At 61.7% G+C, this 56,399-nt stretch carries 55 protein-coding genes and 3 pseudogenes (1 of these 58 running past the window's edge); 21 read left to right on the top strand and 37 right to left on the bottom strand.

The window, feature by feature from the left end; translation table 11 throughout:
- Positions 1-237 precede the first annotated feature (237 nt).
- The 8 genes from LDP01_RS16010 to LDP01_RS16045 all read right to left on the bottom strand — a co-directional run bounded on the left by LDP01_RS16010 (position 238) and on the right by LDP01_RS16045 (position 5,798).
- Positions 238-651 carry a hypothetical protein gene (locus LDP01_RS16010; protein WP_224091397.1) on the bottom strand — a complete coding sequence of 138 codons (414 nt, stop codon included), beginning with the start codon at positions 649-651 and terminating at the stop codon, positions 238-240.
- 46 nt (positions 652-697) lie between these two features.
- Complete coding sequence (locus LDP01_RS16015; RefSeq protein WP_224091399.1) at positions 698-1,186, bottom strand: hypothetical protein; 489 nt, start codon at positions 1,184-1,186, stop codon at positions 698-700.
- 234 nt (positions 1,187-1,420) lie between these two features.
- Entirely contained in the window at positions 1,421-1,741 is a 321-nt protein-coding gene (locus LDP01_RS16020) for a hypothetical protein (RefSeq protein WP_224091401.1), read from the bottom strand.
- 695 nt (positions 1,742-2,436) lie between these two features.
- Positions 2,437-3,681, bottom strand: coding sequence for a flavin-containing monooxygenase (locus LDP01_RS16025; RefSeq protein ID WP_224091403.1), 1,245 nt, complete (start codon positions 3,679-3,681; stop codon positions 2,437-2,439).
- Positions 3,671-4,147 (bottom strand): hypothetical protein, encoded by a 477-nt coding sequence (locus tag LDP01_RS16030; RefSeq protein WP_224091405.1) that lies wholly within the window; start codon positions 4,145-4,147, stop codon positions 3,671-3,673. Before LDP01_RS16030 ends, LDP01_RS16025 begins: the two co-directional genes overlap by 11 nt.
- Positions 4,148-4,157: 10 nt before the next feature.
- A complete protein-coding gene (locus LDP01_RS16035) occupies positions 4,158-4,445 on the bottom strand; it encodes an alpha/beta fold hydrolase (protein WP_224091407.1) in 288 nt (95 codons plus the stop codon).
- A 56-nt stretch (positions 4,446-4,501) separates the two neighbouring features.
- Positions 4,502-5,344 (bottom strand): SDR family NAD(P)-dependent oxidoreductase, encoded by an 843-nt coding sequence (locus LDP01_RS16040; RefSeq protein WP_263433775.1) that lies wholly within the window; start codon positions 5,342-5,344, stop codon positions 4,502-4,504.
- 88 nt (positions 5,345-5,432) lie between these two features.
- On the bottom strand, positions 5,433-5,798 hold the full coding sequence (locus tag LDP01_RS16045) for a TfoX/Sxy family protein (RefSeq protein WP_224091411.1): 366 nt from the start codon (positions 5,796-5,798) through the stop codon (positions 5,433-5,435).
- 354 nt (positions 5,799-6,152) lie between these two features.
- Here LDP01_RS16045 and LDP01_RS16050 point away from each other — a divergent pair, with 354 nt between their 5' ends.
- Complete coding sequence (locus LDP01_RS16050; protein ID WP_224093962.1) at positions 6,153-6,299, top strand: hypothetical protein; 147 nt, start codon at positions 6,153-6,155, stop codon at positions 6,297-6,299.
- Positions 6,300-6,481: 182 nt separating this feature from the next.
- Here LDP01_RS16050 and LDP01_RS23990 read toward each other — a convergent pair.
- From LDP01_RS23990 to LDP01_RS16095, 9 genes and pseudogenes are all read right to left on the bottom strand, one after another.
- A pseudogene (locus LDP01_RS23990) lies at positions 6,482-6,751 on the bottom strand (EamA family transporter); the annotation flags it as partial.
- Positions 6,752-7,035: 284 nt separating this feature from the next.
- On the bottom strand, positions 7,036-7,572 hold the full coding sequence (locus LDP01_RS16060; protein WP_224091413.1) for a GNAT family N-acetyltransferase: 537 nt from the start codon (positions 7,570-7,572) through the stop codon (positions 7,036-7,038).
- Entirely contained in the window at positions 7,569-7,838 is a 270-nt protein-coding gene (locus LDP01_RS23995; protein WP_224091415.1) for a type II toxin-antitoxin system TacA family antitoxin, read from the bottom strand. The genes LDP01_RS16060 and LDP01_RS23995 overlap by 4 nt, the downstream gene beginning before the upstream one ends.
- Before the next feature lie 17 nt (positions 7,839-7,855).
- Positions 7,856-9,112 (bottom strand): Wadjet anti-phage system protein JetD domain-containing protein, encoded by a 1,257-nt coding sequence (locus LDP01_RS16070; protein WP_224091420.1) that lies wholly within the window; start codon positions 9,110-9,112, stop codon positions 7,856-7,858.
- Positions 9,113-9,155: 43 nt separating this feature from the next.
- Complete coding sequence (locus LDP01_RS23770; protein WP_527249089.1) at positions 9,156-11,936, bottom strand: ATP-binding protein; 2,781 nt, start codon at positions 11,934-11,936, stop codon at positions 9,156-9,158.
- The gene (locus LDP01_RS16080) at positions 11,833-12,564 is read right to left on the bottom strand and encodes an ATP-binding protein (protein ID WP_224091421.1); all 732 of its coding nucleotides are present in this window, start codon (positions 12,562-12,564) and stop codon (positions 11,833-11,835) included. Before LDP01_RS16080 ends, LDP01_RS23770 begins: the two co-directional genes overlap by 104 nt.
- 2 nt (positions 12,565-12,566) lie before the next feature.
- A complete protein-coding gene (locus LDP01_RS16085; RefSeq protein ID WP_224091422.1) occupies positions 12,567-13,157 on the bottom strand; it encodes a DUF4194 domain-containing protein in 591 nt (196 codons plus the stop codon).
- Positions 13,154-14,596 carry a DUF3375 domain-containing protein gene (locus LDP01_RS16090; protein ID WP_224091423.1) on the bottom strand — a complete coding sequence of 481 codons (1,443 nt, stop codon included), beginning with the start codon at positions 14,594-14,596 and terminating at the stop codon, positions 13,154-13,156. Before LDP01_RS16090 ends, LDP01_RS16085 begins: the two co-directional genes overlap by 4 nt.
- A gap of 228 nt (positions 14,597-14,824) precedes the next feature.
- Complete coding sequence (locus LDP01_RS16095; protein ID WP_346658932.1) at positions 14,825-15,907, bottom strand: integrase catalytic domain-containing protein; 1,083 nt, start codon at positions 15,905-15,907, stop codon at positions 14,825-14,827.
- A 411-nt stretch (positions 15,908-16,318) separates the two neighbouring features.
- Here LDP01_RS16095 and cspE point away from each other — a divergent pair, with 411 nt between their 5' ends.
- The 6 genes from cspE to LDP01_RS16125 all read left to right on the top strand — a co-directional run bounded on the left by cspE (position 16,319) and on the right by LDP01_RS16125 (position 23,149).
- Positions 16,319-16,522: a transcription antiterminator/RNA stability regulator CspE gene (gene cspE / locus LDP01_RS16100; protein ID WP_011773907.1), complete on the top strand. Its 204-nt coding sequence runs from the start codon at positions 16,319-16,321 to the stop codon at positions 16,520-16,522.
- 1,148 nt (positions 16,523-17,670) lie between these two features.
- Complete coding sequence (locus tag LDP01_RS16105) at positions 17,671-19,353, top strand: AAA family ATPase (RefSeq protein ID WP_224091424.1); 1,683 nt, start codon at positions 17,671-17,673, stop codon at positions 19,351-19,353.
- The gene (locus LDP01_RS16110) at positions 19,343-20,059 is read left to right on the top strand and encodes a hypothetical protein (RefSeq protein WP_224091425.1); all 717 of its coding nucleotides are present in this window, start codon (positions 19,343-19,345) and stop codon (positions 20,057-20,059) included. The genes LDP01_RS16105 and LDP01_RS16110 overlap by 11 nt, the downstream gene beginning before the upstream one ends.
- Positions 19,980-20,231 carry a response regulator transcription factor gene (locus tag LDP01_RS16115; RefSeq protein WP_224091426.1) on the top strand — a complete coding sequence of 84 codons (252 nt, stop codon included), beginning with the start codon at positions 19,980-19,982 and terminating at the stop codon, positions 20,229-20,231. Before LDP01_RS16110 ends, LDP01_RS16115 begins: the two co-directional genes overlap by 80 nt.
- An 83-nt stretch (positions 20,232-20,314) precedes the next feature.
- Positions 20,315-21,580, top strand: a complete 1,266-nt coding sequence (locus tag LDP01_RS16120) for an APC family permease (RefSeq protein ID WP_224091431.1) — start codon at positions 20,315-20,317, stop codon at positions 21,578-21,580.
- Positions 21,581-21,889: 309 nt separating this feature from the next.
- A complete protein-coding gene (locus tag LDP01_RS16125; protein ID WP_224091432.1) occupies positions 21,890-23,149 on the top strand; it encodes a plasmid pRiA4b ORF-3 family protein in 1,260 nt (419 codons plus the stop codon).
- Positions 23,150-23,162: 13 nt separating this feature from the next.
- On the opposite strand, the gene LDP01_RS16130 is transcribed toward LDP01_RS16125, so the two are convergent.
- The 9 genes from LDP01_RS16130 to LDP01_RS16170 form a co-directional block, all read right to left on the bottom strand.
- A complete protein-coding gene (locus LDP01_RS16130; RefSeq protein ID WP_224091433.1) occupies positions 23,163-23,591 on the bottom strand; it encodes a MarR family winged helix-turn-helix transcriptional regulator in 429 nt (142 codons plus the stop codon).
- Positions 23,591-24,007: an SRPBCC family protein gene (locus tag LDP01_RS16135; RefSeq protein ID WP_224091441.1), complete on the bottom strand. Its 417-nt coding sequence runs from the start codon at positions 24,005-24,007 to the stop codon at positions 23,591-23,593. Before LDP01_RS16135 ends, LDP01_RS16130 begins: the two co-directional genes overlap by 1 nt.
- An 81-nt stretch (positions 24,008-24,088) precedes the next feature.
- A complete protein-coding gene (locus LDP01_RS16140) occupies positions 24,089-24,826 on the bottom strand; it encodes a hypothetical protein (RefSeq protein WP_224091442.1) in 738 nt (245 codons plus the stop codon).
- A 120-nt stretch (positions 24,827-24,946) separates the two neighbouring features.
- A complete protein-coding gene (locus LDP01_RS16145; RefSeq protein WP_224091443.1) occupies positions 24,947-25,252 on the bottom strand; it encodes an Rv3202a family protein in 306 nt (101 codons plus the stop codon).
- A 49-nt stretch (positions 25,253-25,301) separates the two neighbouring features.
- Entirely contained in the window at positions 25,302-25,523 is a 222-nt protein-coding gene (locus LDP01_RS16150) for a hypothetical protein (RefSeq protein ID WP_224091444.1), read from the bottom strand.
- Positions 25,524-25,589: 66 nt separating this feature from the next.
- Positions 25,590-26,051 (bottom strand): Hsp20/alpha crystallin family protein, encoded by a 462-nt coding sequence (locus tag LDP01_RS16155; protein WP_224091446.1) that lies wholly within the window; start codon positions 26,049-26,051, stop codon positions 25,590-25,592.
- Positions 26,052-26,212: 161 nt separating this feature from the next.
- Entirely contained in the window at positions 26,213-27,100 is an 888-nt protein-coding gene (locus LDP01_RS16160; protein ID WP_224091448.1) for an SGNH/GDSL hydrolase family protein, read from the bottom strand.
- A gap of 86 nt (positions 27,101-27,186) precedes the next feature.
- Positions 27,187-28,536 carry a UDP-glucose dehydrogenase family protein gene (locus LDP01_RS16165; protein ID WP_224091450.1) on the bottom strand — a complete coding sequence of 450 codons (1,350 nt, stop codon included), beginning with the start codon at positions 28,534-28,536 and terminating at the stop codon, positions 27,187-27,189.
- Positions 28,533-29,699: a glycosyltransferase family 4 protein gene (locus LDP01_RS16170; protein WP_224091452.1), complete on the bottom strand. Its 1,167-nt coding sequence runs from the start codon at positions 29,697-29,699 to the stop codon at positions 28,533-28,535. Before LDP01_RS16170 ends, LDP01_RS16165 begins: the two co-directional genes overlap by 4 nt.
- Before the next feature lie 282 nt (positions 29,700-29,981).
- On the opposite strand from LDP01_RS16170, the gene LDP01_RS16175 reads away from it, so the two are divergent.
- Positions 29,982-31,742 (top strand): FG-GAP-like repeat-containing protein, encoded by a 1,761-nt coding sequence (locus tag LDP01_RS16175; protein WP_224091454.1) that lies wholly within the window; start codon positions 29,982-29,984, stop codon positions 31,740-31,742.
- 81 nt (positions 31,743-31,823) lie between these two features.
- Positions 31,824-33,704 carry an FG-GAP-like repeat-containing protein gene (locus LDP01_RS16180; protein ID WP_224091456.1) on the top strand — a complete coding sequence of 627 codons (1,881 nt, stop codon included), beginning with the start codon at positions 31,824-31,826 and terminating at the stop codon, positions 33,702-33,704.
- 44 nt (positions 33,705-33,748) lie between these two features.
- On the opposite strand, the gene LDP01_RS16185 is transcribed toward LDP01_RS16180, so the two are convergent.
- Entirely contained in the window at positions 33,749-34,192 is a 444-nt protein-coding gene (locus LDP01_RS16185) for a MerR family transcriptional regulator (RefSeq protein ID WP_224091458.1), read from the bottom strand.
- A gap of 143 nt (positions 34,193-34,335) precedes the next feature.
- On the opposite strand from LDP01_RS16185, the gene LDP01_RS16190 reads away from it, so the two are divergent.
- The 3 genes from LDP01_RS16190 (at position 34,336) to LDP01_RS16200 (ending at position 35,803) form a co-directional block, all read left to right on the top strand.
- Positions 34,336-34,758: an Hsp20/alpha crystallin family protein gene (locus LDP01_RS16190; RefSeq protein ID WP_224091460.1), complete on the top strand. Its 423-nt coding sequence runs from the start codon at positions 34,336-34,338 to the stop codon at positions 34,756-34,758.
- A 227-nt stretch (positions 34,759-34,985) separates the two neighbouring features.
- Positions 34,986-35,429, top strand: coding sequence for a DnaJ domain-containing protein (locus tag LDP01_RS16195; RefSeq protein WP_224091463.1), 444 nt, complete (start codon positions 34,986-34,988; stop codon positions 35,427-35,429).
- Positions 35,426-35,803 (top strand): hypothetical protein, encoded by a 378-nt coding sequence (locus LDP01_RS16200; RefSeq protein WP_224091464.1) that lies wholly within the window; start codon positions 35,426-35,428, stop codon positions 35,801-35,803. Before LDP01_RS16195 ends, LDP01_RS16200 begins: the two co-directional genes overlap by 4 nt.
- A gap of 29 nt (positions 35,804-35,832) precedes the next feature.
- On the opposite strand, the gene LDP01_RS16205 is transcribed toward LDP01_RS16200, so the two are convergent.
- The 3 genes from LDP01_RS16205 to LDP01_RS16215 form a co-directional block, all read right to left on the bottom strand.
- A complete protein-coding gene (locus tag LDP01_RS16205; protein ID WP_224091466.1) occupies positions 35,833-36,072 on the bottom strand; it encodes an NfeD C-terminal domain-containing protein in 240 nt (79 codons plus the stop codon).
- Positions 36,065-37,549, bottom strand: coding sequence for a flotillin family protein (locus LDP01_RS16210; protein ID WP_224091468.1), 1,485 nt, complete (start codon positions 37,547-37,549; stop codon positions 36,065-36,067). Before LDP01_RS16210 ends, LDP01_RS16205 begins: the two co-directional genes overlap by 8 nt.
- Positions 37,550-37,861: 312 nt before the next feature.
- Positions 37,862-38,332, bottom strand: coding sequence for a DUF4383 domain-containing protein (locus LDP01_RS16215; RefSeq protein WP_224091469.1), 471 nt, complete (start codon positions 38,330-38,332; stop codon positions 37,862-37,864).
- A 128-nt stretch (positions 38,333-38,460) separates the two neighbouring features.
- Here LDP01_RS16215 and LDP01_RS16220 point away from each other — a divergent pair, with 128 nt between their 5' ends.
- On the top strand, positions 38,461-39,792 hold the full coding sequence (locus LDP01_RS16220) for a cell division protein PerM (RefSeq protein ID WP_224091470.1): 1,332 nt from the start codon (positions 38,461-38,463) through the stop codon (positions 39,790-39,792).
- A 68-nt stretch (positions 39,793-39,860) separates the two neighbouring features.
- Here LDP01_RS16220 and LDP01_RS16225 read toward each other — a convergent pair whose 3' ends face one another.
- Positions 39,861-40,310, bottom strand: coding sequence for a hypothetical protein (locus LDP01_RS16225; RefSeq protein WP_224091471.1), 450 nt, complete (start codon positions 40,308-40,310; stop codon positions 39,861-39,863).
- Between the two features lie 11 nt (positions 40,311-40,321).
- Here LDP01_RS16225 and purN point away from each other — a divergent pair.
- A pseudogene (gene purN / locus LDP01_RS16230) lies at positions 40,322-40,893 on the top strand (phosphoribosylglycinamide formyltransferase).
- Between the two features lie 420 nt (positions 40,894-41,313).
- The gene (locus LDP01_RS16235; protein ID WP_224091472.1) at positions 41,314-41,949 is read left to right on the top strand and encodes an endonuclease domain-containing protein; all 636 of its coding nucleotides are present in this window, start codon (positions 41,314-41,316) and stop codon (positions 41,947-41,949) included.
- 61 nt (positions 41,950-42,010) lie between these two features.
- Here the strand turns inward: LDP01_RS16235 and LDP01_RS16240 are convergent, their stop codons facing one another.
- Genes LDP01_RS16240 through LDP01_RS16250 form a run of 3 tightly spaced genes read right to left on the bottom strand, consistent with a single transcriptional unit; the run spans position 42,011 to position 45,295 of the window.
- Positions 42,011-43,363, bottom strand: a complete 1,353-nt coding sequence (locus LDP01_RS16240) for an MFS transporter (protein ID WP_224091477.1) — start codon at positions 43,361-43,363, stop codon at positions 42,011-42,013.
- A 50-nt stretch (positions 43,364-43,413) separates the two neighbouring features.
- Positions 43,414-44,373: an N-acetylmuramic acid 6-phosphate etherase gene (gene murQ / locus LDP01_RS16245; protein WP_224091479.1), complete on the bottom strand. Its 960-nt coding sequence runs from the start codon at positions 44,371-44,373 to the stop codon at positions 43,414-43,416.
- Positions 44,348-45,295: an N-acetylglucosamine kinase gene (locus LDP01_RS16250; protein ID WP_224091481.1), complete on the bottom strand. Its 948-nt coding sequence runs from the start codon at positions 45,293-45,295 to the stop codon at positions 44,348-44,350. The genes murQ and LDP01_RS16250 overlap by 26 nt, the downstream gene beginning before the upstream one ends.
- Before the next feature lie 176 nt (positions 45,296-45,471).
- On the opposite strand from LDP01_RS16250, the gene purH reads away from it, so the two are divergent.
- Positions 45,472-47,142: a bifunctional phosphoribosylaminoimidazolecarboxamide formyltransferase/IMP cyclohydrolase gene (purH, locus tag LDP01_RS16255; protein ID WP_224091483.1), complete on the top strand. Its 1,671-nt coding sequence runs from the start codon at positions 45,472-45,474 to the stop codon at positions 47,140-47,142.
- Between the two features lie 102 nt (positions 47,143-47,244).
- On the opposite strand, the gene LDP01_RS16260 is transcribed toward purH, so the two are convergent.
- Positions 47,245-48,162, bottom strand: coding sequence for a trypsin-like serine peptidase (locus tag LDP01_RS16260; RefSeq protein ID WP_346658933.1), 918 nt, complete (start codon positions 48,160-48,162; stop codon positions 47,245-47,247).
- Positions 48,163-48,567: 405 nt separating this feature from the next.
- On the opposite strand from LDP01_RS16260, the pseudogene LDP01_RS16265 reads away from it, so the two are divergent.
- Positions 48,568-50,788 (top strand): annotated as a pseudogene (locus tag LDP01_RS16265) (NADP-dependent isocitrate dehydrogenase).
- A gap of 58 nt (positions 50,789-50,846) precedes the next feature.
- Here LDP01_RS16265 and LDP01_RS16270 read toward each other — a convergent pair.
- Positions 50,847-51,965, bottom strand: a complete 1,119-nt coding sequence (locus tag LDP01_RS16270; protein ID WP_224091485.1) for an FAD-dependent oxidoreductase — start codon at positions 51,963-51,965, stop codon at positions 50,847-50,849.
- Between the two features lie 138 nt (positions 51,966-52,103).
- Between LDP01_RS16270 and LDP01_RS16275 the strand changes: the two genes are divergently transcribed.
- On the top strand, positions 52,104-52,544 hold the full coding sequence (locus LDP01_RS16275; RefSeq protein ID WP_224091487.1) for a DoxX family protein: 441 nt from the start codon (positions 52,104-52,106) through the stop codon (positions 52,542-52,544).
- Between the two features lie 96 nt (positions 52,545-52,640).
- On the opposite strand, the gene LDP01_RS16280 is transcribed toward LDP01_RS16275, so the two are convergent.
- Positions 52,641-53,711: a Gfo/Idh/MocA family protein gene (locus tag LDP01_RS16280; RefSeq protein ID WP_224091488.1), complete on the bottom strand. Its 1,071-nt coding sequence runs from the start codon at positions 53,709-53,711 to the stop codon at positions 52,641-52,643.
- 139 nt (positions 53,712-53,850) lie between these two features.
- On the opposite strand from LDP01_RS16280, the gene LDP01_RS16285 reads away from it, so the two are divergent.
- The 3 genes in view from LDP01_RS16285 to LDP01_RS16295 are tightly spaced (at most 2 nt apart) and all read left to right on the top strand, a layout consistent with a single transcriptional unit that may run on beyond the window.
- Complete coding sequence (locus tag LDP01_RS16285) at positions 53,851-54,948, top strand: efflux RND transporter periplasmic adaptor subunit (protein ID WP_224091490.1); 1,098 nt, start codon at positions 53,851-53,853, stop codon at positions 54,946-54,948.
- Positions 54,949-54,950: 2 nt separating this feature from the next.
- Positions 54,951-55,682 (top strand): ABC transporter ATP-binding protein, encoded by a 732-nt coding sequence (locus tag LDP01_RS16290; protein ID WP_224091492.1) that lies wholly within the window; start codon positions 54,951-54,953, stop codon positions 55,680-55,682.
- Positions 55,679-56,399 carry the 5' portion of an ABC transporter permease gene (locus LDP01_RS16295; RefSeq protein WP_224091494.1) on the top strand. It continues 461 nt past the right edge of the window, so the window shows 721 of its 1,182 coding nt (coding positions 1-721); the start codon lies at positions 55,679-55,681; the stop codon falls past the right edge of the window. Before LDP01_RS16290 ends, LDP01_RS16295 begins: the two co-directional genes overlap by 4 nt.

The following is a 56,399-nucleotide window of genomic DNA, read 5'->3' on the forward strand; positions in this document are numbered from 1 at the left end:
GTGTCCCATACCTTCGAACCAGGACAGTCCAACCTTGGGGACACGTCCCCAAGGTTGTGACTTGATCCCGCCTATTGAGTTTGTGATCGCTCGGTATCGCACCGGGCGCACGTAAGACGATCCTTGAACGGGCACCCGGTTCTCCGAAGGTTGGGGGACACCTGGCAAATGGTCTCATCCTGGATCAGCCAGCTTCACGGCCATCTATTTCACAGTTGGTTGGGAAGGTGTCGGTACTTAAAGGTGACTAAGGATGGTCGAGATATAGGCAATCATGCACGAGTACCCGGTCATGTAGGTAAGTGTGTAGGGCCATTTCGTCTTCCGCTGTTGATCGTGGGGTTGTCCGCGGCGCCCGCTGTTGCTGGCAAATGCCATTCTCAAATCTGGAGCCCGCACGCGATAGAAGAACACGGAACCGAGAAGCAGCGCCGACGCAATGAATCCCAGCGCCGGTGTCCCAGAAAACTCGGTCGTCATGATTAACGCTATTCCCATCAGGGCGACTGCTACGTTGCCAAACACATTAATGACGCCAAGAATCCTGTCCATAGGTGATCCCGGCCTCAAGGAGGGGAAACGGTATTTTCCCCAGTAGGCACCAGTTAAACCGAACAGAGCCACGAAAGTGAATATCAGGATTTTGTTCACTTGCAATCGTTTCTCCTGTAGTTGAAAGCATCATTTATCTGGCCGGCTATAGGTAGTCGAAGTACCTGATCCACCAGCTCGGCTTGCTTGACAGGAACACCCAAGCGGTCACGCGGCCGTCGTAGGGCTCCCAAAGCGGCGCTTCCGCAACGAGGGTGTAGTCTCCCTCGTCGAGGCATTCATAGATGCGTGTGAGGTCACTCTCGTGAACAAGCGCATCGAACTCCTCTTGGTCATAAGCCCCCGGGTTCTCAAGCGCCAGGACGGCGAGATTGCCGAAGTTCGAGACCCGGACGACGAGGTTCCCTCCGGTAGCCGTTGCGTCGGCAGGAACGGTGACCTCGGCGTGATACGAGGCGTCCTCGATATTCCGATCCGTCTCGCACGTGGTCTGAAAAGCGGTGTTGAGCCGTGCGACGAGGCCGTCGAACTGTCGGCGCGCGGCTTTCCAGTCGAATCCTTGCGGCGCCTCCAGGTGCGCTGGATCGTCCAACTTGTACAGCAGAGCCCAGAGTTCCACGCCGTCGATCCGCACCCCGCCAGCCTAGCTCCTGTCCCACTCGGAACCCCATAAGGTGCAAGTCACGCGTACAAGGATTACCAAACTCGCCGCCAGCCGAAAGTTACTGGAGAGGCTCGCCGAAATCGTAGAGTCGGGTTCAGCACAGGCGGCACCCCATAAATGCGGGTGTCCGGCAAGGGATCGGCTATCGGGCACGTGCTGGAAATCCTTGCCGGCTTGTTGCCTAGTTGACGTTGTGTCGCGGTTTCAGCTCATGGGAAAGATGTCCACGTCCTGCGGGTAGGCATCCTTGGTGTGCGCGACGAATTCTTTCGCGAATCGGTGATTGATGATGGGTGCAAGCTCTTTCTGCTTCCGCCTTCCATAAATGGAACATGCCAGAGAAAATGCAAAGGGAATGACCGAGACGGCCATCCAAGGAAGGCCCGAAAATCCTGGTGGCCCGAACATTGCCACACCAATGAGGATCCAGGTCACGAAGAGGAATACTGAAGCTAGAGTGCCGGCAGTTCTGGGTTTCCTCGCCTCCGGGAATGCGACGGTGAAGGCGGCCTTGCGTTCATTCATGAGCTCGCTCCCGGATCCAGGTGAATTTCCTAGCGTCAGACTAGTGCCGGGGAACGATGCCGCTTTCCCCAGGCTCAAGGGTGGCTCCCGTGTCGCTTCGGAGTGCGACCCTCAGGTACTCCCCACCGTCGACTCTCAGATGGGACCTATAGCGACCACTCAGATCGATAGCACCTCTACGGCCTCCTTCAGGGTTTGGCAGGAGGCTGATCTCGGCGCGAAGCGAATCCATACGACGAATTATCCACGTAGACGGACGACAGGCTGCGAAAAGAGCGATTAGGCCAGCAAGCTGCATATACCAATTGATCGATCTTTAACCCAGGGTCTGACGTCTCGGCTATGCCCGTAAGCCGGTCGATCATCGTGCCTATGGAACCAATTACACGTTCCGTGCTGTTGCTGGCTTGGATCACGTACATAAGACCGCACGATGAGATGCGCGATGATGGGGGGACTACTGCAACCGTGTTCGTTATGTATGGCTGGAATGAAAATCGGCGCGTCTTAACGAGCGATCAGGATCTCACCGCACAGCGTCGTTTGACCCAACGTTCTGCGAAGACCGGAACATGAGCTGCCCGGTCCAACTCAGGCCGGTAGCGCGCTGAACACCAAGGCCCCTCGTGCAACGACAGAGCTGCGGGCAGGTCGGTTACTTCTGTCCGGCGGGCCCGGTGCAGTCGGCTATTTGTTCACCCGGCAACTTTGCCCGCCACGTACTCCGCGTCCAGCCCCACACCGCCGAGGATCGACGAGTAGTGCCGTGTCAGCCAGGGAAGCCCTACGGCGTACAGGCCGGGCTGTTCGGTGACGCCTGACGTGTGCTTTGGGTAGCCCCATTCGTCCAGGACGGGGATGTCGATGAAGGACAGGTCGAGTTTGTATCCGGTGGCCCACAGGACTGACGTGATGTTTGCCTGGGCCAGGTTCAACCTCGCTGGCTCAGCGGGCAGCCAGTCATCCGAGGGCAAGGGGGACTGCCCTGGAGCATCAATCCCCGCCGCTGCAATGTAGGCGTCGATGGCCTTCCGCATTCGTTGGTTGAAGCTGGATTCGACTGTTGCGAGGCGTTCGGGAAGGTCGTCGCTGAAGGTGATGTCGCCGTCGTCGACGTTCTCCAGGCGGCCGTGCAGGTGCAAGCCGCGGCGACCGAGTTCGCGGAGGTGGATATCATGGCCACCTTCGGTGCCGGAGAGCAGTGGGTTGCAGGCGAAGCGGGCGGCGGGGGAGGGGAGTGCCTCGCGGGTGAGGGCGTTGATGCCGTAGTCGGGGCCGTGTTTGGCGGTTTCGAGCATCCAGTAGATGAGGTCGTGGCCGCGGTATCGGCGGGGTGCTTCGGGGCAGGTGGAGACGGCAAGGTGGACTTCGCGGCCGGCGTCGTGCAGTTCCTCGGCGATCTGACCGCCGGACTGGCCTGTTCCGACGATGAGGACGGCGCCGTCGGGCAGCTGGTTCGGATTGCGGTAGTCGTGCGTGTGGAGCTGGACGATCTCCTTGGAAAGGCCGGCGGCCACGGCCGGGACCTTGGGAACCTGGTACGCGCCGGTTGCCAACACCACCTTGCGGGCCTTCATGTGCCCGAGCGACGATTCAATACTGAATCCGCCGTCGGGGGAAGTGGCCAGCCGCGTTACGTCCACGCCCGTGTGGACGGGAGCGCCGATCACCTCCGCGTATCGCCTAAAGAGGTTGACCACAGCGTTGCGGGGAATGAAGGCCTCGGGATCGTCGCCGGAGTACGGCATGCCGGGCAGGTCCAGGCTGAAGTTCGGCGTGTTCATGTAGAACCCGTCCCAGCGATCCTGGAACGCGCCACCCAAGGAATCCCGACGCTCCAATATCCGATGCTCGACGCCGGACTGCGTGAGCCAGTAGCTCGTCGCGAGTCCCGCCTGCCCTGCGCCGATGATGACCGTGTCTATTGGATTAGTCGGCATTGTTGCTGCCCTCGGCTCGTTGCCAATGCTCGCGCAACATGCCCGCGAGCCGCCCGGGTTCAATCCGGTGCGGGGGATCGAAGTGGTGGCGTTCCTCAAACACCTCCACACGGTACTCCCGGAACACAGTGGACAGGCGGTCGGCGATGTCACCGTACTGGTCCGGATTGCTCAGGCCGCCCAGAACGTACAGCACGGGACGTTCAAAAGAAGCCAGGCGCTCGCGGTCCAGGTGATAGTTCCGGAAATCCTTCAGGAACGCCCTGATTCCGGCAGGCCGCTTGGCCATCCACGGCGGCGGGTCACCCGCCGGCGGAGGCGGCAGGACGACGTCGGGCCTCACCGACAGCCTCATGAACTCCGGCATGAACTGCTCCGGAGGCAGCGACTCGAGCGCGCCCAGCTGCTCCCAGAAGCGGGCGTGGGCCTGGCTCCAGCCCCAGTCTCCCGCCCATGCGGGTTCCAACAGTGTGAGGCTAAGCAGGCGCTCGGGATACTTGGCAGCGAAGGCGAGGGCCGCGGGCCCCGCCGCCCGAATAGCCCACGAGGTGGAACATGTCCCATTGTTTGGCGCCTGCCTCCCGCAGGACGCCGTCGACTTCGGTGTCGAGCGTCCAGTCCGACGGCGGTTGGTCGCCCTCATAGAGATCCAGGTCCTTGGCCACGGCGTCGACGTCCGGCCCCAAGGCCTCAAGCAGCGCACCATAGGCGGGCCCCGCAGGAAGGACACTGCCCGGAAGGAGGACCACTCGAATGGGTTCCATGGCTGCACTGTACGCCTGGAGATGCGGCTTCGGGAGGGCTGTTCAGGGGCGGAATGTCACAGGATCTTGGCCAGGCGGGTGCACTCTTCCCACAGCCGCTTCCGCGCCGCCGGATCAGAGCCCATGCCGGGCGTCGGCAGTTCCTTGCGTTTCGCCCAGAGCTTCCCGGACACAGCGGCAGTTTCTGGAGCGGTGGCCAGCCAGACGGGGGTATCGGCAGCTTTCTCAGCAGTCGCGCCGAAGGTGTTCGTCATCCAGCGGAAAGGTCCGCCAACGTCCTGGAGTAGCGCCGTGTGCTTTACCAGGCCCGGGTGCACGGCGTTCACCACCACGTTGGATCCGCGAAGGCGCTCCGCGAATTCCTGCGTCAACAGGACCCGACCGAGCATTGTTGGGGGAGTGGCGCGAAGGTAACTGTAACTGCCCTTGGCGGTTTGCAGATCGTCGAAGTCGATCTTGGTGGTGGACGGGCCTCCCGAATACTTGGAGGCGATGTTAACGATCCTCGAAGTCCGCGCCCCATCTGCGCCGGCGCCGCGCTTGAGCGCGTCCAGGAGCAGGTTCGTCAGCAGGAAGTAGCCCATCACATTCGTGGCGAACGTGAGCTCAAGCCCATCCGGGGTCACGTGACGCTCCTTGCGGAATACTCCAGCCGCGTTGATCAGCACGTCCAACTTGTCGTGGCGCGACAGGAACCCGTCTACTGCCGACCGGATCGAGGCCTGGCTTGAGAGGTCGCAAGCGAGCGGTTCGAGAACCGCGTTCGGTTCTTTGGCCCGGATATCGCGGATGGCATCTTCTGCCCGCGCTGCTGAACGTCCAACCACGACGACGGACGCTCCTTCGCGTGCAAGTGCAGTGGCGATGGCCTTACCCAGGCCGCCCGTGGCCCCGGTCACGAGCGCTGTTCGTCCATTCATCGAGGGCATAGCTTGATCTCAGCACTTATTGGCTGGTTTGGCGAGGGTCCGTCGAGCTGAAGAGGTCCTAGTTTTTGGAGCCCTTTTTCTTGGGTGCCTTCGGCGGCAGGGCTGCAACATGGTCAAAGGCCTTGGCCACCCAAGGCTCGGCCTGCGCGGCGTCCTCGTTCCACGCTTCGGGCAGACCAACATAACCGCCCATGGGGCGTTCTTCGGGGCCGAAAGGTTGAGTCTCGTGATCCGACTCGAGCTCGGCCTTGTCGGCCTCGGAAAGGCGGACGCCGATAGTAGGCCCGAACAGACCGGCGAACATGTTGCCATTCACGAAAGCGCCGAGGTTGCCGAACATTGGTTTGACGACGACGTCGGGATGGTCGGGCAGCACTGAACGGAAACGTTCCTTGTCGGCATCCGACGGCTTGGGCATCTGCATTGCTCGTCCTCCTGGTTTAGGCGTGAGAAGAGATCCGTCTGCAGCTTACGGCCCGGGCGGTTCGATAGTCACCATCTGGTGGATTGGACGGCAGACGCGATTTGGCTCTGCGGCGGGGATGCCAATGTTCGTTAGCTCTTCACGTGGTTATCGGGGGCCCGTTTTGTGTCTGCCCAGATGGCCAGAACGGCGCATCCGGTAAGAATAATCAACCCCGTGAATTGACGGAGATTCAGAAGTTGATGAAGGGCCACGGCCCCGACAGCCGATGCTAAGGCCGGATCCAAGGCCGAGATCATCGCGAATGGGAGAGGCCGCAGACGCGCCATTGCAAACAATTCCAAGGAAAACGGAATGATCATCGTCAAAACCGCTACGGCGATTGCCCCGGACGTGAACGGAACCATGGTTGGGGGAACTGACGATGGGGACATGAGCTGGGCCGCTACGACAACCGGCAAGGCAATCCAAAGGGCCTTGGACAGCATCACCAACGGGTGAGTTCCGGGTGGCATGTCGGTCCCGAGCTTGATGTAGATGCTCAGGAGGACGCCCGTCAGTAGGGCCCACAATGCCCCAGCAAGGCTTGAGCCTCCGCTGTAATCGGCAATAAGACCTAGCCCGAGCATGGCTCCAACCGCTGGCAGCTTGGTCCGAGGGGACCGTGAACGCAAACAGCCCACGATGAGTGGGACCAGGAACTCTATGGAAACAGCCAGTGACAGCGTGATGTGGGAAATTGCCTGGTAGAAGGAAACCTGCATTAAGCCCAACACAATGCCATACGCCGCGACCTGCCTTGGGCGAGAGCGAGGGCGAGGAGCTATCGAAGACCCATTGAGCAGGAGTGCTGGCAGAAGCAGCAGCGCACCGATGCCCACCCTTAGTGTCGTCGCCATGCTGGGGCCCATGGCTTCGATCAGTCCAACGGCCAATCCATTGCCCACTTGCATGGAGGACAAGCTGACCACGACCGCCAGCAAACCCGCCCGAGTGCGATTCGACTGCAACACGGCGTACTTAGAGCCTCCGTGCCGGGCGCGAGATGCTGTTGAACGGCAGTAGTCCGAGCTTGGTTCCGCTGGCTCCGTGTTCGTTGTCCATCTAAATGTCCCGCCTCAGCTTTCGCGTTTATCCCTTCATCAGGTGTCTGCTGGGGGCGAAACGTGACGGCCGTGACTGGATTCGTTGTGTTGGCGGGCGGTTTAGCCGTTGGGAGAAGGCGAGATCTAGAAGATCAGGCGACGGCGTTCATCAGGTACTTCCGGGCGGTCGAGACTTTCATGTACAGGCGTAGATCGTCAGCGCCCGTCGCTGTGAAGCCATGACGCGTGTACCACCCGACCAGACCTGGGTTATCAGCATCAACGACGATAACTTGCCCTCCTCCGACGGCTGCGGCTTCAACCAGGGTCTCTAATGCCACGCGCAGTAGCTGTGAACCCCATCGTTTCTCCTTGTCGCCCCGAAGCGTGATGTCGAGGGCGAGTTTGGCCAGGAGCCAGCCGGGAGTGTTTCGGAGCATATTACGTTGTACAGGTTTAGGCATGTCATCCCGGACGACAAGCGTTGGGCAGATGGCGAAGTACCCAGCTACGCGGCTGTCGTCAGTGGCTTTGTTCTCAAGGAGAAGGTAGACCATGCTTGCCCCCGAATCCATTGACTTCAATGCGTACTCGGTGAGCCACTCGTTGTAGCTTGCTTCACCGCAATCGAAGGCCCCCAGTTCGATGCCGGGGGCCAACTTCACAACGTCGTAGGTAGGTTCATTCATCGACGGATAAGTCTAGGGAGCCTGGAAAGCGCCTCAAGCCCTGCTGACTCGTCAGGAACATCCAGTGAAGCCATCATTGAGTCAAAAACTTCCGGAGCCATGAGGGTGACATCTGCGCGCGCGATGACCCGCTGTGCGGCTTGTCGGGCTGCGTCAGTTACAAACGCAGTCTTTGAAACATGGAGAAGCTCCGCGGCTTCAGCGATTAACCGGTCCGTGGATTCGTCAGTGCGCAACTCTAAGCGTCGCGATTTGGTGATTGCCAAGGTCTTACCTCCTTGCTCTAGTGTACGGCAAATGTACGGAAAGGTTTAGTGTTCATTCCACTCTCAAGCCTCTCCATCGCCCACTCCCAGCCAATCAGCTCCTGTTCCAGTCGCACGCCGTCGCCGTAGCTGCCCGTCTGCAAAGCCTCGTAGAGGCGGGCTTCTTCAGGAGTCAGCCTGCCCAGAGAAGCGCGGGACTGGGTTGCCTCCACGCTCCAAGCATCGCGATGTGCCAGCAGGGTCTTCTCGTCCATGAGCACGCTCGACACATGCGGATGGACGGAGCGGAGCTGATCCAGGATCCGGAAACCGTGCGTGTCCAGATCCCCCCAGTACAGAACGTCGCACTCCTGCAACCAGGAGGCCTCCCGCAGAGAGGAAAATCCATAGCCAGCACCAAAGATCGCCACTGTGTCCGGCCGCTCCGGAAGAGCCAAGAAGTTCACGAGGTTTTCGGTGATGATCACGTGAGTGACGGGCAGCCGAAGGGTCCGGAAGGCTGATGCTGTCACAGTGATGTCCCGGGCATCACCCAGCAACGGGATTGCCGGATCCAGAAGCCGGAAGCGCACTTGTTCCGGGGGATGGAGAAAGCCGTGGCGGACCGCGAAGCGTGCAGCCGGGGTTCGGGCGGCGGATCGTCCTAGCAAGGCCTCGCCGGCGTCAGAAACCGCGGGCACGTCCAGCAGCTCGTCCTCGCCTGAAGCGACGGGCGGTGCATCCTGGGCCTGGGAGCTCTGAAGCACCAATGCAATCTCGTCAATCGTCCGCCGATGCGTCTCGATGAACTTCGTGTGCACCCCGGGCAGGCTCAACTGCCGAACATGGATCCCCGGAGTGGGATGATCGCGGAGCCACAAAGCCACCCGCGCAGCAGTCAACGCTGCATCGCCCAACTCCAAGAGTGCGAGTGGTCGCTTCAGCGCCCACGCCTTCAACAAGGGATCAAGATCCACCAGTGAAGCAGTAAGAGTTCGGAACCGGGCTAACTCCCGCAATTTACCAACGAATCCAACCTCGTCCTCCACCGACGGAAACACAGCCACAGCGGGAAGGTGGTTTGAACCGATAGTGGTGCGGCCGACGTCGAGCGTTTCCAGACTGAACGGGCCTGCGGCGGCGAACAGCTCCGCAGCCCATTCACGGGCAGCCGAATAATTGTCGCGAAGCTCCGTGGCAGAGGGCCGCTTTAAAGCACGGCGCCGCGGATACGTGCCGGAGGGTTCAAGAGCCTCCCGCAACAGCTGTCCGCGGTCCCACGCAGTTAATGACATCGCTCGCAGCGAGGACAGCGACGTCCAGCGGGACCGCGCAGACTTACCCGGCACGCTTCTGCCGTTCTTCGCGGTACTCCGTGATGGTCATGTTCCGAAGCTGGGAGTCGTTCCCGTTGGTGTTGGCTACGAAGCCCACGTGCGCCACAAAAGGTTCGATGACGTTGATCTTCTGCAACGGTGTGACGATCAGCAACTGCAGCTTCATGCGTTGGAACAGCTCCATGCCATACCGTGCGGACTCGTCGGAGCCCCGGCCGAAGGCCTCGTCAATCACTACGAAACGGAAGCTTCTGCCCTTGCCGGCGCCGCCCGAAGCGCCCCGGGCAGCTCCCTTCCCAGCCGCCAACCCAAACTGGAACGCCAAGGCCGCCGCCAGGATCGTGTAGGCCAACTTCTCCTTCTGCCCACCGGACTTGCCGCCGGAGTCCGTGAAGTGTTCGAATTCTTCGCCGGTCTCCGTCCACCTCTCCGAGGCCGAAAAGGTAAACCAGTTCCGCACATCAGTGACCTTGGCCGTCCAGCGTTCGTCCAAGCTGCTGTAGCCCTCGCGACCCCGGAAGCGTTCGATCAGCCGCTCCACCTGGAGGTACTTCTGTTCCGAGTACTGATCGTCATCGCCGATGGTTCCTTCAGAGCAGGCTCGCAGGTCAATGCCGAACTGCCTCACATCAAGATCCGTGGAGCTCTGGTGCTCCAACTGGATGTGCCGGCCCGGGTTGTATTCGATCTCCGCCAATGATTGGTTGATCTCGCTGATCCGGTTCACGATGTCTTGCCGCCTGCTGTCCAGGAAAGCATTGAAAGCGACCACCTCGTGGATGGTGTTATGCGTCAGCGAGTCCTTGAATCGCGCCTCGAACCGGGGCAGGTCATCGCACTCCAGCTGTTCAAGGAGCCGGTTGAACTCATCCGCGGCTTCCAGGGTTGCATCTATGTCCGTGGTTTCGTTGGGGTACTTGCTGCGGAAGTCAGCCATGAGCCGCACGGTGGTGGCGGCAGCATTCGCGATGCGCTTGGTCAGCCCGTCAATCCTCGCCGTCAGCCCCGATCGAACGGAACTCTCAGCGGCACCCGTGTTCCGGTAGGTGAGTTCCTTGTCACCGAGTGCCGCTGCGGTGAGCTGGGCTACTGCCGCCAACACGCCGTCGTCGTCCGTTAGCGGTTGATCCGTCAGCGTCAGCCGGCATTCCTCAATAGCTGCCGCGATATCCCGCGCCGCATTCTCGTTGGCGCCGAGCCTCTGCTGGACCTTGTCCGACCGCTCTTGCAGCCGCTCAATGCGGCCGGAAACCTCCGACTCCTTCGCGGTGAGCTGCTGCAATACGCTGCTGCCCGACTGGAGCTCGAGCTTCTCGTCCTTCAGTTCCTGGACCTTGCGGGCGGTCAACTTCCAGCTGATCTCGGAAAACTCAGCCACGGACCCGACGTTGCCCAGCAACTGCCGCAACCGGCCCACGTCACCAAGAGACGTATCCACCTTCGCCAACTGGGTACCGACGCTGCGGTGCTTGCCATCGACGTCGTCGCGTTCGGCACGGATCCGGACAATTTTTTCGTGGTTGTCCCAGCCCAGCACGAAAGTGCGCCGGTCCATGAGACCCTTGCGGTCATCCTTCTCATGCCGGCCGCGGGTGCCCTTCAACTGCCCGTTGATGGTGAGCGCCTTGGGATACCTGCGGAAATCCTCCATGGTGTCGCAGCACATGTAGTCGAACCGCGTGCTGAGCTCATCCAGCAGAAAATCGCGGAACGGCGTGCCCTGCTTGATGGCGATCTTCGCCCCCAAGGTCCCCGGTGCAGGCGGCCGTGACGAGTACGAGTCACCCACCTTCCGGTAGACAAGCCTGCCCTTGAGATCGTTGGCGTCAACCCACGAGCTCACCGCAGCGTAGTGTTTCGCCGAAACCAACAGGGACAGCGCAAAGCCCCGCAGCGTCCGCTCAGCGGCACCTTCCCATTCGGCTTCGCCTTCGCGGACGCGCAGCAGCTCGGCCGCATAGGGGAGTGCGGACTCGGCAATGCCAGTGCCCTCGCAGATACGACGCCGAAGCTCCAGCTGCGGGCGCTCAAGCAACGTGGGCCGGGAACCAAGGCTCGCCAACTCGGCGTCGATGTTCTCCCTGCGCGCCGCCAGCTCGTTGAGTTCTGAATGGAAGGCGGTGCGGCGCTCCTGCAGCTCCGCCGCCCTGACCGCGAGGCTCTGTTCCACCTCGCCCAGCCGGGCCCGGTTCGCATCGAACAGAACCCGGTCTTCAGGAGCGTTCAACCCAAGCTCGACGGCGGCAGCTGAGTACTGCTCGAAACGCTTGCGTTGCGTCTGGGCCGTCTCTTCAAGCTGCGCGACTTCGGCGTCGATGGCGGCCAGCCTGCCGCCGCCACTGGTGCGTATATCCTCTTGGACGATTGCGAGTTCGTGGCGAAGCCGGGCCATGTCCGAGGCCAATTGGGTGCTGTCCTCGCGGAGCTTCTGACCTGTCTGCTCCAGCTCAGCCTGGTGTTCAAGGCTCAGCCTGAGCTGCTGGTCGGTGAACCATGGATGCAGCTGGTCACGTTGCTGGCGGGCCTGGTGTTCTTCCGAGCTCAGCTTCTGATGGGTGGCTGCGCTTTCCCGGATCGGCTTGAGCATCTCGATCTGGTCCTTTGCGCGGACCACGGCTTCATGTGCCTTCTTGAGATCGTCGAAATGGCTGATCAGCTTGGTGATCCGTGCCTCCACGTCATCGTCCTCCAACATGTTGGTGCGGACGAAGTGGGTGATGTTCTCCACCTGCTTCATGGAAACCGTGCGGTGGAACAAATCCATGGCCTGGTTGCCGCTGATGCCAAAGTGCCGCTTGAAGGCCGCAGCGTAAGGGTCGAAGGTATCGTGGACGCTCACCCCCGGCCGCGCGGAGTTTCTTCTTCAGCTTGGCCGGATCCTGGCCGAAGTTGGAGAAGTCCTCGGCGATTGATTGCTCCGTCTCGGCCAGGGAATAGAAACGCGTGGGCTGGCCGGCTTCCTGCATGGTCCACAAGGTGATGCCCAGCGTGATCGTCTTGTCCACAACGTCGTTGTGGAAGACGCCAAGGACCACCGTGAGCGTGCCCGGCGCTCGCAGCGCAACAGGCTTGGAGTACTCGCCGCCCGTACTGCGGGTGCTCTTGTGGAAGCCCCTGACGTAGGACATCAGCGTGCGTTCACGCTTCTGGGCACCTGCGGCCTTGTTGTACTCAATCCGGTTGGCGGGGAGCAAAAGCGTGGTGATCGCATCCACCACCGTGGACTTACCCGAGCCGATGTCGCCTGTCAGCAGGCTGTTCGCCCCATCCAAACGGAACGTGCGCACGCCGCCGTGGAACGTGCCCCAGTTGAGCAGCTCCAAACGCTGCAGCCTGAACCCGGGCGGTAGAGCGCCGTCGTGCGCTTGTTCCTCCAGCGTGAAGAGGCTGTCCTGAACATCAGTGCTCATGGTCATTTACTCCCGGTGAGTGATTCGCGATAGTCGGCCAGCCGCGCGTCGAACTCTTCCAGCCACTGCGCATCAACGTACGCCTTCAAAATCCGCGCTACCTCGTACGTGCCCGTTTCGCCGCGGAGCCTTCGCAGGAAACCGAGCTCCACCACCTTCTTGATGTTGGTGCTCAACCGGTCCAGAATCCTTGCCTCGTTGCTCGATTCCGGTAAGAACACCGAGACCATGTCCCTCAGCTCCTCTTCCGTCATGATCAGGCGGAGTTCGCTGCTGTTCGTATCAAATTCCAGCAGCCGCTTCCGGAGCAAGGCGAGCAACAGGCTGACATCGAAGGTGAGTTGCCTGCGGGGGATAAGCCGGGGGAGCGTGCCTTCGGGATCCTCACGCGATTTCAGGAAGGCGTAGCCCTCCGACTCATCAAGGATCAGGTTCAGCCCCAGCACGGCCACGTAATCGCGCACCTGCGATGTCAAGGTGAGCAGCGACTGCCACACCTTCTCGTCAGTTTCCGCATACACAACGCCCTTGAACAGCTTGGTCACAACCGCCGGCAGCTCGTCCGACGTAGTGGTTTCGCTTGCAATGTTCATGCCGGCCTCACAAAGATGATTTGCTCGATGGTTGCTTCCCGGGTGCTGCCGTCTTCCAACTGCCACGTTAGTTGTTGCGTGCTTTCGGGATCGATGCTTGCCCAGTCCGACTCTGCAGCAAGCTGGTAATACGCCACCACCTCCGCGAGGCCCTGCGATAACGGGTGTGCGGCTGTGATATCTGCCAGCGTCGCTTGGTCCGACTCCTCAAGGACACTTTCGATGTTGGACTTCAGGCGCTCCCTGTCAACATGGAACTGGCTGAACAGCGCGCTGGCATCCAGCTCCTGGTCATCCGCAGCTACCACCTCGTCCATCACCATCACGCGGCTGCCCGGCTCATAAAGTGGCCGCTCGAACGGCAAGGCGACGTCCACGGACGGCGCCTCAATCTCCATGACAAAGTTCGACGGCGGCTGGTCCCGTTGGTCCAGCGCGCTCGCCTCGATGCTGCGGATCAGTTGCATGATGCGCTTGTTTTCAAGGAAGACTTTGTCGTCCAAAAGTCGTCGCATTTGCTGCGACAGTTGCCTGACTGTGCTTTGGGTCTGCTCCACTGCCGGCAGCCAGTCCTGGTGGAGGTTGGTGATGGTGTGGAGGTTGTCCATGCGGGACAAGGCCTCAATCTGCGTGGCCCTGTGAAGGAGGTCGTTGAGTTCCCTCCTGAGCTGCGGGGACATCAGGTAGTCCCAGAAACCCTGGAAGGTGCGGCCCTGGAGTGAGCTTCCGATGTCCTGCTGGTTGGCAAAGATCGAGTCGAGGAGTTCGCCCTGGCTGCCGTCCCACGTAGCAATTTGCTCGCGTACTTGGCGGTCCAGTTTCCGGAAATTCTGCTCGACTTCCCGGAAGTCCGAGAGCAGATCTTTCGCCAAAGCGGTTAGCTGCTGGAAGTGGTCCAGGGCCTCCGGCGCAGTCATCACCTTCACGTTGCCGTCCCGGATCTGCTGCATCTCTTTGTCGATTTGGTCCCGCTGCTGTTGAAGTTCAGCAAGACGCACTTCCGGGTCTGTCTCCGACTGCTGTACCAGGGTCTTCAGGACCGCGAAGATACTCGTCAGCCTGGACTGCGTGGCCACGAACTCGCGGCCCTTAAGGCTCTCGACCCATCTCACCACGTCTTCGGCCGCAGGCGTGAGATCGTAATGCGGCTCGTCTTCGCCCTGGACGTAGTACTTGCGCAGCCAAGCACGTTCCGGCGCCGCCCAGTCGTCCAGGTACTCCGCTGCATTGCGCGGGAACTTATCCTCGCCATAAGACTCCCGCACGCCGAACAGGACATCGTCCAGAACGTCGACCAACTGCTGACGGCCGACGTTTCGTTGATTGGGATCAGTGAAGGCGGACATGAAGAAGTGCAGGGCGAGGGGCGCGTTTTGCGCTCGGAGGAGTGCCCAGCCTGCATGGCTTTCACGCAGAGTGTTGATCGCGTAGTAGTCCATTTGGTCCTTCGATGATTGGTCCGTGCTGGCTTTGAGCTGGTTTCCTGCTTCAAAGGCTAAGCCAGATGTCCGACAGTTTGTTCTCGTCCTCTGGCCCATCGGATTGATTAATCTGACGTCCCACCCTGTCGCCTCATTGCAATACCTCCGGGAAGAGTAATACGTTGCCTCATTTGAAAACCTCCGGATGGGTGGGTTCGTTGCCTCGGTGAAGTGCCTCCGGGAGGCCTAGTGGTTCCAGGCGCGGTTTACGGGTTTGAGGGGTGCTGGTTTCTTGGCCAGGGCCAGTGTTTCCAGCTGTCCGGTGAGCGCCAGGATCTGGCGTGAGAGGGCTCCGGGCTTGATGCTTTTGAAGGCGGCGTTCATCTGGATGACCAGGCGTTTGTGCATCCGTTCATGCCGGATCGCGCGTTGGTGGGGTGTGGCGGGGGCGTCGTGTTTCTTGGTGACTTTCGCGCCGTGCCGCTGCTTGGAGAGTAGTTTCTGCTGGGGCAGCAGGTAGTTGGTGAAGACACGGTCCAGCTCCCAGATCTCGTTGAGTTTGGCCAGTTCCTCGGCGGTGTCGTAGCGCAGGTAGCCGACCAGTTCCCGGACCCGGGCCCAGTTCTTCTGCTCCACGTGGGCTCCGTCGTTTTTGTTGCCGGGCCGGGAGCGGGTGAAGGTGATCTCGTGCGCGTGGCAGTAGGCCAGCAGATGCTCGTTGATGAACTCGGAACCGTTGTCTGAATCGATGCCGATGATGGGGAACGGGAACACGGCAGTGACATGTTCGAGCGCCTCGAAGACCCATTTGGCGGCCTTGTTCCGCACCGACCGGTTCACGGTCCAGCCCGTGGCGATGTCCGTCACCGTCAGGGTGCAGCAGAACTCGCCGAAGCTGTTGCCTCCCTCGTGGCCCACCAGGTCGATCTCCACGAACCCCGGGACGGCGTCATCCCATTCGGCCCAGGTGCGGACCGGGATCTGGGATTTGAGCAGCGTGCCCGGCTTGGTATGGGACCGTCCCCGCGGGAAAAGTTTCGCCCGCTCGCCCGCGAGTTTCCGGTCGATGGTCGCTGCGCTCATCCGGATCAGCAGACCGGCCTGCCCATCGGTCAGTTCAAGCTCCCGGTCCCGGCGCAGCAGCGGCACCAGGACAGGCAGCATCGGGGCCAGCAGCCTGCCGGCAGGGGCGCGCAGCACGGCCCAGCATTTGATGAGGGCAGGCAGCAGATCAGGGCCCCGTACACCGGGGTCCTGCCCGGGCGTGGCCTGACGATCTTCAATACCAGGGCATCCCGCAAGGCCGCCCGGGCGTAGTCGCGGTGCCATCCGGTCAGGTCGGCCAGTTCGTTCAGGATCCGGGACTTCCCGGCACGATCAGCACCCTTATACGCGAGGGCTTTCTTCTTCGTCACAGCTTGCCGCTGGGCCATCGTTAGCTCCATGAAAACGGGCATAGCCCCCGACCGCCGCCACCCTTGCGAACCACGCCGCTACGCGGAGGTTTTCAAATGAGGCAACGTATCCGGCTACGCGGAGGTTTTCAATGAGTCAACGCGCCCACTAGCTATCTGCTCAGATCTATGTAAACTTGACGGTGTTGTTGTGTTTGGCATTTGGTAGTTCAGGCAGTCCCCGTGATCCATCTGGATCGCGACCTTCTGAAGTAACGGTGGAGAACACCCCACACCGGAGACCCGAAAGTCGGGAGCATCTCCACCTTCAGTAAGGACTGAAAAAATGGCTACAGGTACCGTGAAATGGTTCAACTCCGAAAAGGGCTTCGGCTTCATCTCTCCTGAAGATGGCAGCCAGGACGTTTTCGCTCACTACTCTGCGATCAACTCCTCGGGCTACCGCTCCCTCGAAGAGAACCAGAAGGTTTCCTTCGACGTCGAGCAGGGCCCCAAGGGTCCCCAGGCAGTAAACATCCAGGCTATCTAGTCTTCGGATAAACGAAAAAGCAGGGCCGGTCATTGACCGGCCCTGCTTTTTCTTGTGCCTTGGGGCCATCTCAGCCCCGGGGGCCCTTGCCCTTCGCACGCCGCCCGCCATAATTACTGCTAGCTGCAGAATGATGGGTCGGGTTTGGCTTGTTTGCCAGCCTGTCCTGGATAAGAGGGTGCTGCATGGGCAACGAAAGATTAGGAACCCGCTCCCCATGGGTCTTTCCTTTACTATGGCTCCTCACTACGGCCTTGAGCGTAGTGCTGTCGGGTGTCCTGTTCCATTTCCCTGGCGCCCTGCCGCCCAATAACGGTGACTCCTTCAACTTCAACCCGGCCGGAGCGCTGGTGAACGGCATTGCCACCGGGCTCTTAGTTGGTGGTCTCCAAGCAGTGCTGTTGAGGCGGTCCGGACTACGCGCCTGGCGGTGGATCCTTGGGGCCACTGTGTCCTTGCTGGCGGCGCACAGTTTTGGAGACATGCTTCCAGACGCCGTGGGGTGGCCGCTCATGGCAGGTCTAGGAGGCTTGGTACTCGGCCTGGGGCAATGGTGGGCCGCCCGGTGGTCCGCCAAAGTTGGGATTATATGGACTGCAGTCACGGGCGTCGCCTGGGCCGTCAGTATGCGGTTGTCATATCAGGCTGGCAATGCGCCGGAGGACTGGCTTACCGAGCACCTTGTCGTGGCCGCGGTCGTCGGCATCTCGATGGGTGCCTGCACAGCAGCAATGTGGCGATGGCTGCCGCTGCGATCTGAGCAGGCTGGAGCCTCCGCCCGCTCGCGGTCATCGCGTTTGTAGTAGATATATTCTCATCCAGAAAAGATGCTTAGAAGATATATCCACATAGCGAATTACACCCCTGTAACTCACCTTCGAACGTCCGTAGCGTGGTTGATATCAACTACGAAACCGAGGGCCTTCCATGGACGAACAGACTGCCAACGACTCTTTCCCAATAGCTCATTCGAAGCAGGCTCAGCACCTAGGCGAGTCGCGGGAGCACTCATTTTTGCCAGAATCGCCACCTAGACGGGCCTTAAGCGGCCTGTGCAAGGCTGTTTTGCCACCTAGTCCCGTTTCCGAAATCTAACCTGCGAAGTGAGCCGCATGTCGGTCATCCACAGAAACAGAAGGTTGGATCGAGTGTTCGATTCTGAGGTTCAGCGCATCCTCGATTTCGTTGGCCGCGGCATAAGCGTGCGGATTATTGGAGCCCCCGGAAGCGGCAGGACCACGGTGCTGCAAAATGTCGTGGCCAACCTGGAAAAAACCGGCATCGCAATCCACTTAGTCAGCGGCCTTCGGACGCATCGCTCAATTCCGTATGCAGCCATCAAGAGCCTGGGTTTAGAGCTTCGGCCCGGCCGCAGCGGAGTTATGGATATGGCAGATGCGCTCTCAAGCCAGATATCCAAGCCTGGAAAGCACGTCCTGATAGTGGACGACATCCATCTGCTGGACATCGAATCGCTGGCGGTCCTGGAATCCGTTCGGCGCAGGTCCGATTGTCCGCTGATCGTCACGGCTCCGGACAGCGGCTCGATCTCAAGAGGTCAACTGGCCGTCATGAACAGTGGCCGCGAAGCTTTGCTGCAACTGAACCCACTCCATTTTGAGCAGGTACACACTTTGGTGACGCAGGTGCTGGGGGCTGCTGCAGATGCCGACACAACAGCCAGAATCCTGACCAAGTCCGGCGGCAACCCTCGGCTCATCGTCCGCATTACGGAGACCGCGGCCTTAAGCGACCTGCTGGTTATGCGTGGCCGGCAGTGGCAAATGACAGGTGACAGCCTCTGGAACGAGCATCTGCGAGGAACCCTCGAAGAGCTGCTGGCGGACCTGGAACCGGAAGAAGTCACTGCCCTGCACACTATGGCAATCCTTGGCACCGCCCGTGTAGACGTTCTTCAAAAGGTGGTTCAGCCCGATGTGCTGGAAGGCCTTGAACGGCGGGGATTCCTGTCAGTCATGGACGATCACCACAATGGACCGATCGCGGCGATAAGCCCGCCAGTCATCGCAGACTATTTCCGGGGCCAAAAGACGCTCAGGGACCGGCACCTCTTGCGGAACAAGATTGCTGGTGCACTTGAGGGCGTGCCTCAAACTGCGCAGGGCAATTCCACCACTGCTGACTGCCTATCCCGGGTGCTGGGGTCCTTGCGGCTCGAAAAGGGAAACGATGACGCCGTAACCGCCCGGCATTTTCACGATCACAGTGCGGGCCGCGAACGCACGCGCTATGAACGATGGCAAGCGAACAAGTCCGCGACCAATGCTGCCGCTCTGCTCAGGGTTTACTGGGGAGCGCCGGTGAACGTTATGCGGGCAACCCGCGTCTGCCAGGAGACGTCAACGCTCAACGGCGACCCCAATGACGTTCTCTTCCTCGCGATCACCAAGGCTTTCCTTGCAATCTACTCAGGGCAAGGCGTGAGTGCGGCAGTGGACATCCTGAATGGATTCGCCGAGCAGAACCCGGAACAGGCCTCTACGGCCGAGGCCGCGATCCTCTTCATCAACGCCTCGCATGGTCGGATTCCGCCAAGTGTCGAACCTTCCGCCGAGGGCTCTGAGCATGAACCGCTGGGCCTGGAAGGACTCGTCAAAAGCTTGCTTGAGCTGTATCGCTTTCAGCCGGGTAAGGTCCTCGACGTGACAGAGAAGGCTGAGGACGACGACGCCTTCCCGCATCTTCGCCCGTTTCTTCACGGTTTCGCGCTTTTTGCAGCAGGCAGGATCGAGGACTCCTTGGTCTTCGCGCTGGATTGGCGTGCCGAGGGCCCGCCGAAATCTCGATCAGTTCGGAGTCGTGGCCAGTAGCTATGTTGCGGCGCACGGTCTGCTGTACCGCGGCTACTTCGAGGAAGCCGAGTACCTCATGAGCAGCGTCTTTGCCATGGGCCGTCCCGGCTTCGTCGTCGATGTCCTTTACGACGCCATGCTGCGGCTCGCAGGCCTACGGCATGCGACGACGGCGATCTCGCCAGCGCTGTCCATCGCGTCGCAGGCGCGGAGTGAGGTTCCTGATGTTGGTCCGTTGCCCGGTATCGGCAAGGGTGTACATGAGCTCGTTTCCGCAGAAACTACCCAGCCGTCGGTTTTTGACCGGCATGCAGTCAAGCTCATCAAACGCCAGATGAAGAGCGGCTACATTCTGGAAGCAACCATGACAGCACTCCTATGTACATGCCTGTGTCCCGGTGCCCCGGTACTGGATCTGCTGCGCAAGATCCTGCGGGACAGCGGTGTAACGGCTCACGACCAGATGATGGCCGTTGCCACCGCCGTTGTGGAAGGCGATCACAAGCTGCTTGGTCTCCTCCTGAAACACTACGAATTGGATGCCGACAACTATCAGATCGGCATGCTCCTTCGAGGTGCCCTCAAGCGCCACGTCCTGGAGGGAAACACCGCGGCGGCCGAGGCCCATGGCCGAAGCTTCCTCGATGTTCGCGGCAAGATTTCCCACAACCAACGAGCAACTCTCGTTCAACACTTTCAGGACGACGCCACTCACCGAACGTGAAATTGAGGTCGCTGCGTTGGCAGGACATCGCTCAAACGTTGAGATTGCTGAACATCTTGGGATCAGCGCGAGAACAGTGGAAAACCACATCTCCAACGCCCTGCGAAAAACCGGCGCAACCTCACGTAATGGCCTCTTCATCCTCGTGGGCAATTCAATGGCAGCACGCTGACTCACGTTAGGCTGAACGCATCTTTCAGTACGAGTCTCCGGTGACACCGGCAGAGCTCAGACCTTGATGCGTGAAGGGTTCTCGTGAGCAATTCCCCGGCCTTGGCCCGCCGCCTCGGCACCTTCGATGCTTCCCTCATTGGCTTAGGCTCCATGATCGGCGCCGGGGTTTTCGCGGCCTTCACACCAGCCGCGGCGGCTGCAGGATCCGGGCTGCTGATTGGCCTGGTTGTCGCGGCCTTCGTGGCCTTCTGCAATGCGACGTCCTCCGCGCAACTGGCTGCCAGATACCCCACCTCCGGCGGAACATATGTCTACGGACGGGAGCGGCTTGGGCCCTGGTATGGCTTCCTGGCTGGATGGGGATTCGTAATCGGCAAGACGGCCAGCGCCGCGGCCATGGCGATGACCTTCGCGGCCTATGCCGCACCGGCAGGTTGGGAGCGCCCGGTGGCGATTGCCGCCGTCGTAATTTTGACGGCTGTGAACTATCACGGGGTGACTCGAACGGCGGGACTTACCCGAATCTTGGTGATCGCGGTCCTGACCGCTTTGGCGATAGCCCTGGCCGCCGTTTGGGGTGGTTCGGGACCTGACTTCAGCAATTTTGTGGGGGAGGGTCTGCTGGCACACGGTTGGTACGGCATCTTGCAGTCGGCCGGGCTGTTGTTCTTTGCCTTCGCCGGCTACGCAAGGATTGCCACCATGGGGGAGGAAGTTCGCGAGCCTCGCCGCACCATTCCCAGGGCAATCACGATCGCCCTGGGAATCACCATCGTCATTTATGCCCTCATAGCGGTCACGTTGTTGGCGGCGCTGGGACCCGAGGGTGTTTCCGGGACCCCGACACCCCTCGCCCACGCTGTCACGGCTGGTGCGATGCCTTGGGCAGCTCCGATTGTTCGGATCGGAGCCGCAGTCGCCTCTTTGGGGGCCCTCCTCGCGCTGATCGCAGGGCTGGGCAGGACGAGCCTGGCGATGGCCCGCGAACACGACCTCCCGCACTGGCTCGCGGCCGTTCATCCTCGCTACAAGGTTCCCCACCGGGCCGAAACGACGCTCGCCGTAGCAATTTGCCTGATTATTGCCGTGGCTGACCTCAGGGGCGCCATCGGTTTCTCGTCGTTCGGTGTGCTGCTGTATTACTTGGTTGCAAATATCGCGGCCTTCACCCAGCCTGCCGAGGACCGCCGGTATCCGAAAGCACTTCAAGTGGCTGGAGCTGTTGCCTGCGTGGCGTTGGTTGCGACACTGCCGCCGCTATCTGTCGGTCTGGGTGTGCTGATGTTCGTGGTGGGCATCGTGTTCAGGGTGATCCGGTTGCGCCGGAGTTCCTCCAGCCTTCGATAGGCCTACGCCGGAAACCGGCTGGGCACGACTCCACCTGGGGGTTCTTAGGTGGAGCCGTGCCGTTGTGCCTCCTTCGCCTGGGACGAGTGGGGTTCCCGCCGGACACCGGGTTTCCCGTCCCGAAGGCACAAGAGGAGACTATGGCCGGGAATAGCGGCCTAGGTGTTCTTTCGTTCGCTCTAGGTGCTCATATACGGGCAAATTCAGGGTATCGAGGGTGCCTCAATCCAAAAATGAGTGTTCGCAGGGACGGACTAGGTGGTGTGACGCGATTGCGCCCCGCTCAAAGACCACTGGCAGAATTGGCGCATGGAGTCACCCATCCAAGTCCCCGCCGTCGAGCTTCGTATTTCCCTTAGTGAGACGGACCCGCTGATTTGGCGGCAGCTCGTTCTCCCGGAGAGCGCCACCGTTGCCGATCTGCACAGCGCGATTCAATGCGCATTCGATTGGAAGAACGCACATCTTTACGCCGTGGCCGGCCATGACCGGGCGGGCAAGAAACGGATCATCACCAGGATCGCCGAAGACGACGACCCACTTGAAGGCTCGGAGGAGGCCAGCGGCGTAGAACTGGGCGAGTTGTTCGACTCAAGCCAGCCTGGGAAGTCGTCCTTTGAATACGACTACGACTTTGGCGACAACTGGACTCATGAAATCGAAGTCGTGGGACCCGCATTGGTTCAGGAATCGACCATCACGTGCACCGGCGGCGCAATGCGTGGCCCAATCGAGGATTCAGGGGGAGTGCATGGCTACGCCAACGTTGTGCGGGTGGTCGGAGATCCAAAGCACCCAGAGCATACGGAAGCTGTTGAGTGGCTTGAGCTGGTAACACAGGAGAAGGCATCAAAGTTCGACGCCCACGCTTTCGACCTTGATGCTGTTAATGGGCAACTGACTCGTTTGGCGCAGCGGCTCTGGCCAGGTGAGGTAGCCCCTGACGAGATGGAATTTGTTCTGGGGCCAGCTCTTTGGTTCTTGAAGGAGGCGGAGCTTGACGGATTCCCGCTGACATCGGCTGGCTACCTGAAGCCGATTGTGGTCAAGCGGGCAATGGCTGAATTGGGATGGCAGGAGGTCTGGCACGGAAGTAGTTCCACGGAGTACAACGTGGCCCCAGTACGCATCGTCCGCCAACACTTGCAGGAATGGAAACTCCTGCGAAAGAACAAGGGCAGGCTCGTCCTGACCCCAGCGGGTAGAAAACTGGTAAACAGGCCAGCAATGTTGTGGCACTACATTGCTGACCGTTTGGCATCACCTGACGGTGCGGGACTGGATGTCGTTACCCAACTCAAACTGCACTGGGAATTATCCGGTAATCGCCCACCACGGAACCTGAGTGCCCAAGTAGTCCAGTTGGCGCTCAACGAGCGCGGCCTCCGGTTGATGAACGGCGCCGATATACCCATTGAAGTAGCTCGCGAATTGGAGCAGGTCGTCCAAAGCGCATTCCACTGCCTAAGGCTTTGGGGCTCCGAAAAATGGGGCCAGTATGAGCGTGAATTGTCCGACGCCGGCACCAAGTTCCTCCTCGACGTCCAGCGCCGTCTGGGCGAAGGCTAGCCAGGGTCCGCGATCAATCGCTCGGGTGCGCCAGCTTTTTCAGCAGCGCCACCAGGTCACCGACGGGCGCCGGCTCGAAGAATTGGGCATCGGCGAGCTCCACGGCGGCGATCGCACGTGGAGCCAATTCGGAGCCCGCTTCAGTAACACGTAGCCGTTTTGCCCTGGTATCCGAGGGATCGACTTCCCGCTCAATGAGACCCTTCACCTCCAAGGTCCGGAGCACCTGCGAGGCCATTTTCACGTCGGTACCGGCCTGGCGGGCAACGGCGAGCTGATTGGGATGCTCGCCTTCTTTGTTGAGCCACCAGGTGCAGGCGAGCAAAACGAACTGAACGTGAGTGAGGCCGATCGGAGCCAACGCCGCAGCAACCTCGCGTTGCCAGCGCAAGGTTGCGTGCCACAGCAGGAAACCGGGACTCTCGCCCGGGTTGAGCGGCATCAGCGCTGGGCGAGTTCGACGAGTGAAGCCATTGTCTCCGGCCAATCGGCAGTAATGGCAGGCCCGATCTCGGGGCCAACCTGGTCTGCACCCGCACCGGTGATCTCCATCCTGTAGACCACCCGGACTCGACCGCCGTCGAGCCTGTCCAAGCGGTGGGCGGTTCGGATCAGCAGCTCATCAAAGCGAGCTTCGTCGACGAACAGCTCGCCGTTCACCACTTCAGCGATTCGCAACTGGATGGGTTCATCCCCGGGTGGCGTCATAAGGATTTGCGAGCCCACCGCGAAGGGGCCATCGATCTCAACGCGTTCAATTTCGGCGTTCCAGGAACCCCAGTTTTCAACGTCGGCCCAAAGCTGCCAGAGCGCCTGGGGTGCCGCGCTGGTTTCAACGCTGTGTTCGTAGTCCCACATGATTGCCTCCCAAAGCTAGATGATCTACGCACAGACTATCTATGCGTAGATCATCCTGTCCAGTGGCAGTTTCAGAAGCTCCTACTCACAGCCGATGCCGTCATGGTCGTTGTCCAGGCCATAAATGTCAGACCCAACCACTGTCACCGGGCCTCGGACATAAGCAGGTCCGTTGCCTTTGCCTCCGGCACAGTCGACGTCGGACGCAACAGGCACGCAGGCGCCGGCGTAGTTCGGGTCGCAACCACTTTGAACGGCAGGGGCTGGGGCAGGCTTCGCAGCCGCAGCGGCAGCAGCCTGATCTGCCGCGGCTTGATCGGCGGCTGCTTTAGCAGCGGCCGCTTGGTCGGCGGCGAGCTTGTCTGCGGCAGCCTTATCAGCCGCTGCCTTGTCCGCTGCAGCTTTCGCGGCTGCGTCCGCTGCCGCCTTCTCTGCCGCGGCTTTTGCGGCAGCGTCGGCCGCGCGTTGATCAGAAAGCTTTGTTGCTGTTGCGGAGTCCAGCCAGGCCAGTTTTCCGGATAGATCGATGGTGCAGATGTATGTTTCGCCGGCCACGGATTGGGTGTTCTTCTCTGTGGTGCAGGCTTTCCCGGAGATATTGCTTGGCGTTGGACTAGGCGTAGGCGAGGGAGATGCCGACGTCGATTCCGTGGTGCTGCTCACCGATCCGGCAGCTCCCATGGATCCCGAACCGCAACCGGCAAGCAAAATCATCAGTGACCCGATGGCCGTGATACCGAGTGCTTTACTGCGAAAATCCCGTGACGATTTGCCGCCGAAAAGCGAGTGTTTTCCGGCGCGCGAAAGTTGTGTGTGCAATGTGTTGCCCCCTTAGAGTGCGCCCATGCGAAAGGCGCGTGGAGCGACAGTAACACCGGTTACATGAGCCCCAACAGGAGAAGTCTTCTATGACTTATCGCACGGCGTGGGGGACTGCTTCTAGCCGACGCCCTCGTTGTCTTCGCGGTAGTCGTCGTCCTCTTCGAAGGTGGGCGCCAGAGCCTGCTCGATATAGTCTGCTTCCGCAGCCTCTGCTTCAGAGACGCCTTCGAGCCGCGTAAACGCTGAACCGCCAGGAAGCACGTCCGTCCGCTGCTCCAGAACATCGGCCTCAGGGGCATCATCGGGTAGCGGTTTCGTTAGTTCGAACTCCTCGGAACCCTCCGGGAGGACGGGCGTTTGTTGCTCAAGGGCATCAGCCTCCGGCACTTCACGCGGCGATTCCGGCTCTTGTCCGATGTTCATCGTTTTCCTCCTTCTCGCTAACGGACTCGCTAATAGACCTGTACGGCTCCTAACCTGAGCCCAACAACCACGATGGGTCAGTTTGGGTTTCCTTCGGGTGCCGGCGCAGTTTCCGGATCAGCAGTTCCAGTGGCCAAACCAACACCCGAAGAACCCCGGCTGCCAGCAACAGAATCACAAACAGCACTATGGCTGGCAGGCAAAAAATGAACACCGTGATTGCCGTTATGAGATAACCGGCGATATAAGCCGTCACCACTCCGGTGTCCACCGTGAGCTCCCAAAGATTGAATTACCAATAGAGGATCTTGCCCGGTGTACGCACTAAGGCTACGGACTAACGGGTTTCGGTGGGAGCCGAGCTGGTATTGGTGCCGGCGCCCGAAGAAGCGCCCCGCGTGATGGGTATCTTCCGTGACTGTTTCTCCGATTGCTCCGGCATCGGAATCCGCACTTCGAGGACGCCGTCTGTATAGGAGGCATTGACGTCTTGTTCGGAAACCGCCATCGGAAGTTTCACTGTTCGGGAAAAAGTGCCGTAGCGGAATTCTGAGCGGTACCCCCTCTTATCCTTGTGCTCGGACTTTTCCTCATGGCGCACATTGATCTGCAGTTCGTCACCGGACAGAGTGATATCGACGTCCTTTTCAGGATTGATGCCTGGAACTTCGGCTTTGACCACCATCGATCCGCCGTCCCGGTATTCCTCCACCCGGAGCCAGGAGCCGGTCTCTCCTTCAAGGAACCGACGGACAGGATCGGCAATGTCGCTGGCCGACCAACGAAGTAGATTGCTCATCGTGGTGCCTCCTGTTGGTTACCAGGCCCCGCGGACCGACCCCGGGCGGGGCCTTAATCGGATCTACACAAATAAAATACGCCGAACACGCAACGTTGTTAAGACGCTCCTTGGCTCATGAATCTTGCAGGATCAGGCCTCCGAGGAGGCTGCAAAAAAGGCTATCCCTTCACCATGGCCGCGGACACTCCCGACGCGTTCTCGCTTTCGAACACAGGGCCTGCAGACGGTCGTTTCGCCCGGCGTTCCTCTCCAGGACCGTGCGGACGAAGCTGCTTGAACACCCAGGGAACGAAGTACGCCTTTGCCCATGCGAGGTCACCGGCCCTGGCTTGACGCCAGCTGCGTTCGGGCAGCTCTTTGGGCTCCAGTGGCTTCAGGGTATGCGGCACGTTGAGCGTCTCCAGCACGGCGATGGCCACGGTGTGATGACCCAGTGGGGAGAGATGCAGCCGGTCAGGGTCCCACATCCTCGGATCCCGGAGTTGCCTCAGCGCCCAAAGATCTGTGATGAGTGTGCCGTGGCGGGCAGCAATAGCGTGTACGTTCTCGTTAAAGATGGCCACTTTGCCCCGGTTGCGCCCCAGCACAGGGGTGGACCCCCAGTCTGGTCCCGTGAACAAAACAATCGTCGCGCCTGTCTCAGCCAAGAGGCTCACGCCGGTCTCAAGTTTGCCGGCCAGCTTGTCCGGATCACTGCCGTGGAAAACCATGTCGTTCCCGCCTGCAGACAAGGTGATCAGATCCGGCTTCAGAGTTAGCGCCCGTCCGACCTGCTGGTCGAGGATCTGCTGCAGCAGCAAACCCCGCACGGCCAGATTGGCATAGGCAAAATCCGGATGGTCGGCTGCCAACTCTTCGGCAACACGGTCAGCCCAGCCGCGCAGCCCTCCGACGCTTCCTGGTTCCGGATCCCCAATCCCTTCGGTAAAGGAATCACCAAGCGCCACATACCTGCTCCATGGGTGCGAGGGCTCTTTGATACTCTGCCCAGCACCCGCTTTGAGATCAACAAGGCCTTCGGGGGTTACCCGGCCACGCCACCTCATTGCCCTACCTCCTTGTAAGGAAAAAGGTTTCTTACAATGTGGATAACGGCAGCACTTGTCGTGATGTTCCCGGGAGTTCGGGCCGGCTAGAGGAACATTTCCTCCGCCACCACCGACGCGCCAGTTCCCAACCCGCGGACGGTCCACCCCGCACTTCGCCAAGCTTCGGCGTCCAGTACGTTCCGGGCGTCCAGCACCATCCGGCGTCGTACCAGCGAGCCCGCAAACGACGGCGAGAGGGACACGTATTCGTCCCATTCGGTGAGCAGAAGCACCAGCTCGGCGCCCTCAAGGGCACGCTTGGTTGAGGCCTCGAAACGGATCTGCGGGTAGCGGATCCACGCGTTGTTGATGGCTTTGGGATCGGTGACGGTTACGTGTGCGCCGGCGGATGCGAGCTGCTGCGCGACGTCCAGGGCGGGGGAGTCGCGGATGTCGTCGGTGTCCGGTTTGAAAGCTGCGCCGAGGATCGTCACCGTTCTGCCGGACAGGAAACCGCGGCACATTTCCCTTGCCACATCCACGGCGCGGCTACGCTGGTCCAGGTTGATGGTGTCCACCAGGGCCATCCATCGGTCCACGGACGGTACGGAAAGCTCGCGCGACTGGGCGCGGAACGAACGGATGTCCTTGGGCAGGCACCCGCCGCCGAATCCGAGCCCGGCGTGCAGGTACCGGTTGCCGATACGCGGGTCCAAACCCATCGCTTCGCTGAGCTCGCTGACGTCAGCACCCGAGGCATCGCACAGTTCTGCCATCGCGTTGATGAAGCTGACCTTCGTGGCCAGGAACGCGTTCGACGCCGATTTGATCAGCTCCGCCGTCGCAAAGTTGCAGACCAATCGAGGGATACCCGCGCTGATCAGGGGCTCGTACACCGCGTCCAGAACGGCGGTCACCGGAGCCCCGGCGGCGGCGCCCTTGCCACCGGGAACGCCGTAAACCAGGCGATCAGGAACCAAAGAATCCTTGACGGCTGTGCCTTGACGCAGGAACTCCGGGTTCCAGCCGAGCAGGACGTCCGAGCGTCGGGCCAGGACCGCGCGCAGCGTCTCCACAGTGCCTACCGGCACCGTTGATTTGCCCACGACGGCGGCACTCTTGGCCAAGTGGGGCAGGAGGCTCTTCGTGGCGCTCATCAGGTAGGAGAGATCGGCCGTGTCGGAGGTCTTGGACTGCGGCGTGCCCACGCAGAGGAAATGAACTTTGGCGTCGGCTGCGGCTGAGAAGTCAGTGGTGAACTTCAGACGGCCCGTGGTGCGTCCATCGCTGAGAAGTTCGTCCAGGCCGGGCTCGTGGAAGGGAGCCAGCGCCTTGTTGAGCTGCTCAACCTTGTGGGAATCGACGTCGATGCCCACCACGGTGTGGCCCATGGACGCGAGTGTTGCGGCGTGGACTGCGCCGAGGTAGCCGCAGCCGATCACGGATATTTTCATGCCGAGGGTCCTTTGCTTGAGGTCAATTCGGTGGGGCCGGCTTCGCTGGGAATGCCGGCGACAACTTCGTTGTAATGCCGCACCAGGTCGGCGCTGAGCACGGGCCACGTCCGGCCCTGGACCGAAGCGGTTGCAGCCGCAGCGAACGCGCGGCGCTTGGCGTCGTCGCCCATCAGGTCCTGAACGTAGCCGCGTAGTTGAGCGAGGTTCCCCGGCTCGTACAGCCAACCCGTGCGCGAGTTTTCCACGAGGTCCAAGGGGCCGCCGCGGCCGGTCGCGACCACAGGAACGCCCGAAGCCATGGCTTCCTGAATGGTCTGGCAGAAGGTCTCGAACTCGCCGGGATGGACGAAGAGATCGAAGCCCGCCACAGCCTGGGCCAACGAATCCCCACCGAGGAAACCAGCAAAGTGGGCGCTCGGCAGGGCCGCTTGGAGTGCCTCCCGTTGCGGGCCATCACCAACGATCACCAGCTTCGTATCCGGCAGGTCCGCCAGCACGGCGAGGTCTTCCACCTGCTTCTCTACAGCGAGGCGGCCGACGTAGCCGATGATCCGCTGACCCTGCGGCGCTACCGAGCTGCGCCATGCCGTCGAACGTTTCGCCGGGTTGAAGCGCGCGGTATCCACTCCGCGGCGCCACATATCCACTCGCAGGATGCCGCGTCCGCGCAACTGGTTCAGCGCGAACGTGGACGGCACAAGGGTCCGGGTGGCCAGGAGGTGGATGTTGTCCACGCGGTTCCACGCCCAGTTCTCAAGGAACGGCACGCCGTAGCGGGCGGCGTAGCTGGGAACCTCGGTCTGGTAGATCGCGACCGTCGGGATGCCGAGTTGATCGGCAGCCTGCACAGCCCGCCAGCCCAGCACGAAAGGCGAGGCGAGATGAACGACGTCGGGGGCGAAATCGGCAAGGATTCGCTTGACCCGATTCACACCACCCAACGCCACCCGCACATTCGTGTAACCGGCCAGCGGCACGGACGGAAGCCTGTGCACATACGCACCTTTGACGACGCTCGAAACATCAGTGTCCGACGTCGACGGCGCGATCACCATCACCTCGTCCCCGCGCTCCTGCAGATGCTCCAGCACCCGCAGGATGGAATGGGTTACCCCATTCATCAGTGGCAGGAATGATTCGGCGACGATTGCGATCCTCACGCCTTCAACGGTGGTCGGGGCGGTTGGCTTTGCGGGTTCGAACGGGTGGCCTGTGGAGGAAGAGTTGGTTAACAGGAGGGTGTCCTGTTTGTCGGAGCAGCCCGGTAGACTCCCGTTCAATGACGCTCTGCCGCGTCTCGACTTTGGGGGTTCAAAATGGGTGCTGTTATTGATGATTCGCGCGCGCTTGGGGGAGTAAGCGTACGACGACGGCGCCGGGCGGCGGCGCGGACAGTCGCCGTCGGATTGGGCCTGGCTTTGTTGCTGGGAACGCTTGGTCCTTTGACAACGACCGTCTCGCCCGCTGTGGCAGATGCTGTGACCAATGTTGTTTCTGTGGGGGACCAGCCTGGGAAAATTGCCGTGAACCCTCTGACGAACCAGGCCTATGTTGCCATGTTTGAGGGCGTGTTCGTCATCAATGGAGCTTCTGGCGGAGACGTCTTGTATTCGGGAGACATGCCCGTGGACGTTGCTGTGAACACTGCGACCAACAAGATCTACGTCAGCGAGATTGGTGGGTCCGTTGCAGTGGTTGACGGCGTGACGCGCGCCGTAACGTCTTTGCCCGTGGGCTCCGGGGCTGGCGTGGTGGCTGTCAACGAAACGAGCAACAAGATCTACGTAGGTATCGCTTCCGGCGTTGCCATCATCGACGGAGTTACGAACGCAATTTCCACTGTTCCTCTCTCGGGAGGTGCACAGGACATCGTGGTCAACCCCGTCACGAACAAGGTCTACGTAAACTCCAGCGGAACTATCAGAGTCATCAACGCTGCTGGCAGCGTTACCGGCGACGTCATCATCGGCGCTGGAGGCATTCGCGCCCTCGCCGTAAATCAGGCAACCAACAAGATCTACTACACCACGCTGGGAAGGTACGGTGCCGGAGTTGGCGTGATTGACGGCGCAACCGACAAAACCACGGGAAAGATCGAATCCTCCAGCAAAGTGGGGATGTTAGCCGTCAACCCGGCCACCAACAGGATCTACGTGGCTGCAGACAGCAACTCCACGGACGGCTACGTCAAAGTCATTGACGGGGGCACCCTGACTGAGATTGAGCAGATCATCACCCCATCGCTTGTCAGCGACATAGTGGTGAACCAAACGAGCAACAAGATCTACGTCCCGATGTCCGGCCGGGGAACCACCATCATCGATGGCGCTGACAACAGCGTCTCGGCGGTCTTCACGGGGCAGAACCCGGTTTCGGCGGCTGTGAACCCGTCCACGGGAAAGGCGTACGTGGCTAACAATGGCAGCGACTCCGTGTCGGTGATCGATGGGACGGTGCCGGCGCCTGTTAAGAATGACTTCAACGGCGATGGCTTTGCTGACATTTTGGCTCGGGAAGCTTCCGGCGTGCTGTGGCTCTACCCCGGTAACGGCGCGGGTGGCTGGCTGCCTCGCCTCCAGGTCGGGCAGGGGTGGAACGTCATGACGGCACTGGTTGCTCCGGGCGACTTCAACGGCGATGGCCACGCTGATGTGCTTGCCCGTGATGGAGGGGGCCTCCTCTGGCTGTATCCGGGCAACGGTTCAGCAGGCTGGAAACCGCGGGTACAGGTGGGCAGTGGCTGGGAAGGCATGAGCGCGATCGAAGGGATTGACTTCCACGGCGAGGGGTTTGTAGACGTTGCAGCGCGCGACCGTGGTGGTGCCCTTTGGGTTTATCGGGGAGATGGGAGCGGCGGCTGGTTGCCCAGGATGTGGGTCGGTTCAGGGTGGTCGGACATGTCCGAGATCACTGGCGTCGGCGACTTCAACGGGGACGGCCCTGTCCGATATCGCTGCCCGCGACGGCGCCGGTGCACTGTGGCTCTACCCTCCGAACGGTTACGGCAGCTGGCAGTCTCGACAGACAATCGGTCAAGGGTGGAACGTCATGAACTCCCTGGTTGGACCCGGAGACTTCGACGGCGACGGGGCGCGCGGATATCCTGGCCCGAAACGGCGCCGGGGAACTTTGGCTGTACTCGGGGCAAGGCGGATCCTGGTGGCCTTCGGCTTCCCGTGTTGGGACTGGGTGGAACGGGATGACAGCGATTCTGTGAATTTCCTGACAGAGATGTAGACTCCGCTCATCGACGCGGCAGTCGCGTCTCATTTTCTGGGGGTCCCATGAGTCCTGTCGCGTCAGGTACAGCTGTGTCCGGATTGAAGAAGTTGGGTCGAAAGCGTACGACGGCGGCGCTCGCCGTTGTTGGGGCGCTGGCCGTTTCGTTGTTGGTCGGGTCTCCGGCGAGGGCTGATGTTTTTGCTGCTGACATCCTCGTCGGCACCAGTCCGCATGCATTGGCCGTTGGCGGATATCAGACCGACAAGGTCTATGTTGCTACAGACTCAGGTCTGTCGATCATCGATTCCGTTACACGGAAGGTCTCAACACTGGATGTCGGAGGAGTGCCTCAAGACGTGACCGTTCACCAGGGCTGGGCATATGTGAGCGTTTCTGTCGGTGAAGGAAAGCCGGGGTTCATTGCGCTAGTCAGCGGTCAAACCGGCCAGGTTGTGCAAACATACCCGACGGGAGTGAACCCTGGTCAGATCCTGGCTAACACCGCAAACGGCAAAGTCTATGCTGCTTTCAAGACTGGTGTCACTGTCCTAGACGTCGGCCGTCCCACTAAAACCGTCACGCTGCTGGCGCCTCCCAGAGATATGGCCGTCAGTACGAGCAACAACAAGGTCTACGTTGCTAACGGCAACTCGGTCACGGTGATTGACGGAGACACGAGCGCCGAGACAAAAGTTGACCTTGGTGCTCCAGTACTGGGAGTGGCCGCGAACTGGTCCCGGACGGACACCTATGCCACCACCGTGGGTAAGAACGGCTCGACCGTAGTGGTTATCGATGGGATGACCAACGCCACCACTACTGTCTTCGAGACGTTCAAGAAGCTCGGGGACGTCTTCACGGACGGAAATTACCGCGTCCAAGTTGCCGCGTCCGACGGAACCCAAGGTGGCTCGGTCATCGTCTTCGATGCCCAAACCCAAAGGAAGATTGCGGAGGTTGGCACGAGCGGTGCATCGGGCATTATGGCCGGGGACAAATACCAAGGAAAGGTGTATGTCCCCAACCTGGCTGGGGGAGCCACCATCATCGATTACTTCAACGCCACCTCCACCGTCCGGACCGGCAGTAACCCTGTGGCGGCCGCCTTCGACCTGGATGGCCGAAAAGCCTACATAGTCAACAAAGGCAGCAACACCGTGACCGTCATTGACGCATCGGTGCCAACCCCGGTCAAGAACGATTTCAATGGCGACCGGAAGACCGACGTTCTGGCCAGGGATGCCGCGGGCGCGCTCTGGCTCTACCCCGGAGACGGCGCCGGCGGTTGGCTGCCGAGGGTTCAGGTGGGCTCGGGCTGGAATATCATGACGGCGCTGATCGCTCCCGGTGACTTCAACGGTGACGGACTTTCGGACGTGCTCGCCCGCGATGGCGCCGGTGCTCTGTGGCTGTATCCGAGTAACGGCTTCGGCGACTGGATGCCGCGGGTTCAGGTTGGCTCGGGATGGTCAGGAATGACGGCGCTCGCATCCCCGGGCGACTTCAATGGTGATGGAAAGGTCGATGTCCTTGCCCGGGACAATGCCGGAGTCCTGTGGCTGTATCCGGGTAATGGATCCGGCGGGTGGATGGCACGTGTGCAGGTCGGCGTCGGCTGGTCGGGCATGTCGGTGATCATGGGGGTCGGCGACTTCAACGGCGACGGCACTGCTGACGTTGCTTCGCGCGATAGTGCCGGTGTCCTCTGGCTCTACCCGGGAAATGGCTACGGAGGATGGTTGACCCAGCGCCAAATCGGTCAGGGGTGGAACGTCATGAATGCCTTGGCCGGACCTGGTGATTTCAACGGCGACGGCAAGACCGACATTCTTGCCAGGGATTCCGGCGGGTCACTCTGGTTGTTTGCCGGCAGCGGTGGTCCGGCCTGGCCACTCTCCAGCAACGTTGGTCAGGGCTGGAACGGAATGACGGCAATTCTCTGAGCTTTGGCTCAAGGGGGCGATTTTCATTGTGCAGTCGAAGGAACTCAGAGCCCGTCCACCTGCCCACCCCGCGCCCGCTTCAGATCCTTCCGTAGCCCGCGGTTGTCCGCCCGGAGCTCGCGATTGTCGTCGGCCAGGCCCCGGTTGTCCTCCGTTAGTCCCCGGTTTGCGGCCTCCAGCTCCAGCACGCGCTTCACCCCGGCCAGGTTCAGGCCCTCGTCCAGGAGCACGCCAATCCTCCGGAGGGTCTCAAGGTCCTGTTCGCTGTAGCGGCGAGTGCCGCCGTCGGTCCTTTCAGGAGTGAGAAGCCCTTTGCGCTCGTACTGCCGGATGTTCTGTTGCCCGGTGCCTACCAGTTCGGCCGCAACGGAAATGGCGTAGACACCACGACCGTCCCGGTCCGCAGCGTCACGTGCGCCAGCGCCGTCCGCCTCCGCGGGCGTACCGCCGTCGTGATCCAGACGCTCGGTGTCACCATTGCCAGCCATGCAAACCTCTCAAAAAAATCTTTGAAAAAACCTCTTGCACCACTCTCTCACCGGTGCTATAAAAAATCTATACCAGCCAACACAGATCTGGAAGGCTGGCAGAACAACAAAACCGCATCAAGATCTGAAGGAGTGAGAACCAAATGCTGATGCGCACAGACCCGTTCCGCGAATTCGACAGGCTCGCCCAACAGGTTTTTGGCACAACAGCAAGGCCTGCCGGCATGCCGATGGATGCTTGGCAGGAGGACGGGCAATTCATTGTTGCCTTCGATCTGCCGGGCGTCACGCCTGATTCGGTGGAACTGGACGTCGAAAGCAACGTCCTGACGGTTAAGGCAGAACGTAAGTCGCCTGCGGGCGAGAACACCGAGATGATTGCCGCCGAACGCCCGCAAGGCGTCTTCAGCCGGCAGCTCATTCTGGGTGACACCCTGGACACCGAAGGCATCCAGGCCAGCTACGACGCAGGTGTGCTGACACTCCGCATCCCCGTCGCCGAGAAGGCAAAGCCACGGCGTATCGAGATTTCTTCCAACAGCCAACGGCAGGAGATCAACGCCTAACCAAGGCTGCCCCGCTGGAGCTCCACCCGGGGGTGGCTGACCAGCGGGGCGTCAGGGCCGGGAGCTTCAGACCGACCGCATCGGAACAGATGGGCGCAGGCTTCGCGCCACGCCACAGCACTTGTCGTGCAGATGAAACGCGGTCCCCGACGTTGTCTCCCGATTGATGGCCCCCGGCCCATGCCGGGGGCCATCGCCAAATCCGCAGCACTTATCCGGAACCAGCAGTGAGCACCAACCAACCCGACTACTACGCGATCCTGAACGTGGCTCCCAGCGCGACAGCCCGTGAAATCACCCACGCCTACCGCTCGCTGCTCCGCACCCACCACCCAGATACCCGCAAAAAGGCCGACGACGGCGACACCACCAAGGCGGCCGACCTCCAGAAACTGCACGCCATCATGCAGGCGTATGTTGTGCTCTCGGATCCGGCGAAACGGAGTGCCTACGACCACAGCCGGAGAACGGGTAGCTCGTCGGCCGGCTCATCAGGGTCCAGCGGTTCCACCGGGAAGCCGGTAAAGGTCCGCGTCCACAAGACGCCGGCTACTCCCGCTGCCGGTCAAAAGGATCAGCAGCCTCTCGTGTTCGGCCCGGTCCACTGGGAACCACTGCCCGGGACGACCCCCGGATACCCGTCGCCCAAAGTCCGAAGGAGATACTTATGAGTGCCTGGCGCTCGTACGACAGCCATCTGATGCCCGCGTTCTACGAGCGATTCGAGAATCGTTGGGGAAAGGGCACGGCGCCGTTCCTGGACCCGGAAGTCCACGAGCAGCCCATGCCGCGCGCTCAATGGATCAATGTTGATACTGGTGCGGCTGTGGCCGTGGTTCCCATTTGGACGGACGATCCCGAACATCGGTCCTTCGGCGTCTTCTACCTTCCGCCGGCCGGGGATATTTGGATCCTCCGCCCAGGGCCAACTACGTTCATCGAACCCGGCAAGGGTGGGAGCAAAGAGCAGGTCTCGTTGCGTAACGACGCCTTCAAGAAGGCAGTCCATCACGCCAAGGAATTCATCTACGGACCGCAGCCCTAGTGTTTTGCGTTGTCGGCCCAGTCCCCACGTCAGGGTTCCCGAAGTACATCCGGAAGCTCGTCGACGTAGACGGTCTGGGGCGGCTCGAAATAGATCACCAGCACCTTTTCGCCCACAGGAAAGACGCTGGTCTTGTCGAATGGGTAGGCAAAAAATGCGCTGGTACCGCCATGGAAGGGGAGCATGACTTCGCCGATAGTGCCCGGGGCGATGGTCCCGGTCACCCTTCCAATCTTGCCGGTGAGGCTCCGATTGACCTCTCTATGCATCTGACGCCGCATCTGACGCCTTCGCCGGCGGGGACTTCACGGCCGTGGGCCGGGTGGGCGCCGCAGTCGGTCGGTTGGCTCCGTTCCCCTTCAAGGCCGAAGCCAGGGACGGGAGGAAGCTCCCAACCTGGGACAGGATTCCACCCACCATGCTGTTCAGCCCGTCGCCGCCGTTGAGCACCGTCAGCTGACCGATGCGCGAGAAGGGCTCTGCCGCAGCCGAAACGATGGCGGGCATGTTCTCGGCGATTTGCTGGTTGATGACGGCTTCCTGGTTTGTCTCCAACGCTTCACCGCGGGCCTTGATGCCTTCTGCCTCAGCCAACGCCTTGGCCTTAACTGCGGATGCTGCTGCATTTCCTCGGGCCGTCGTCGCAGCGGCTTCGGCTTCACCTGTCACGCGGGTTGCACCTGCCATTGCCGCTGCAGCTCCAGCATTTGCTTGGGCCTCGAGTTCAACGCGCCGGGCGTTGGCTTGCGCGTCGAGTTCGATGCGCTTCGCGAGGGCCTCGGCAGCACTGATATCAGCGGCCTTCTTCGCTTCAGCCTCGGTCCTCTGCGCGTAGGCCTTGGCATCGGCGGGCTTGCGGATGGTTGTCTGCAACTTCTGCTCTTCGCGGTCGGCCTCGAGCTTTGCCACCTCTGTCTCCTGGACCACCACCTGCTGCCGGGCAGTAGCATCGGCCAACGGTCCGGCCTGGGCAGCGTTGGCTCGGGCCTGTTCAGCATTCGCCTGCGCAGCGGATTGCTTGATGGCGGACAGGCTTTGGGCATCAGCAATCAGTGCAGCAGCTTCCGCTTCCTTCTCAGCCGCCTCACGGTTGCGGGTGGCCTCAGCGATCCGGGCCTCCATCTTGACCTGGGCAATGTGCGGCTTGGCCAGGTTCTGGATGTACCCCGTAGGGTCCTGCAGGTCCTTGATCTGCAACGAATCCACCACGAGGCCAAGCTTCTCCATCTCCACGCCACTGGCACTGCGGACGAGTGAGGCGAGCTTGTCGCGCTCGCGGATGATTTCCTCAACAGTCATGCTGCCGATGATCGAGCGGAGATGCCCTTCAAACACGTTGTAGACCTGGCTCTCCATCTTCGGCTGCTGCCCCAGGAACCGTCGGGCGGCGTTCGCGATGAACGGGGGAGCGTCCCCAATCTTGTAGATCACCACGCCATCAACAATCACCTGGATGCCCTGGGACGTCACACACGAGACCTTGAGTTCCGTCTCATTCAGCGTCAGAGCCAGGGTTCGGACTGTCTGCAGCCCCGGAACCACCAAAGCGCCCTTGCCCGTGACGATCTTGAAATCCATGCCGTCCGTATTTTCGAGCGTGCCACGGGTCAACCCGGAGATGATCAGGGCCTCGTTCGGTTCCGCCACCTTCCACATCGCCTTCGTTGCCAGCCACACGAAGCCGATGACAACAACCACGCCAAGAATGCCGGCGATCAAGGGGAAAAATGCCGAGAGGTCGTTCATTGACCTTGTCCCTTCAGACGATGTGAACCGGCCTCATCCGTTGACCCCCATAGGCCATGTGCCTGTTCGTGTACACAGTCTCGTTGGGCTGCAGCAGGGAAGTCCAGCACTTTTGTGCGTCATTTGTGCCACGACGCCCAGCCACGCCGGAGCCTGGCCCCGTAGCCCGGCAACCCGCCGTCGAGCCTTAACAAAGAAGGCTGGTGCAACCTTTGGAGAGAATCCGTAGGTGGCTGCACCAGCTGCTAGTACGACTTTCTGTTTATTAGTTGTGACACCTGTTCATTGGCCGCTCCTAGTTCCCGGCTTCTATTATTTCCGGGCCTTTTTATCGTCTGTGAAGTACTGGGCGAACATCCAACCGGCGGCGATCATCAGGATGCCCAGCACCATATGAGACCAGTTGTCCACAGAGTTCAGCGACAGGAAGTTGGCTGCGGAATCGACTCCGACGCTCAGCCCGTAGATGCTCAGCACGATGTACAGGGCGCCAAAGCCCATCAGGAAGTTCCTCGCGCCGTGTGCTGTGCGGGACATGGCCCAGCCCGTCGCACCGATGGCCATCTGTACGAGGTTGAGCAGCACGGATATCTGGAATACGCCAAAGAGCATCGCATGCGAGTCCGGGCCGAAGAATTGCAGCTCCGGGTACCGCATGGTGATGCCTGGAATGAAGCCCAGGATGCCCACCAGCCCAACGATGACACCCACACCCAGGCCTACCACCTGGATGTCTTGCCGTCCGAAATGGACACCGCGTGCATGTGAAGCAGACGTACTCATGTCGTCCTCCAGTCACCTTTGCGAACATCTCCCATTTTACGGCCGGTTCATGCAAAAAGCGCTGGAATTGGCGGTATTACAGGGCGCCTGCCGGGGGAGCGCTGCCTACCGTGGCACGATAGGACACGATGAAACTGCGCGCTGATCAGACCGGAAACCGTGGCCTCCCGATGCCCCTTTGGCTACAGGGCGGTTTGGAAGCGGCACAGGCAGCCTTCATTTCGGCCATCGTTGTTGTGCTTCCGTTGGTGGGAGTGTGGGCCACCGACGGATTCCAGAACCGGAACGTGGACTTCCTGGCGCGCCTGGCCGGGCAGGCCTGGCTGCTGATCCATGGTGTTCCGCTGACCTTGGCACAGGTCAACGTGGGCACAGCCGGCCAGCCTGGAACGGGTCTTCTTTCGCTGATTCCCTTGGGCCTGACGCTCATTCCGTTCCTGCTTGCATGGCGGGCGGGACGACGACTAGCCCGCGCTTCCTACACGGACCAGCTGTGGCAGGCGTTCCTCGGTGCCTGCCTTGTTTACGCCGCGTTCGGGACAGCGACAGGATTCGTGTGCCGCACCCCCGAGGTGGTTATCAATCTGTGGTTCGCCATGACCATCCCACTGATCTCCTTCGCACTGGGCCTGGTGGTCGGCGCCCGGCGCGAGGCAGGCTCCTGGAGCAGGCTCATCGGTGTGGACGCCGTCGCCTGGATCGCGAAGACCAGCCAACACTCACGGTGGGCGGGCTCCTACGTCGGCTCAGCGCTGAAGGCCGGATTCGTCGCGACCATGGCCGCTGTGTGCCTGGCCGCGGTCCTGTTGGCCGTGGACATCGTGTGGCACTGGACGGACATCATCGCTGTTTACGAAGGCCTCCAAGCCGGCGCTCTGGGCGGCGCGGTCCTCACCATCGCGCAACTCGGCTTCCTTCCCAACCTCGTAGTCTTCGCTTTGGCCTGGTCCTCCGGGGCTGGCTTCTCGCTCGGAGTCGGCTCGCACGCCGGGCCGCTCGGCACCGCCGTCGGACCCCTGCCTGCCGTCCCCGTTTTCGGCGGGCTTCCCGCCGGACAACTCGACGCCGGAGCCATGGCTCTCGCCCTCCCCGTGGTTGCAGGGATCATGGCGGGTTGGTGGTTCCTCCGCGAAGGCGAAAACCACTTCGACGAATGGCTCTCCATCAAGATCAAGGCCCGCTGGTTCACCGCCGCGGCGTCCACGTTGTTCCTGGGGGCGTTCGTTGGAGCTGTCGCCGGTGTCCTGAGCGGTGCGCTCGCATGGGTCGCCCGTGGATCAGCAGGAATCGGCCGGCTCACGGAAATCGGACCCCACCCGCTGTGGACGGCAGTCTGGCTGGCCGCCGAAGTGGGCATCGGCGTCGTGATCGGTTATGCAGTGGGGCCGTGGCTGGAACGCCGCCAGAAGCTGCGCGAGGCGAACCTGGACGAAGTAGCGTTCGACGACGAACACGCCTGAGGTTGCCGGCTGGGCTTTTGGTTGGGCTCGGGTTTTGGTTGGGCTGGGCTCGCTTGGCTGGGCTCGCTTTAGCGGACCGGGCCCGGCATCGAGTCCTCAAGCTGCGTGAGGCACTGTGTCTTGGCGGATTCCGTCAGCGCCGAGCGAGCGCAATCCTGATAAGTGGTGACTTGTTTGAAGAAGAGCACAGACGTCAGAATCAACAGGCACATGACCGCCGAGACCACGAGTCCCGAGATGGTGCCGAACAACACCAGCCGAGGGTGCTTGTACTTCACCGACCGGACCAGGACCACAATCCCGAGCACCAAACCGGCGATCGTCAGGATGGCGCTCAACCACACGTAGTTCACGTTCAGGGAGAACACGAAGAACGATCCCAAAGCCGACAAAAGGAAAGCGCGGAACAGGATCTGTGTCACGCCGAAAGCGGACTTTTCCGCGGCGGTGCGGGGTTGCTGGCTCGGCTTGCGACCGACGTCGGGATTCATGTTTTCCAGCCTACGCGAGCCGCCCATAAGCTAGTGCAATGCGCATTGTTGTCCTCGTGTCCGGTACTGGTTCCAATCTTCAGGCTGTCATCGACGCCGTGAAGTCGGGTGAACTGGATGTCGAGATCGCCGCTGTGGGTGCCGACCGCCCCGATACCTACGGTGTGGAGCGCTCGGACGAGGCCGGCATTGAGACCTTCGTGGTGAACTTCAACTCGTTCGAAACCCGCGCCGAATGGGACGCCGCCCTCCGCGACAAGGTCCTTTCCTATAACCCGGACGTGGTGGTGTCTTCAGGATTCATGCGGATCGTGAGCGCCGACTTCATCGAGGGCCCTTCAACGGCAAGTACGTCAACACACACCCGGCGCTGCTGCCGTCCTTCCCCGGTGCCCACGGTGTCCGCGACGCCATGGCTTATGGCGTGAAGGTCACGGGTTGCACGGTTCACTGGGCCGACGCCGGCGTGGACACGGGACCCATCATTGCCCAGGAAGCAGTATCCGTGCTGCCCAATGACACCGAGGAAACCCTCCACGAGCGCATCAAGGTAGTGGAGCGCCGCCTGCTGGTCCAGACGCTGGCCGACCTCGCCGCTTCTCCCAACTAGGTCGCATTTAAGCGCGTTTTGCGCCCTCAAAACGCGCAGTGCTGCTACTTAGATTCCGGTTGACGTCCTCTGCCTGTGGATAACGCCGCACGCCCATAGGGAAGTTTGTCAGCATGGGGCATGAAGACTCCGCAACCCCTTCCTGAATCACTCGCTTCGTTGCCTTTCACCTGGCAGGAAGCCGTTGCAGCGGGAGTATCCCGACGGCGGCTGAGTCACCGAAGCCTGGTCTCACCGAGCCGGGCGATTCGGATACCTCAGTCGGATGCTCCGTGCGCCCTTGCTGAAACCGTTCGTCCGGTGACCCTTGTTACTCCGTTCTCAGCCGCGTCCCACGCGACTGCCTTTTTATTGTGGGGGTTTCCGGCGTTCTTGCCAGGCAGCAATGACCCAAGAATCCACATCGCACGCCCTCACACCATGGCGATTCCTCGTCGCCGAGGCGTCATTGGCCACCGGGGCCAGTTCTTTGAAGACGAAATCACCACGCTTAACGGCCTGTACATCACGAGCAGAGCCCGAACATGGTTGGACTGCGCGCGGAAAATGGACATCGACGAGATCACTGTGGTGGCGGATCACTTGCTGCGCATACCGAGGCCGGAATTCGAGGGCCGCAGCGCGCCTTACTGCACGGTGGATGACCTGGAAGAAATGTTGGATCGCCACTGGGGAACACCGGGGATCCGCAAAGCCCGTGTTGCTTTGGAACAGGCGTGCGTCGGCGCCGACTCGGCCCCCGAAACGCGGCTTCGGCTGGCACTGGACCGGGCGGGGCTACCGACTGCGGAAGTCAACGTGCCCACGGAGTTGGGTCCCGGCGTCGTGCGTCAATCGGATGTAACTTATCGCGAGTGGCGGGTGGCGGTCGAATACGACGGGGAGGGCCATTCGGAGGCCGAGCAGATCGTGCGGGATATTGCCCGCGAGGAGGAGTTCAGCCGGGCAGGGTGGTTCCTGGTCCGGATCTCCAAGCGTCACATGACCACCGGCGCGAGGTCCGCGGTGGCCAAGGTGAGGCGGGCGCTCGAGCAACGCGGTTGGTCACCCAAGTAAGTCGCAGTTGTGCGCGTTTAGCGGTCTCTAAACGCGCTTAAGTGCGACCTAGTTGGGGAAGCTAACCCAACACGCGCTGCTTCGTCTCGGGAGCGAAGAACGCCATCCACAACACAGAGAGCAGCACAAGCCCACCGGCCATCGCAAACGACTGCGCCAGGCCGAACTCGGGCCAGAAGAACGAAGCGAACACCAAAGGCCCGAAGCCTGCGCCGATGCGGGAGAACGTCGAAGCCCAGCCGAAGCCTGAGCCCCGGAGTTCCGTCGGGTACAGCTCGGACACGTAGGCGTAGAGGACCGGGATTGCCACCTGGACCACGAAGCCAAACACCAACAGCCAGAACACGGCGGCTTGCGGCACGTCCACCACAAACGCGACGATCACCAACGTCAGCGCGGAAAGCGGACCGGTGATGGCGAGGATCCACTTGCGGCCCACCCGCTCCACCAGCAGTGCCGCGACCACCACGCCTAAAAGCCCGACGGCGGCCATCCCGGCTGTGGTGACGAAGGCTTTGTACTCCTCGAAGCCGGCACCAATGAGGATCCGTGGCATCCACGTCAGAGACAGGTAATAGACCAACAGGATGCTGAAGAACAGGGCCCAGGCTGCAGTGGTGATTTTCCAGTTGAACGTCCAGATTTTGCGCAGCTGTTCCCACGCGCTGCCGGGGGAGAGCCTGGGGGCGGCTTGGGGTTCCGGCAGGCTGTATGCCCGGGGTGAGGCGCCCGTTGCTTCCACCAAACCATCAATCACCGCCGCGGCCTCAGCCCGACGGCCGGCCCGAATCAGGAACAGCGGGGACTCGGGAACACTGCGCCGCACCCAGAAAACGAGGAGCGCAGGCAGAACCATAATCAGCATGGTGAGCCGCCAGTCGCCGAAGGCAGCAACGAGTCCTGCGGAGATGAAGCCACAGAGAGCCGCGCCCACGGGCCACCAGCCATCCATCGCCGTGAGGACTTTGCCCCGCTGCTTGCGAGGCGTGAACTCACCCACCAGCGCATAGTCCACCGGGATGCAGCCGCCCAGCCCAAACCCGGCCATGAATCGGAAGATGCAGAACCACACGATGTCCGGGGCGAAGGCGCCGAGCACGGTGAATATGCTGAAGATCAGGAGGGTGGCCGTGAATGCCTTCTTGCGCCCGATGGTGTCGGCGATGGTTCCCCACGCAAACGCGCCCAGAGCCATGCCGATCAGGTTGGCCGTACCGATCCACGCAGCGTCAGCGGGCTGCAGGGACCAATGCTTGGACAGAAGGGGAATGAGGATGCCGTTGAGCGTCACATCCCAGGCGTCGAACATGAATCCGAGCCCACCGATCACGAAGATCCTGCCTTGGACCTTCCACCGCCACGGCAGTTCCTGCACAACTTGTTCGCCGCTGGGCACGGCTGTGTATGTATTCATCTGCCCTCCTGCATGCAACTTTATGCGCTCGGGCCAAACCGGTGTTCGCGTTACTTCTGGTTTTCAATCGCCCTTCGCAGGTAACCACCGGCTTCTTCGAGAGCTCTCTTGGCCTGAGCTGGTTCGATGCCGGTGAGCAGCACCAGGATGGCGGCTTTTACCGAGCCGTTGACCGAGTCCAGTGCTGCCACGGCTTCATGCGCGTCGACGCCGGTCGCGTGCTGCACTGTCCGTTGCGAGCGGGCCAGAAGCTTCTCATTCGTGGCCCGCAGGTCAACCATCAGGTTCCCATACGTCTTGCCGAGCTTCACCATCACCAGCGTGCTGATCATGTTGAGGACAAGTTTCTGGGCCGTGCCCGAGTTCAGTCGGGTCGAGCCCGCAATGAACTCCGGACCCACCACAACCTCAATTGCCACATCCGCAAGATGACTGACGGCAGAACCTTTGTTGCAAGCCAGCGACGCCGTGAACGCACCCTTTTTCCGGGCCTCTTCCAGCGCGCCGATCACGTACGGCGTTCGGCCGGACGCCGTAATACCCACGACGGCGTCCGCTTCCGTCACGTTGATATCGTGCAGGTCGCGCGCGCCTGCGGTCGCGTTATCTTCGGCGTACTCAACGGGTTTCTGGATCGCCTGGACGCCACCTGCAATAAGTCCGACGACGAGTCCCGGCGGGGTGCCGAACGTCGGCGGGCACTCGCTCGCGTCGAGCACACCCAGGCGCCCGGCCGTTCCAGCCCCGACATACAGAAGGCGACCCCCACGCTGGAGTCGCTCCGCAACGGCGTCGACCGTTTGAACAATCGCAGGGCTCGCCGCCTCAACCGCGGCGTGTACTCCTGCAGTGTGGGCGAGCATGGCCGCGACGAGTTCCTCGGTGCCCATGATGTCCAGGTCGCTCAGGTTCTCGGCCGCGGCTTCGGTCTCCAGCCCGGCGAGTTCCATGCGCAGGCCGGCGAGCCTGTCCGCGTCAGTGGGGCTAGTCGGGCCAGTTTGTTCCGTCACGGTGGATGTACCTTTCCTGGATGAGCCCGCGGCGCGTCGCAGCGAGGGCAGCACCGTCCAAGCCATCGCCCAGCGGGGCCACCACCTCAATCCCAGCCGAAGCAAGGGACTTCCGCAAGAGCTCCGCGAAGAACCCGGAGCTGACCACTCCGCCCAGCAGCGCAACACGGCGTGAGCTCCCGGAGTCGCCGCCCGCGGCCAGCTGCACGGTCTTGGTCAGGATGCGGCAGGCCTCGTCCACAATGACATTCGCGACGGCGTCACCCGCCTCCGCGGCGTGCAGAACCAGCGGCGCAAACCGGGCCATGGCGCGGTACGGGTTTTCGACGGATGCGAGCCATCCCGGGAGCATTTCCGGGGAGTCGACCAGAGCCCCCGCCGCAGCCGAAAGCGATGTGGAGGGGCCGCCGTCGTGCGCTTCCAAAACGGCCTGGAGCCCCCGCTGGCCGATCCAACGGCCGCTGCCACGATCGCCCAGGTAGGGTCCCCAACCGTCGGCGCGATGAAGGACGCCGGCTTCATCGAAACGGAAGGCCACCGCCCCCGTACCCACGATCAGGGTAGTGCCCGGCGCGCCTTGGAGGGCTCCAAGTTGGGCTGCGGTGGCGTCCGAAAGGACAGCTGCCGGGACGCCGAAGCGCTGGGACAACATAGTTGCGAGCTCGCGGGACTTCTCCGCAGAAGCCTCGACGCCGGCCACTGCCGCGCCGATTCCCGTCAACGTGCTCACAGGCAGGCCGGGCGGAAGCATCGAGACCGTCTCAAGCAGGAGGTCGAAAGCGATCGTGGGGCCGTTGTCCATGTGGACTCCGGGGAACCCGTGCTGGTCCGCCGCGCCAAGTAATTCGGTGCCGCTGCGCAGCTCCACGCGGCAACGGCTCTTCCCTACATCGGCGGCGAGAACGACATCGGTGGCTTCCATGGCTCAACCCTATGTTGTGGGGCCTGTTGTGCGTGGCAAACGTGGGGCATGGGGCGCAGACCGGGCCCCGCAACGCAAGACCAACCAGGACCCGAAACGAGCGCGCCAACGAAACACGATAAACTCTCCGTATCCCACCACCCGCGACATCTACGCGAACTAAGACGGAGACTTTTGTGAGCTTGACGCAGCTTGACCGTGTTCCCATCCGCCGTGCACTGATCTCGGTTTACGACAAGACGGGACTGGAGGAGCTCGCGAAGGGCCTGCACGCAGCCGGCGTCGCCATTGTTTCCACCGGCTCCACCGCCAAGAAGATCGCCGCCGCTGGCATCCCTGTCAAGGAAGTCGAAGAAGTCACCGGCTCCCCGGAAATGCTGGACGGCCGCGTCAAGACCCTGCACCCGCGTGTGCACGGCGGCATCCTGGCTGACCGTCGCGTCCCGGCCCACATGGAAACCCTCGCCGGTATGGAGATCGAGACGTTCGATCTCGTCGTGGTGAACCTGTACCCGTTCGTCGAGACCGTGAAGTCCGGCGCAGCACAGGACGAGGTGGTTGAGCAGATCGATATCGGAGGCCCCGCGATGGTGCGTTCGGCCGCGAAGAACCACGCCGCCGTCGCCATTGTCACGGACCCGAACTTCTACGGCGCAGTGGTTGCTGCAGCACAAGAAGGCGGCTTCGACCTCAACACCCGTCGCCGCCTGGCCGCCAAGGCGTTCGCGCACACGGCCAGCTACGACAACGCTGTGGCAACCTGGACCGCCAGCCAGTTCCTTGATGAAGACGGCGACGGCGTCATCGACTGGCCTGCCTATGCCGGTCTGTCCTTGGAGCGTTCCGAGGTCCTCCGCTACGGCGAGAACCCGCACCAGCAGGCTGCCCTCTACGTGGACAAGGCTGCTCCGGCCGGCATCGCGCAGGCTGACCAGCTGCACGGCAAGGCCATGAGCTACAACAACTTCGTCGACGCCGACGCCGCCCTCCGTGCTGCGTTCGACTTCGCCGAGCCCGCCGTTGCGATCATCAAGCACGCCAACCCGTGTGGTGTCGCTGTCGGTTCCGCCGACGCTGCAGATCCGATCGCTGACGCCCACGCGAAGGCACACGCCTGCGACCCCGTTTCCGCTTTCGGTGGCGTGATCGCCGCGAACCGTACCGTTACCGCTGGCATGGCCCGCACGGTTGCCGACATCTTCACCGAGGTTGTCATTGCTCCGGACTTTGAGCCGGAAGCCGTGGAGATCCTTTCCAAGAAGAAGAATATCCGACTGCTTGCCCTGCCTGAGGGCTACGGCCGCTACCCCTCCGAAATGCGCCAGGTCTCCGGTGGCGTGCTGGTTCAGATGAGCGACAAGGTGGACGCCGACGGCGATAACCCCGCCAACTGGACCCTCGCAGCCGGTGAAGCCGCCGATGAAGCAACCCTCGCGGACCTCGCCTTCGCGTGGACTGCCTGCCGCGCCGCCAAGTCCAACGCGATCCTGATCGCAGATCACGGCGCCGCTGTGGGCATCGGTATGGGCCAGGTCAACCGCCTGGACTCCTGCCGCCTTGCCGTCGAGCGCGCCAACACGCTGGGTGTCACAGTGGAGTCCGACGTCGAAGGTGCTGGCGGCGCTTCGAACGCCGACGCGACCAACGCACCAGAGCGCGCACGCGGTGCCGTTGCAGCCTCGGATGCATTCTTCCCGTTCGCTGACGGCCTGCAGATCCTGATCGACGCCGGTGTCCGCGCCGTGGTCCAGCCTGGCGGTTCTGTCCGCGATGAGGAAGTCATTGCCGCAGCCAACGCTGCAGGCATCACGATGTACTTCACCGGTGCACGCCACTTCTTCCACTAAACAACGGCGGGCAACAGCCCAAAGCCAGTGAAACGCAACGGTGGCCGCCCCCGAAAGGGGACGGCCGCCGTCGTTGTTAACAAGGTCGCGCTAAGAAGACTGCTACGAAGCCGCCGCCGTGGTGTAGGTGGACTGAATGACGGAGCCCCAGTACGGGCCATACATCGTGTTGGAGTTGCTGCCGTAGCCGTAGCTGTTCACCGAGTTCTGGTAACCGCCGGAGCTGTTGCCGATGAACCAAGGACCGCCCGAGGAACCACCGGTCATGTTGCAAGGGATTCCCTGGGTGGCGAACTGCGGGTTGTAGGGATCGTTGGTGGCAGTGCCGGAGCAGCTCTTGAGCGATTCGCCGTTGAACGGAGCAGCTGCCGGGTAGCCGAAGGACTTGTAGCTCAGGCCGCGGGCGGCGTTGAACTGGACACCGGAGGAGCCTACGACATCGGCGAGCCGCTGGCCGTTGAGGGTGTTCATGACGGCGAAAGCGGTGTCGTACTGCATGGTGCCGTTGGATGCCCATTGGGTGGGGGAGTACAGCGCCCTTGCTGTCCACTTGCCATAGGGTGCGGAACCGTTGAGGTAGGCGGGTACGAACACGAAGTTGGTGGCGTAGGCGCCGGGTCCCTCGTTGACGCAGTGGCCTGCAGTGGACACGGTGCTCTTGTTGGCTGCTGTCACGGAGTTGCCGGAGCAGACGTAGTTGGAGCCGCCGAGGGTGAAGAAGATCTTGCCGATGTGCTTTACGGGCGTTTCGCTCTGGTTCACCTTCCGGTCGATGGTCTTGGAGTCGGTGGAGGCTTGCTGGCCCTCTATGCTTTTAAGGGCGCCCGGGGCTTCGGTGACCGGGGCTTTTCCGAGGTTGAGGAGCCGGCCGCGGTCAAGTGCCTTGTTGGCGAGGATGTCGCCGGACTTGGCGTTCTTCATGCGTTCCGGGGTCCAGTAGTCTGCGGCGCCGTTGTCCGACGCTACATGGCTGCTGACCGCAACGCCGCTGGAGTCGATGTCCTTGGCGGGGGGCCGCATTTGCGCTGGTGGTTCCAACCAGGGCAAGGATTGCGGCAGCGGACAGACTCAGCAGGCTTGTGGCCAGGGTCTTGGTTTTTGTCACGTTCTTCCAACCTATCGAGGGAGTGGGGCGGCCAGTGATGGCGACCGCCGACTGACGGAATCGAAGCTACCCAACGTATGACAAGTTTGTAAAGAGTTCTTTCATAGTTTGTGATATTTTGCTTTCACTTCTTGTCACAGGGCGGGGAGCAATGCACGACGCCGGTCGGCAGCTCGGGCGGCAAGGCCGCCGTCGGGCGTAAATCGCTTTCCCGCGCGGTAACGAACACGTGATCCCGGACACGAAGGGCCGCCAATCCGGCCTACTCGGGTAAGTTTAGAGATGTTGAAATCTGCAGACTTTCAGGGAGAACCCCGCCAATGGCCAAGATTATCTATACCCACACAGACGAAGCGCCGATGCTGGCTACCTACTCATTCCTGCCGATTGTGGAAGCGTATGCCTCGACCGCAGGTGTGGAGGTCGAGACCCGCGATATTTCGCTGGCAGGCCGCATCATCGCCGTTTTCGGCGATTTCCTGACTGAAGAGCAGCGCACGGGCAACGCCCTTGCTGAGCTTGGCGAACTGGCAAAGCAGCCGGAAGCCAACATCATCAAGCTGCCCAACATCAGCGCCTCAGTGCCGCAGCTCAAGGCTGCCATCGCCGAGCTCCAGGCCCAGGGCTACGCCCTCCCGGACTACCCGGACAACCCCTCCTCGGACACCGAGACGGACATCCGCTCGCGCTACGACAAAATCAAGGGCTCCGCTGTGAACCCGGTGCTGCGTGAAGGCAACTCTGACCGCCGCGCACCGCTGTCGGTGAAGAACTACGCCCGTCAGAACCCGCACTCCATGGGTGCCTGGTCTGCCGATTCCAAGACCAACGTTGCCACTATGGGCCAGAACGATTTCCGCTCCAACGAGAAATCCGTTGTGCTCAAGGCTGACGATTCCCTCAGCATCCAGCTGGTCCGCGAAGACGGTACCACCAAGGTCCTCAAGAAGGACTTCCCCGTCCTGGGCCGGTGAAGTTGTGGACGCTACCGTTCTGCGCGCAGACGCCCTGGACGAATTCCTGAAGGCACAGGTTGCCCGTGCCAAGGAAGAGGGCATCCTCTTCTCCGCACACCTGAAGGCCACCATGATGAAGGTCTCGGACCCCATCATCTTCGGCCACGTCGTCAAGGCTTACTTCTCCGAGCTTTTCGATACTTACGGCAAGCAGCTCGCAGCCGCAGGCATCAGTCCGAACAACGGTCTCGCAGCCATCCTCAGCGGTCTTGAAGACCTGCCGGAAGACGTCCGCGAAGGCGTCAAGGCAGCCATCACCAAGGGCCTCGAGGACGGACCTGCGTTGGCAATGGTCGACTCGGACAAGGGCACCACCAGCCTCCACGTTCCGTCGGACATCATCGTCGACGCTTCCATGCCGGCCATGATTCGTTCCTCCGGCCACATGTGGGGCCCGGACGGCAAGGAAGCGGACACGCTCGCCGTCATCCCGGACAGCTCTTACGCCGGCGTCTACCAGGTAGTCCTGGACGACTGCCGTGCCAATGGCGCATTCGACCCCACCACCATGGGCACCGTTCCCAACGTGGGCCTCATGGCGCAGGCAGCCGAGGAATACGGCAGCCACGACAAAACCTTCGAAATCGAGGCAGCCGGAACCGTCCAGCTCGTGGACAGCAAGGGTAACGTCCTCACCGAGCACCAGGTATCGCCGGGCGACATCTGGCGCGCATGCCAGACCAAGGATGTCCCGATCCGCGACTGGGTCAAGCTGGCCGTTACCCGCGCCCGCGCTTCCAAGACCCCGGCCGTTTTCTGGCTGGACAAGGGCCGTGCGCACGATGCCAACCTCATCGCCAAGGTCAACGAGTACCTGAAGGACCACGACACCGAGGGCCTTCAGATCGAGATCATGTCCCCGGAGGAAGCAACGGCCTTCACCCTGGAGCGCATCCGCAAGGGCGAGGACACCATCTCCGTCACCGGTAACGTCCTCCGCGATTACCTCACGGACCTGTTCCCGATCCTCGAGCTCGGCACCAGCGCCAAGATGCTCTCCGTCGTTCCGCTGATCAACGGTGGCGGCCTGTTCGAGACCGGCGCCGGTGGCTCCGCTCCCAAGCACGTCCAGCAGCTGGTCAAGGAAAACCACCTTCGCTGGGACAGCCTGGGTGAATTCCTTGCCCTGGCCGTCAGCTTCGAGCACCTTGCCACCACCACGGGCAATGCCCGCGCCCAGGTCCTTGCCGACACGCTGGACCGCGCCACGGGTACCTTCCTGCTGGAAAACAAGTCCCCGCGCCGCAGCGTTGGCGAGCTGGACAACCGTGGAAGCCACTTCTACCTGGCCATGTACTGGGCACAGGAACTGGCCAAGCAGACTGAGGATGCCGAGCTGGCCAAGGACTTCGCAGCCATCGCTGAAGCCCTGACCTCCAACGAGGAAGTCATCGTCGGCGAGCTGAACGCAGTCCAGGGTCCCGGCGTCGATCTGGGCGGTTACTACCGTCCGGACGCCGCCAAGGCCGCTGAGATCATGCGCCCGTCGGCCACGTTCAACAAGGTCGTCGCGACCCTGAGCTAGTCATTACAGATAATGCCCCTGAGACCCGGTCTTGGGGGCATTATCTGTCTACATATTCCTAACGGTCGGCCAGGAAACGCTGAGGCGCCACACCGCCGTCGACGATGTCTTTCAGCACCCGGCCAATAGCGGGTGTGAACTTGAAGCCATGCCCGGAGAATCCGGCGCCCACCACCAGCGGGCCAAAACGGTCCAGCACAAAGTCCTCCGTGGGCGTGGTGGTGTACGTGCAGCTGATGGGAACCGCTGTTGAAGGGTCGACGCCGGGAAGCCACTCTTGCGCGTAACGCACCAAGGCATCGAGCTGCTCGGGTATGGGCTGGAACGTGCGCTCGTCCGGATCCATCACGGGGCCGACGCCATGCCAGCCCGCTTTGACGCCCTCGCCGGGGGTGAGCATGCCGTAGACGGGGCTGTACCAGTATTCGTACGCGGGGTCGTCAATATCCGGGGTGTGGTTGAAGCTTGGCCACACGAGCGTGTTGTCCACGGGGGTGAAGTGGGCGGGCTGCTCCTGGGTAACAACCAGCGGCGGTAGCTTTGCGTGGTCGCCGAGGACCTTGTTCGTCCAGGCGCCGGCGGTGACCACCACGCGATTGGCTGTGTACTCCGTCTCGTCCGTCACGACCACCACGCTTTCGGCACCGTCGACACGGATGTCGCGGACCGGCGTCGAGTACTTGAAGATGGCGCCATGGGACTCGGCGGCCGTTCGAAGTGCCACCAGTGCATTGGCTGAACGGACCCGTCCGGATCCGGGAACGAAGAGCACATCGGTGGCGAAGTTCATGCCTTGCCATCGGTCCATGGCCTCATCGGCTGAGATGAAGTAGCTTTCGATGCCGCGTTCCTGATGGGCCGCTTGGACGGTCCGGAGCCGCTCGACGTTGCCGTGGTTCGCCAGCCCCACCAGGTCCAGCAGCGGCGCCCCTGTTTCCGCAGCAAGCTCATCCCACAGGGTCTTCGCCTCGGCGAGGAGGTCCAGGTAGTCGGCCTCGGCGTAGGCGGTGTTGAAGTTGCGCGTGGCGCCGTGGGAGGCACCGATGTGGTGACCGGCCTCGAACTGCTCCAGCAGGACCACGGACTTACCGCTTCGGGCCAACTGCCACGCGGCGGCCGATCCCATTGCTCCTCCGCCAACAACTACGACGTCCACCATGCCAGCTCCCTCCACCATCGGCCCACTATCAGGTTCCATTCTGCCCCCACCCGCGCAACTAGGTCGCAGCAGATGCCCTTTTGAGCGCTCAAAACGGCATCTGCTGCTACTTACTTGGGTTGGCGCTCGTCGCAAAGGCATGGAAGATTGGGACCCGTGAAATTCCTTCACCCGTCTCCCAAGTCCTCTGCCCGCGGCGTCACGATCCTGCGCGTTGTGTTCGGCGCGCTGATCATGGTGCATGGCATCCAGAAGTTCGTTGCCGGTCACGCCGCCTTCGCTGCGTCGGTTGCTGCCATGGGCGTGCAGAAGCCCGAGATCGTTGCCTGGCTTGTCATCGCAGGGGAGATTGGACTGGGCCTGCTCCTGGTCCTCGGGGCCCTGACCAGGGTGGCTGGTTTCCTTGCGGCAATCATGTTCGCCGGCATCTGGTTCGTCACGGAGGCCGGCAAGCCGCTGCTTACGGACAAGTCCGGTGTCAATGCCGAACTCCTGATCGTCTACGTCGCGATTTCAGTAGCGTTCGTGTTCCTCGGGCCCGGCGCATGGTCACTGGACCGCAAGCTGGCCAGGCAGCCGATCGGCCAGCGTCGCTAAGGCCAGTGGCGTCAAGGCCGGCAGCGTTAATACAGCCGGGTTAACTCCCGACGGCGGCACACGCCGAACGCTGTAACCTCACCGCGCAGCGCAATCTCACCGCGCGTCGTTCGGGTACCTGATCCCCAACTGGGACCGGACGCCATCGAACAAGCGCATGACGTTGATGGAGTCCTCCAGCGGCATGACCGGGCTCTCCAGCAGGCCCTGTTGAATGCAGCGGGTCACTTCGCGGAGTTCGTAGGTGTAGCCGACGCCCACCACATCGAATCGTTCATGCCGCGGCTCATCCCAACCAACACGGATCAGCAGTTCCCGGGGGTTGTTCACCGAGCCCACCGTCTGCAGATACCCGAGCCCGCCCGCCACAGTGGCAGTCCGAGGTCCATGGGCCGTCAGGGACGAGGTTAATTGCGCCTGGGCGCCGCTGGCGTAACCGAGCGTCAGCGCATTTTGGGTGTCTACGCCGTCCTCGTTCAGCGTGCCGATCGCGGTCACTGACTGTGGGAAGCCCAGCGTTCCCAAGGCCCAGAGCAACGGGTAGACGGTGATGTCCAGCAGGGCCCCGCCTCCGTCGTTGAGTGCCCAGATGCGGGCGGATGGATCGTAGGGTGCAGGGAAGCCCAGGTCCGCGCTGACCCACTGGGTCTGCCCGATTTCCCCTGACGCCGCAATGGAAAAGGCGCGCTGCATGCTTGGCAGGAAGCGGCTCCAGACTGCCTCCATAAAGAACACCTTGTGCTCGCGGGCCAGCCTCACCAGCTCGGTGGCTTCGCGGGCGTTGATGGTGAGTGCCTTCTCGCAGAGAACATGTTTGCCTGCGCGAATGGCTGCTGCGGCGATCTGGAAGTGCTGTGCATGGGGTGTGGCCACGTAAACCACGTCGACGGCGGGATCCTCAAACAGCCGCTGGTAGCCGGGGACACCGGCGTCGTTCCCGTACGCCTTGGCGAAACCAAGTGTGTGCGCAAAAGCGTCCGCGGCAGCTGGGGTCCTTGAGCTCACGGCGTAGAGTTCTGCGTCCTCCAACAGGGAAAGGTCCAGGGAAACACTGTTGGCGATGTTGCCTGTGGACACGACTCCCCATCGCAAACGCTGGCCGGTTGCAGCACGGGGATCCTGGTTGGTCTGGGTGGACAGCCACGGCTTGGCGATAGGGAGAGTCATGCCTGTCATCCTCTCATTTCCAACACTGTAAGCATTCTGTCGAGTCGCCCGAATGTCAGGCCAAACTATATTCCTCGCCTAGGCTGAGGGAATCATCCCTCGCAGAGGTTCTGTGGGGAGTTACCGAAATGGAGCAGGGATGGGTATTTTTCGGCGCGTCATTTTGCCGGTTGCCTGGCTGGTGGTTTTCGCAATAATTGCGGTGGCTTTGGTCAAGATCGCTTTCGTAGACGGCCTTAAGCCGTCTGATTCCGGGCCCGCGCCCTTGGCGCAAGTGGACATCCCGGTGGTCCCGGCCACGCGCGCAACAGTCACCAATACCGTTGACATCAAGGGCACAGTTCAGAGCGACGCCGCTGAAGCCATACGGAGCACATCGGCTGGCAAGGTCATCAAGGTCTTCGTGGAGCAAGGCGCCACTGTGGCCAGGGGCGACGCCCTGTTCCAGGTCAAAGCCGAGCGCGTAGTGACGTCTTCCCAGCCGTCCAAGGATGGAATGTCCTCGGCGCCGAAGCCCGTGTATGACTACTTCGACATCCTTGCCCCCAGCAGCGGTACCTTGCAGTCCTTAACCACGCTGATCGACCAGCAAGTGAGCGTCGGGGAAAACGTCGGCAAGATCGACCCCGGAACGTACACCGTGGCCGGCTCGGTCACGGCTGCCCAGCAGTACCGCCTGCTTGGCAAGCCCGGCCCGGCTGAGATCGCTTTGGTTGGCGGGCCGGCACCGTTCCAGTGCACCGAGGTGACGCTCAAGAACAACGCGTCCGACGACGGCGTAGGCACCTCGGGTGGTTTGTCGTCCACAGGCGGAGGTGCTGGCATGGGTGTCGGCGGGGCAGTCGCGATCCCCGGTGGGGGCGGCGGCCAGTCGCAGGACGGTGGCACGCCCACGGGAACGCTGAGCTGCGCCATCCCGGCTGGGCATGAAGTCTTTGCCGGACTTGGCGCGACCATGACCGTCAGTGCGGGCGTCGCCGCCGATGTGGTGACGGTTCCGCTGACCTCGGTGAAGGGCAGCGTGAAGGACGGCATCGTCTGGATTGCGGGCGCAGGAGGGAGCGGGGCTGCCCCGGAGGAGCGCACCGTACAGCTTGGTTTGAATGATGGCAACGTAGTTGAAGTGACGTCCGGCTTGACCGAGGGCGAGCAGGTCCTCGAGTTCGTGCCAGGCGCTCCGGCTGCCCCGGACCCCATGATGGGCCCTGGGCAGGGCACCTACATTCCGGCGGGTTAAGTATGGACGCGATAAGCACCAGGGAAACCCTCGTCAGTCTCCGCTCAGTGACCCGTTCCGTGACGCTGCCGGACGAGCAGCAACTGCATATCCTCCGAGGCGTCGATCTTGAGGTCCAGAGCGGTGACCACACGGCCATTGTCGGCCGGTCAGGATGCGGAAAGTCGACACTGCTCAACCTCTTGGGGCTCCTGGATGTCCCCACGTCCGGTGAACTGGAATTCCTCGGCAACCCTGCGGACCGGTTGAGCAGCAACGCCCGCGCCAGCCTGCGTGGTTCCACCGTTGGCTTCGTGTTCCAGCAGTTCAATCTGCTGCCGGGACGCAATGCTTTGGACAACGTCATCACTCCCTTGTTTTACGCCAAGGGCAGGGAGTTTTGGCGCCGCCGCGAACTGGCCATGGACATGCTGGACCGCGTTGGATTGGCCGCCCGGGCCAACACCATGCCAAACATGCTGTCCGGCGGTGAGCAGCAACGCGTTGCCATCGCACGCGCCTTGGTCCGCAGGCCACGGCTCATCCTTGCCGATGAGCCAACAGGCGCATTGGACGTGGAAACCGGGCAGGCTGTCATGGCCTTGCTGGACACCGTGGCCACGGAAACAGCGGCCGCACTGGTGACCATCACGCACGATACCAATGTGGCGGCACTGGCCCGTGCCTGCTATCGACTGGACACCGGAGTGCTGACCCCGCTGGCACTTGCCGAAACAGCAGGAGTCAGCGCATGACCGGCTTCATGTCCACGCTGGTGGAAGCCTGGCAGGAACTCCGGATCAACAAGGTGCGTATCCTGTTGGCTCTCCTTGGGGTCGCCTTGTCTGTTGCTGCGCTGACATCCGTGGTGGGCCTCGGCAGCCTGGTACGCGAGGGGATCAAAGTGCAGTCCGAACGCGATGGAGGCCGCGTGGCAACGTTGACGCTGGGCGTCAACGGCCCGAACGCTCCCGATGCCGAAAAACTGGAGAAAGCCTACGAAGGAATCCAGCAGCGTTACGGCATCACCACGTCTGCACATGTGGGCCGCACCCAGGCGGGCTTCCAGTTTCCCCGAGGCGTGACTACCGTGAACATGACCATCGTGGACATCGGGTATGGCACCATACACCGCGTGCCCCTCACGCAGGGGACGTGGTTCGCCGCCGACGACGACCAAAGGCTCGCACCCGCCGTCGTGGTCTCCGAAGGCTTTTACAACCAAGCGGGCAGGCCCAACCTGGCCACCAATCCCACCGTCACCATCCCAGGTGACCAGCCGGCAACGGCGGTGATTATCGGCGTCGTTCCCGATACCTGGCCCGACTCTCCTCCGTCCGCGTTCATCCTCACCAACGCTGCGGCAATGACCGGTATGCAAGCTGATATGTCCGAGTTCAAGATCTGGGTGGGGGAGGAACAGGCCGCCGCACTGACCGCCGCCATCTCGGCGGACCTGCAGGGACAGTTCC

This window comes from Arthrobacter sp. StoSoilB13 (genome assembly GCF_019977255.1).
Taxonomy (GTDB): domain Bacteria; phylum Actinomycetota; class Actinomycetes; order Actinomycetales; family Micrococcaceae; genus Arthrobacter.

What these genes read in the sequence shown, in the direction of transcription:
- LDP01_RS16020 (WP_224091401.1), bottom strand. Translation starts at nt 1,741, where the DNA reads ATGAATGAACGCAAGGCCGCCTTCACCGTCGCATTCCCGGAGGCGAGG.
- LDP01_RS16025 (WP_224091403.1), bottom strand. Translation starts at nt 3,681, where the DNA reads ATGCCGACTAATCCAATAGACACGGTCATCATCGGCGCAGGGCAGGCG.
- LDP01_RS16035 (WP_224091407.1), bottom strand. Translation starts at nt 4,445, where the DNA reads ATGGAACCCATTCGAGTGGTCCTCCTTCCGGGCAGTGTCCTTCCTGCG.
- LDP01_RS16045 (WP_224091411.1), bottom strand. Translation starts at nt 5,798, where the DNA reads ATGCAGATGCCCAAGCCGTCGGATGCCGACAAGGAACGTTTCCGTTCA.
- LDP01_RS16050 (WP_224093962.1), top strand. Translation starts at nt 6,153, where the DNA reads ATGATCATCGTCAAAACCGCTACGGCGATTGCCCCGGACGTGAACGGA.
- LDP01_RS16060 (WP_224091413.1), bottom strand. Translation starts at nt 7,572, where the DNA reads ATGAATGAACCTACCTACGACGTTGTGAAGTTGGCCCCCGGCATCGAA.
- LDP01_RS16070 (WP_224091420.1), bottom strand. Translation starts at nt 9,112, where the DNA reads ATGTCATTAACTGCGTGGGACCGCGGACAGCTGTTGCGGGAGGCTCTT.
- LDP01_RS16080 (WP_224091421.1), bottom strand. Translation starts at nt 12,564, where the DNA reads ATGAGCACTGATGTTCAGGACAGCCTCTTCACGCTGGAGGAACAAGCG.
- LDP01_RS16085 (WP_224091422.1), bottom strand. Translation starts at nt 13,157, where the DNA reads ATGAACATTGCAAGCGAAACCACTACGTCGGACGAGCTGCCGGCGGTT.
- LDP01_RS16090 (WP_224091423.1), bottom strand. Translation starts at nt 14,596, where the DNA reads ATGGACTACTACGCGATCAACACTCTGCGTGAAAGCCATGCAGGCTGG.
- LDP01_RS16095 (WP_346658932.1), bottom strand. Translation starts at nt 15,907, where the DNA reads ATGGCACCGCGACTACGCCCGGGCGGCCTTGCGGGATGCCCTGGTATT.
- cspE (WP_011773907.1), top strand. Translation starts at nt 16,319, where the DNA reads ATGGCTACAGGTACCGTGAAATGGTTCAACTCCGAAAAGGGCTTCGGC.
- LDP01_RS16115 (WP_224091426.1), top strand. Translation starts at nt 19,980, where the DNA reads ATGTTCGCGGCAAGATTTCCCACAACCAACGAGCAACTCTCGTTCAAC.
- LDP01_RS16125 (WP_224091432.1), top strand. Translation starts at nt 21,890, where the DNA reads ATGGAGTCACCCATCCAAGTCCCCGCCGTCGAGCTTCGTATTTCCCTT.
- LDP01_RS16130 (WP_224091433.1), bottom strand. Translation starts at nt 23,591, where the DNA reads ATGCCGCTCAACCCGGGCGAGAGTCCCGGTTTCCTGCTGTGGCACGCA.
- LDP01_RS16135 (WP_224091441.1), bottom strand. Translation starts at nt 24,007, where the DNA reads ATGTGGGACTACGAACACAGCGTTGAAACCAGCGCGGCACCCCAGGCG.
- LDP01_RS16145 (WP_224091443.1), bottom strand. Translation starts at nt 25,252, where the DNA reads ATGAACATCGGACAAGAGCCGGAATCGCCGCGTGAAGTGCCGGAGGCT.
- LDP01_RS16155 (WP_224091446.1), bottom strand. Translation starts at nt 26,051, where the DNA reads ATGAGCAATCTACTTCGTTGGTCGGCCAGCGACATTGCCGATCCTGTC.
- LDP01_RS16160 (WP_224091448.1), bottom strand. Translation starts at nt 27,100, where the DNA reads ATGAGGTGGCGTGGCCGGGTAACCCCCGAAGGCCTTGTTGATCTCAAA.
- LDP01_RS16165 (WP_224091450.1), bottom strand. Translation starts at nt 28,536, where the DNA reads ATGAAAATATCCGTGATCGGCTGCGGCTACCTCGGCGCAGTCCACGCC.
- LDP01_RS16180 (WP_224091456.1), top strand. Translation starts at nt 31,824, where the DNA reads ATGAGTCCTGTCGCGTCAGGTACAGCTGTGTCCGGATTGAAGAAGTTG.
- LDP01_RS16185 (WP_224091458.1), bottom strand. Translation starts at nt 34,192, where the DNA reads ATGGCTGGCAATGGTGACACCGAGCGTCTGGATCACGACGGCGGTACG.
- LDP01_RS16190 (WP_224091460.1), top strand. Translation starts at nt 34,336, where the DNA reads ATGCTGATGCGCACAGACCCGTTCCGCGAATTCGACAGGCTCGCCCAA.
- LDP01_RS16200 (WP_224091464.1), top strand. Translation starts at nt 35,426, where the DNA reads ATGAGTGCCTGGCGCTCGTACGACAGCCATCTGATGCCCGCGTTCTAC.
- LDP01_RS16205 (WP_224091466.1), bottom strand. Translation starts at nt 36,072, where the DNA reads ATGCATAGAGAGGTCAATCGGAGCCTCACCGGCAAGATTGGAAGGGTG.
- LDP01_RS16210 (WP_224091468.1), bottom strand. Translation starts at nt 37,549, where the DNA reads ATGAACGACCTCTCGGCATTTTTCCCCTTGATCGCCGGCATTCTTGGC.
- LDP01_RS16215 (WP_224091469.1), bottom strand. Translation starts at nt 38,332, where the DNA reads ATGAGTACGTCTGCTTCACATGCACGCGGTGTCCATTTCGGACGGCAA.
- LDP01_RS16220 (WP_224091470.1), top strand. Translation starts at nt 38,461, where the DNA reads ATGAAACTGCGCGCTGATCAGACCGGAAACCGTGGCCTCCCGATGCCC.
- LDP01_RS16225 (WP_224091471.1), bottom strand. Translation starts at nt 40,310, where the DNA reads ATGGGCGGCTCGCGTAGGCTGGAAAACATGAATCCCGACGTCGGTCGC.
- LDP01_RS16235 (WP_224091472.1), top strand. Translation starts at nt 41,314, where the DNA reads ATGGCGATTCCTCGTCGCCGAGGCGTCATTGGCCACCGGGGCCAGTTC.
- LDP01_RS16240 (WP_224091477.1), bottom strand. Translation starts at nt 43,363, where the DNA reads ATGAATACATACACAGCCGTGCCCAGCGGCGAACAAGTTGTGCAGGAA.
- LDP01_RS16250 (WP_224091481.1), bottom strand. Translation starts at nt 45,295, where the DNA reads ATGGAAGCCACCGATGTCGTTCTCGCCGCCGATGTAGGGAAGAGCCGT.
- LDP01_RS16260 (WP_346658933.1), bottom strand. Translation starts at nt 48,162, where the DNA reads ATGCGGCCCCCCGCCAAGGACATCGACTCCAGCGGCGTTGCGGTCAGC.
- LDP01_RS16270 (WP_224091485.1), bottom strand. Translation starts at nt 51,965, where the DNA reads ATGGTGGAGGGAGCTGGCATGGTGGACGTCGTAGTTGTTGGCGGAGGA.
- LDP01_RS16280 (WP_224091488.1), bottom strand. Translation starts at nt 53,711, where the DNA reads ATGACTCTCCCTATCGCCAAGCCGTGGCTGTCCACCCAGACCAACCAG.
- LDP01_RS16285 (WP_224091490.1), top strand. Translation starts at nt 53,851, where the DNA reads ATGGGTATTTTTCGGCGCGTCATTTTGCCGGTTGCCTGGCTGGTGGTT.
- LDP01_RS16290 (WP_224091492.1), top strand. Translation starts at nt 54,951, where the DNA reads ATGGACGCGATAAGCACCAGGGAAACCCTCGTCAGTCTCCGCTCAGTG.